53 protein-coding genes, 1 pseudogene and 1 riboswitch (2 of these 55 cut by a window edge) are annotated in these 55,788 nt (G+C 63.2%); of the genes and pseudogenes, 38 read left to right on the top strand and 16 right to left on the bottom strand.

The window, feature by feature from the left end; all coding sequences use genetic code 11:
• The 8 genes from ACZYHG_RS27175 to ACZYHG_RS27140 all read left to right on the top strand — a co-directional run.
• Positions 1 to 733: the 3' portion of a substrate-binding domain-containing protein gene (locus tag ACZYHG_RS27175; RefSeq protein ID WP_464611187.1), read on the top strand. 257 nt of this gene lie to the left of the window's left edge; only the last 733 of its 990 coding nucleotides appear in the window; its start codon lies off the left edge, out of view; it ends in the stop codon at positions 731 to 733.
• Between the two features lie 253 nt (positions 734 to 986).
• Positions 987 to 1,193: riboswitch (cobalamin riboswitch) on the top strand.
• Positions 1,194 to 1,215: 22 nt separating this feature from the next.
• Positions 1,216 to 1,677 carry a DUF1636 family protein gene (locus ACZYHG_RS27170; protein ID WP_464611186.1) on the top strand — a complete coding sequence of 154 codons (462 nt, stop codon included), beginning with the start codon at positions 1,216 to 1,218 and terminating at the stop codon, positions 1,675 to 1,677.
• Positions 1,674 to 2,462, top strand: coding sequence for an ABC transporter ATP-binding protein (locus ACZYHG_RS27165; protein ID WP_464611185.1), 789 nt, complete (start codon positions 1,674 to 1,676; stop codon positions 2,460 to 2,462). Before ACZYHG_RS27170 ends, ACZYHG_RS27165 begins: the two co-directional genes overlap by 4 nt.
• A gap of 47 nt (positions 2,463 to 2,509) precedes the next feature.
• Positions 2,510 to 3,457 carry an ABC transporter substrate-binding protein gene (locus ACZYHG_RS27160; protein ID WP_464611184.1) on the top strand — a complete coding sequence of 316 codons (948 nt, stop codon included), beginning with the start codon at positions 2,510 to 2,512 and terminating at the stop codon, positions 3,455 to 3,457.
• On the top strand, positions 3,457 to 4,506 hold the full coding sequence (locus ACZYHG_RS27155) for a FecCD family ABC transporter permease (RefSeq protein ID WP_464611183.1): 1,050 nt from the start codon (positions 3,457 to 3,459) through the stop codon (positions 4,504 to 4,506). The genes ACZYHG_RS27160 and ACZYHG_RS27155 overlap by 1 nt, the downstream gene beginning before the upstream one ends.
• Positions 4,507 to 4,663: 157 nt before the next feature.
• Positions 4,664 to 5,143 carry a MarR family winged helix-turn-helix transcriptional regulator gene (locus ACZYHG_RS27150; RefSeq protein WP_464611182.1) on the top strand — a complete coding sequence of 160 codons (480 nt, stop codon included), beginning with the start codon at positions 4,664 to 4,666 and terminating at the stop codon, positions 5,141 to 5,143.
• On the top strand, positions 5,140 to 6,321 hold the full coding sequence (locus ACZYHG_RS27145) for an HlyD family secretion protein (RefSeq protein ID WP_464611181.1): 1,182 nt from the start codon (positions 5,140 to 5,142) through the stop codon (positions 6,319 to 6,321). Before ACZYHG_RS27150 ends, ACZYHG_RS27145 begins: the two co-directional genes overlap by 4 nt.
• Before the next feature lie 305 nt (positions 6,322 to 6,626).
• The gene (locus ACZYHG_RS27140; protein ID WP_464611180.1) at positions 6,627 to 8,159 is read left to right on the top strand and encodes a DHA2 family efflux MFS transporter permease subunit; all 1,533 of its coding nucleotides are present in this window, start codon (positions 6,627 to 6,629) and stop codon (positions 8,157 to 8,159) included.
• A 76-nt stretch (positions 8,160 to 8,235) separates the two neighbouring features.
• Here the strand turns inward: ACZYHG_RS27140 and ACZYHG_RS27135 are convergent, their stop codons facing one another.
• Positions 8,236 to 8,748 carry a CAP domain-containing protein gene (locus tag ACZYHG_RS27135; RefSeq protein WP_464611179.1) on the bottom strand — a complete coding sequence of 171 codons (513 nt, stop codon included), beginning with the start codon at positions 8,746 to 8,748 and terminating at the stop codon, positions 8,236 to 8,238.
• A gap of 95 nt (positions 8,749 to 8,843) precedes the next feature.
• Between ACZYHG_RS27135 and ACZYHG_RS27130 the strand changes: the two genes are divergently transcribed.
• Positions 8,844 to 9,242, top strand: a complete 399-nt coding sequence (locus ACZYHG_RS27130) for a VOC family protein (protein WP_464611178.1) — start codon at positions 8,844 to 8,846, stop codon at positions 9,240 to 9,242.
• Positions 9,243 to 9,415: 173 nt separating this feature from the next.
• Entirely contained in the window at positions 9,416 to 10,240 is an 825-nt protein-coding gene (locus tag ACZYHG_RS27125; protein WP_464611177.1) for a DUF2189 domain-containing protein, read from the top strand.
• 83 nt (positions 10,241 to 10,323) lie between these two features.
• On the opposite strand, the gene ACZYHG_RS27120 is transcribed toward ACZYHG_RS27125, so the two are convergent.
• Positions 10,324 to 10,956, bottom strand: a complete 633-nt coding sequence (locus ACZYHG_RS27120; RefSeq protein ID WP_464611176.1) for a LysE family translocator — start codon at positions 10,954 to 10,956, stop codon at positions 10,324 to 10,326.
• A 231-nt stretch (positions 10,957 to 11,187) separates the two neighbouring features.
• On the bottom strand, positions 11,188 to 13,173 hold the full coding sequence (locus ACZYHG_RS27115) for a TadE/TadG family type IV pilus assembly protein (RefSeq protein ID WP_464611175.1): 1,986 nt from the start codon (positions 13,171 to 13,173) through the stop codon (positions 11,188 to 11,190).
• Between the two features lie 313 nt (positions 13,174 to 13,486).
• On the opposite strand from ACZYHG_RS27115, the gene ACZYHG_RS27110 reads away from it, so the two are divergent.
• The gene (locus tag ACZYHG_RS27110; protein ID WP_464611174.1) at positions 13,487 to 14,347 is read left to right on the top strand and encodes a TIGR01459 family HAD-type hydrolase; all 861 of its coding nucleotides are present in this window, start codon (positions 13,487 to 13,489) and stop codon (positions 14,345 to 14,347) included.
• A gap of 6 nt (positions 14,348 to 14,353) precedes the next feature.
• Positions 14,354 to 15,334: a bifunctional riboflavin kinase/FAD synthetase gene (locus tag ACZYHG_RS27105; protein WP_464611173.1), complete on the top strand. Its 981-nt coding sequence runs from the start codon at positions 14,354 to 14,356 to the stop codon at positions 15,332 to 15,334.
• 1 nt (position 15,335) lies between these two features.
• Here ACZYHG_RS27105 and ACZYHG_RS27100 read toward each other — a convergent pair whose 3' ends face one another.
• Complete coding sequence (locus tag ACZYHG_RS27100) at positions 15,336 to 15,890, bottom strand: HdeD family acid-resistance protein (RefSeq protein ID WP_464611172.1); 555 nt, start codon at positions 15,888 to 15,890, stop codon at positions 15,336 to 15,338.
• 187 nt (positions 15,891 to 16,077) lie between these two features.
• On the opposite strand from ACZYHG_RS27100, the gene ACZYHG_RS27095 reads away from it, so the two are divergent.
• The 3 genes from ACZYHG_RS27095 to ACZYHG_RS27085 all read left to right on the top strand — a co-directional run bounded on the left by ACZYHG_RS27095 (position 16,078) and on the right by ACZYHG_RS27085 (position 21,026).
• Positions 16,078 to 16,890 (top strand): MipA/OmpV family protein, encoded by an 813-nt coding sequence (locus ACZYHG_RS27095; protein WP_464611171.1) that lies wholly within the window; start codon positions 16,078 to 16,080, stop codon positions 16,888 to 16,890.
• Positions 16,891 to 17,178: 288 nt separating this feature from the next.
• Positions 17,179 to 20,157 carry an isoleucine--tRNA ligase gene (gene ileS, locus ACZYHG_RS27090; RefSeq protein ID WP_464611170.1) on the top strand — a complete coding sequence of 993 codons (2,979 nt, stop codon included), beginning with the start codon at positions 17,179 to 17,181 and terminating at the stop codon, positions 20,155 to 20,157.
• A 191-nt stretch (positions 20,158 to 20,348) separates the two neighbouring features.
• On the top strand, positions 20,349 to 21,026 hold the full coding sequence (locus ACZYHG_RS27085; protein WP_464611169.1) for a hypothetical protein: 678 nt from the start codon (positions 20,349 to 20,351) through the stop codon (positions 21,024 to 21,026).
• Positions 21,027 to 21,065: 39 nt separating this feature from the next.
• On the opposite strand, the gene ACZYHG_RS27080 is transcribed toward ACZYHG_RS27085, so the two are convergent.
• Positions 21,066 to 21,515: a nucleoside deaminase gene (locus ACZYHG_RS27080; protein ID WP_464611168.1), complete on the bottom strand. Its 450-nt coding sequence runs from the start codon at positions 21,513 to 21,515 to the stop codon at positions 21,066 to 21,068.
• Positions 21,516 to 21,748: 233 nt separating this feature from the next.
• On the opposite strand from ACZYHG_RS27080, the gene ACZYHG_RS27075 reads away from it, so the two are divergent.
• From ACZYHG_RS27075 to ACZYHG_RS27050, 6 genes are all read left to right on the top strand, one after another.
• On the top strand, positions 21,749 to 23,758 hold the full coding sequence (locus tag ACZYHG_RS27075) for a pseudouridine synthase (RefSeq protein ID WP_464611167.1): 2,010 nt from the start codon (positions 21,749 to 21,751) through the stop codon (positions 23,756 to 23,758).
• A complete protein-coding gene (rsmD, locus tag ACZYHG_RS27070) occupies positions 23,755 to 24,309 on the top strand; it encodes a 16S rRNA (guanine(966)-N(2))-methyltransferase RsmD (RefSeq protein WP_464611166.1) in 555 nt (184 codons plus the stop codon). The genes ACZYHG_RS27075 and rsmD overlap by 4 nt, the downstream gene beginning before the upstream one ends.
• Positions 24,310 to 24,532: 223 nt before the next feature.
• Positions 24,533 to 25,921, top strand: coding sequence for a M16 family metallopeptidase (locus ACZYHG_RS27065; RefSeq protein ID WP_464611165.1), 1,389 nt, complete (start codon positions 24,533 to 24,535; stop codon positions 25,919 to 25,921).
• An 8-nt stretch (positions 25,922 to 25,929) separates the two neighbouring features.
• The gene (locus tag ACZYHG_RS27060; RefSeq protein ID WP_464614801.1) at positions 25,930 to 27,297 is read left to right on the top strand and encodes a M16 family metallopeptidase; all 1,368 of its coding nucleotides are present in this window, start codon (positions 25,930 to 25,932) and stop codon (positions 27,295 to 27,297) included.
• The gene (locus tag ACZYHG_RS27055) at positions 27,294 to 28,157 is read left to right on the top strand and encodes a patatin-like phospholipase family protein (RefSeq protein ID WP_464611164.1); all 864 of its coding nucleotides are present in this window, start codon (positions 27,294 to 27,296) and stop codon (positions 28,155 to 28,157) included. Before ACZYHG_RS27060 ends, ACZYHG_RS27055 begins: the two co-directional genes overlap by 4 nt.
• A gap of 125 nt (positions 28,158 to 28,282) precedes the next feature.
• A complete protein-coding gene (locus ACZYHG_RS27050; RefSeq protein WP_464611163.1) occupies positions 28,283 to 29,179 on the top strand; it encodes an HNH endonuclease in 897 nt (298 codons plus the stop codon).
• A 27-nt stretch (positions 29,180 to 29,206) separates the two neighbouring features.
• Here the strand turns inward: ACZYHG_RS27050 and efp are convergent, their stop codons facing one another.
• On the bottom strand, positions 29,207 to 29,776 hold the full coding sequence (gene efp / locus ACZYHG_RS27045) for an elongation factor P (protein ID WP_023782984.1): 570 nt from the start codon (positions 29,774 to 29,776) through the stop codon (positions 29,207 to 29,209).
• Positions 29,777 to 29,899: 123 nt separating this feature from the next.
• Here efp and epmA point away from each other — a divergent pair, with 123 nt between their 5' ends.
• Complete coding sequence (gene epmA / locus ACZYHG_RS27040; protein WP_464611162.1) at positions 29,900 to 30,946, top strand: EF-P lysine aminoacylase EpmA; 1,047 nt, start codon at positions 29,900 to 29,902, stop codon at positions 30,944 to 30,946.
• A 28-nt stretch (positions 30,947 to 30,974) separates the two neighbouring features.
• On the opposite strand, the gene ACZYHG_RS27035 is transcribed toward epmA, so the two are convergent.
• Complete coding sequence (locus ACZYHG_RS27035) at positions 30,975 to 31,391, bottom strand: VOC family protein (protein ID WP_464611161.1); 417 nt, start codon at positions 31,389 to 31,391, stop codon at positions 30,975 to 30,977.
• Positions 31,392 to 31,557: 166 nt separating this feature from the next.
• Between ACZYHG_RS27035 and ACZYHG_RS27030 the strand changes: the two genes are divergently transcribed.
• The 6 genes from ACZYHG_RS27030 to lpxK all read left to right on the top strand — a co-directional run bounded on the left by ACZYHG_RS27030 (position 31,558) and on the right by lpxK (position 37,150).
• Entirely contained in the window at positions 31,558 to 32,901 is a 1,344-nt protein-coding gene (locus ACZYHG_RS27030) for a TldD/PmbA family protein (RefSeq protein WP_027057471.1), read from the top strand.
• Entirely contained in the window at positions 32,888 to 33,691 is an 804-nt protein-coding gene (locus tag ACZYHG_RS27025) for a 3'(2'),5'-bisphosphate nucleotidase CysQ (protein WP_464611160.1), read from the top strand. The genes ACZYHG_RS27030 and ACZYHG_RS27025 overlap by 14 nt, the downstream gene beginning before the upstream one ends.
• Before the next feature lie 76 nt (positions 33,692 to 33,767).
• The gene (locus tag ACZYHG_RS27020; protein ID WP_464611159.1) at positions 33,768 to 34,013 is read left to right on the top strand and encodes a DUF4170 domain-containing protein; all 246 of its coding nucleotides are present in this window, start codon (positions 33,768 to 33,770) and stop codon (positions 34,011 to 34,013) included.
• A 5-nt stretch (positions 34,014 to 34,018) separates the two neighbouring features.
• The gene (locus tag ACZYHG_RS27015) at positions 34,019 to 34,810 is read left to right on the top strand and encodes a lysophospholipid acyltransferase family protein (RefSeq protein WP_464611158.1); all 792 of its coding nucleotides are present in this window, start codon (positions 34,019 to 34,021) and stop codon (positions 34,808 to 34,810) included.
• Positions 34,807 to 36,123, top strand: coding sequence for a lipid IV(A) 3-deoxy-D-manno-octulosonic acid transferase (gene waaA / locus ACZYHG_RS27010; RefSeq protein ID WP_464611157.1), 1,317 nt, complete (start codon positions 34,807 to 34,809; stop codon positions 36,121 to 36,123). Before ACZYHG_RS27015 ends, waaA begins: the two co-directional genes overlap by 4 nt.
• Position 36,124: 1 nt before the next feature.
• Positions 36,125 to 37,150 carry a tetraacyldisaccharide 4'-kinase gene (gene lpxK, locus ACZYHG_RS27005; RefSeq protein WP_464611156.1) on the top strand — a complete coding sequence of 342 codons (1,026 nt, stop codon included), beginning with the start codon at positions 36,125 to 36,127 and terminating at the stop codon, positions 37,148 to 37,150.
• On the opposite strand, the gene ACZYHG_RS27000 is transcribed toward lpxK, so the two are convergent.
• Positions 37,147 to 37,380, bottom strand: a complete 234-nt coding sequence (locus tag ACZYHG_RS27000) for a DUF2093 domain-containing protein (protein ID WP_464611155.1) — start codon at positions 37,378 to 37,380, stop codon at positions 37,147 to 37,149. The genes lpxK and ACZYHG_RS27000 overlap by 4 nt on opposite strands.
• A 156-nt stretch (positions 37,381 to 37,536) precedes the next feature.
• Between ACZYHG_RS27000 and ACZYHG_RS26995 the strand changes: the two genes are divergently transcribed.
• Complete coding sequence (locus ACZYHG_RS26995; protein WP_464611154.1) at positions 37,537 to 38,094, top strand: hypothetical protein; 558 nt, start codon at positions 37,537 to 37,539, stop codon at positions 38,092 to 38,094.
• A gap of 11 nt (positions 38,095 to 38,105) precedes the next feature.
• Here the strand turns inward: ACZYHG_RS26995 and ACZYHG_RS26990 are convergent, their stop codons facing one another.
• Positions 38,106 to 39,032, bottom strand: coding sequence for a LysR substrate-binding domain-containing protein (locus ACZYHG_RS26990; protein ID WP_464611153.1), 927 nt, complete (start codon positions 39,030 to 39,032; stop codon positions 38,106 to 38,108).
• Between the two features lie 91 nt (positions 39,033 to 39,123).
• On the opposite strand from ACZYHG_RS26990, the pseudogene ACZYHG_RS26985 reads away from it, so the two are divergent.
• A pseudogene (locus ACZYHG_RS26985) lies at positions 39,124 to 40,018 on the top strand (DMT family transporter).
• Positions 40,019 to 40,166: 148 nt separating this feature from the next.
• Positions 40,167 to 40,922 carry a hypothetical protein gene (locus ACZYHG_RS26980; protein ID WP_464611152.1) on the top strand — a complete coding sequence of 252 codons (756 nt, stop codon included), beginning with the start codon at positions 40,167 to 40,169 and terminating at the stop codon, positions 40,920 to 40,922.
• Positions 40,923 to 40,940: 18 nt separating this feature from the next.
• Here ACZYHG_RS26980 and mutL read toward each other — a convergent pair whose 3' ends face one another.
• Complete coding sequence (gene mutL, locus ACZYHG_RS26975) at positions 40,941 to 42,830, bottom strand: DNA mismatch repair endonuclease MutL (RefSeq protein ID WP_464611151.1); 1,890 nt, start codon at positions 42,828 to 42,830, stop codon at positions 40,941 to 40,943.
• 54 nt (positions 42,831 to 42,884) lie between these two features.
• On the bottom strand, positions 42,885 to 43,847 hold the full coding sequence (locus ACZYHG_RS26970; protein ID WP_464611150.1) for a GlxA family transcriptional regulator: 963 nt from the start codon (positions 43,845 to 43,847) through the stop codon (positions 42,885 to 42,887).
• Between the two features lie 108 nt (positions 43,848 to 43,955).
• Here ACZYHG_RS26970 and ACZYHG_RS26965 point away from each other — a divergent pair, with 108 nt between their 5' ends.
• Positions 43,956 to 44,264: a putative quinol monooxygenase gene (locus tag ACZYHG_RS26965; protein ID WP_464611149.1), complete on the top strand. Its 309-nt coding sequence runs from the start codon at positions 43,956 to 43,958 to the stop codon at positions 44,262 to 44,264.
• 48 nt (positions 44,265 to 44,312) lie between these two features.
• Here the strand turns inward: ACZYHG_RS26965 and ACZYHG_RS26960 are convergent, their stop codons facing one another.
• Positions 44,313 to 45,215: a LysR substrate-binding domain-containing protein gene (locus ACZYHG_RS26960; RefSeq protein WP_464611148.1), complete on the bottom strand. Its 903-nt coding sequence runs from the start codon at positions 45,213 to 45,215 to the stop codon at positions 44,313 to 44,315.
• A gap of 91 nt (positions 45,216 to 45,306) precedes the next feature.
• On the opposite strand from ACZYHG_RS26960, the gene ACZYHG_RS26955 reads away from it, so the two are divergent.
• The 4 genes from ACZYHG_RS26955 (at position 45,307) to ACZYHG_RS26940 (ending at position 49,709) form a co-directional block, all read left to right on the top strand.
• Positions 45,307 to 46,857: a trimethylamine methyltransferase family protein gene (locus ACZYHG_RS26955; RefSeq protein WP_464611147.1), complete on the top strand. Its 1,551-nt coding sequence runs from the start codon at positions 45,307 to 45,309 to the stop codon at positions 46,855 to 46,857.
• A 45-nt stretch (positions 46,858 to 46,902) separates the two neighbouring features.
• On the top strand, positions 46,903 to 48,552 hold the full coding sequence (locus tag ACZYHG_RS26950; RefSeq protein WP_464611146.1) for an ABC transporter substrate-binding protein: 1,650 nt from the start codon (positions 46,903 to 46,905) through the stop codon (positions 48,550 to 48,552).
• A gap of 97 nt (positions 48,553 to 48,649) precedes the next feature.
• Complete coding sequence (locus tag ACZYHG_RS26945; RefSeq protein WP_464611145.1) at positions 48,650 to 49,123, top strand: DUF3828 domain-containing protein; 474 nt, start codon at positions 48,650 to 48,652, stop codon at positions 49,121 to 49,123.
• 4 nt (positions 49,124 to 49,127) lie between these two features.
• On the top strand, positions 49,128 to 49,709 hold the full coding sequence (locus ACZYHG_RS26940) for a YqhG/Tai3 family protein (protein ID WP_464611144.1): 582 nt from the start codon (positions 49,128 to 49,130) through the stop codon (positions 49,707 to 49,709).
• Between the two features lie 8 nt (positions 49,710 to 49,717).
• Here ACZYHG_RS26940 and queF read toward each other — a convergent pair whose 3' ends face one another.
• Positions 49,718 to 50,179: a preQ(1) synthase gene (gene queF, locus ACZYHG_RS26935; RefSeq protein ID WP_027034682.1), complete on the bottom strand. Its 462-nt coding sequence runs from the start codon at positions 50,177 to 50,179 to the stop codon at positions 49,718 to 49,720.
• A 59-nt stretch (positions 50,180 to 50,238) separates the two neighbouring features.
• Here queF and ACZYHG_RS26930 point away from each other — a divergent pair, with 59 nt between their 5' ends.
• The gene (locus ACZYHG_RS26930) at positions 50,239 to 52,284 is read left to right on the top strand and encodes an oxidoreductase (RefSeq protein WP_464614800.1); all 2,046 of its coding nucleotides are present in this window, start codon (positions 50,239 to 50,241) and stop codon (positions 52,282 to 52,284) included.
• A gap of 407 nt (positions 52,285 to 52,691) precedes the next feature.
• On the opposite strand, the gene ACZYHG_RS26925 is transcribed toward ACZYHG_RS26930, so the two are convergent.
• Positions 52,692 to 53,099 carry a hypothetical protein gene (locus tag ACZYHG_RS26925; protein ID WP_464611143.1) on the bottom strand — a complete coding sequence of 136 codons (408 nt, stop codon included), beginning with the start codon at positions 53,097 to 53,099 and terminating at the stop codon, positions 52,692 to 52,694.
• A 111-nt stretch (positions 53,100 to 53,210) separates the two neighbouring features.
• Between ACZYHG_RS26925 and ACZYHG_RS26920 the strand changes: the two genes are divergently transcribed.
• A complete protein-coding gene (locus ACZYHG_RS26920) occupies positions 53,211 to 53,639 on the top strand; it encodes a MarR family winged helix-turn-helix transcriptional regulator (RefSeq protein ID WP_464611142.1) in 429 nt (142 codons plus the stop codon).
• Between the two features lie 18 nt (positions 53,640 to 53,657).
• Here ACZYHG_RS26920 and ACZYHG_RS26915 read toward each other — a convergent pair whose 3' ends face one another.
• The gene (locus ACZYHG_RS26915) at positions 53,658 to 54,398 is read right to left on the bottom strand and encodes a polysaccharide deacetylase family protein (RefSeq protein ID WP_464611141.1); all 741 of its coding nucleotides are present in this window, start codon (positions 54,396 to 54,398) and stop codon (positions 53,658 to 53,660) included.
• A gap of 75 nt (positions 54,399 to 54,473) precedes the next feature.
• Positions 54,474 to 55,788 carry the 3' portion of a putative bifunctional diguanylate cyclase/phosphodiesterase gene (locus ACZYHG_RS26910; RefSeq protein WP_464611140.1) on the bottom strand. It continues 755 nt past the right edge of the window, so the window shows 1,315 of its 2,070 coding nt (coding positions 756-2,070); its start codon lies off the right edge, out of view; the stop codon is at positions 54,474 to 54,476.

The raw sequence follows: 55,788 nt of genomic DNA, 5'->3' as shown, positions 1-55,788 counted from the left end.
AAACACGCAGACTTCGCAGGTCGATAACTTCATCACCCAGAAGGTGGATCTGCTCCTGATCTCGCCCTTCGAGGCGGCACCACTGACGCCGGCGGTCAAGCGCGCCATGGATGCCGGCATCCCGGTCATCGAGCTCGACCGCAAGACGGTCGGCGACCCCGGCAAGGACTACACCGCCTTCATCGGCGGCGACAATTACAAGATCGCGCTCGAGGCCGGCAAATACACCGCCAAGACCCTGCTGCCCGATGGCGGCGAGGCGGCGGTGTTGGAAGGCTTGCCGAGCTCGACGCCGGCGGTGGAGCGGCTGAACGGCTTCAAGGACGGCGTCAAGGAAAACGCCAAGATCCAGGTGGTGGCCGAGCAGGCCGCCGACTGGGTGCCGGACAAAGCCCAGACTGCCTTCTCCGCCATGCTTCAGGCGCACCCCGATATCAAGGTGCTCTATGCCTCCAACGACATGATGGCGGCCGGCGCGCTGCTCGCCGCCAAGGGCGCCGGCAAAGACGTCAAGATCATCGGTACTGATGGCTTGCCAGGCCCGGCAGGCGGCATCGAAGCCGTGGCCAAGGGTGACTGGGCCGCGACCTTCACCTATCCGACCGGCGCTAAGGAAGCGATCGAGATGTCGAAGAAGATACTGCTCGATTGCGCTTCGTCGGTGGATACGACGGTCACTGTCGACACCACGGCGATCACGCCTGAGAACGCCAAGCAGCTGTCGGGCAAATAGGCCGGCTGCCTTAGCCATCAAATTCAGGGCGGGGTTCACGCGAACTCCGCCCTGTCTGCGCTTCACAGCCGTCACGGCAACTCGAAAGGGGCGGGCTAGGGATTGACAGTGGCAGGGGCGGTCTTCTAATGTTCTGTTATTACATAACCAACGGAAGCAGTTGCATGGGTTTTCTCCGAGGAAGCCCCGGCTGGGTGCCGGGATGGTGACAGGTTTAGTCGAAAAGAATCGTTGCGATGCGCTTCGGGCAAAATTAGCATGGCCCGGTGATGGTCCCCACGCCGAAAGGCAAGGGGTGAAAAGGGAACACGGTGAGATCCCCATGGGATCAAGACCGTGGCTGCCCCCGCAACTGTAAGCGGTGAGCAAGATCCGAAGTGCCACTGGCCGGCAAGGCTGGGAAGGCAGGATTGCGCAAAGACCCGCGAGCCAGGAGACCTGCCATCACTGAGTTGACCGGACGGGGTGTGCCGGGAGGAGACGTGGACGTCGGTCTTGTCGGCCGGCTCGCCAACATCCTTCCGTCGCCAGTTTTGGAAAGTGACGGAAAATTGGACGGCGCCATCCATCATCGCATCATCGTGTGTACGCTTTGCCGCGACATCCCGACTGGTATCAGGTCGGGCGAAAGCCTGTGCGCCGATTTGTGCTCCCGGCTCTCGGCCCACCATGAACCCGCCGTGGCGCGTGGCTTCACGGTCGAAGGCGTCGAATGCATGGCGGGCTGCGCACGACCGCTGACGGTGGCTTTCCAGGCGCCTGGCAAGGCTGCCTATCTGTTCGGCTCCATCGATGCGCAGGCCGATGCCGGCGATCTCGTGCGATTTGCTGGGCTTTACGCTTCGCGCGCCGATGGCTGGTGCAACTCGGGACAGCGTCCGGCAGGATTGGCCGGCAAGACGTTGGCTCGCATCCCGGGCAATCTGGCGGGCAACAGCCGATGACCATGCCACTCCTCGAAGCGCGCGACCTGGGCGCGGTGGCGGATGGCCGGAATCTGGTCCATGCGGTCAGCCTTTCGGTGACATCAGGCGATCGCCTCGCCATCATCGGTCCCAATGGCGCCGGCAAGACCACGCTGCTGCGCATGCTGTCGGGCATGCTCAGGCCAAGTTCGGGCGAGGTGAAGCTTGGCGGGCGCCGGCTGGAAAGGATTTCGACCGCCGAGCGGGCCTTGCACATCGCCGTCGTCGGCCAGACCGACCAGCCGGATCCACGGCTGGCGGTGATCGACTATGTCGAACTTGGCCGCGTCCCGCATGCCGGGCTGAGGCGCAGGAGCGACGAACGCGACATTGTCGTGGATGCACTGCGCCGGACCGGCCTGCTGCCACTGCTTGGCCGCACCATTGGCTCGCTGTCGGGCGGGGAACGCCAACGCGCGCAGCTCGCGCGCGCTGTCGCACAGCAACCGAAAGTGCTGTTCCTCGACGAGCCAACCAACCATCTCGACCCGCGCGCCCGCGCGGAACTGCTCGAACTCGTGGCCGGCTTCGGCATGACGGTGATCGCGGTGCTGCACGATCTGGCGTTGGTGGCGCCGTTCGCCACCAGGGTCGCGGTGATGAACGAAGCGCGGCTGCATGCACTGGCCGCACCGCGCGAAGCGCTGACGCAAAAACTGATCCGCGAGATTTTCGGCGTCGACGTGTTTCGCCTGCGCCATCCCACCGAGGATCGCGAACTGACGGTGTTCGATGTTCCAAACCGCGCCGCGCCGCCGTCCTGACCGAACCCATCGTTCTTCTGACACTGTTCAACCAAGGAGCAAAATCCGTGAAACGTCTCGCACTGTCGCTCGTCTTCTCGCTGCTGGCCTCGACAGCCTTCGCCTTCCCCGTCACCGTCGACAGCTGCGGCAAACCGCTGACCTTCGATGCGCCGCCCAAGCGCGCCGTCATCCACGACCTCAACATGGCCGAGATGGCCTTCGCGCTGAAGCTGCAGCCATCGATCGTCGGCCTGACCGGCATCACCGGATGGTACAAGGTCGGTCCAGAATTCAAGGCTGAGCAAGGCTCCATACCGGAACTGGCGCCAAAATACCCGACGCTCGAAAACCTCGTCGCGGTCGAGCCCGATTTCTTCTTCGCCGGCTGGTACTATGGCATGAAGCCGGGTGGCGAGGTGACCCCGGACACACTTGCCCCACACGGCATCAAGACGCTGGTGTTGACGGAAAGCTGCGTCCATCTCGATAAGAACCGCCCCGCCGCTTCGATGGACCTGCTGTATGGCGACGTCGAAAAACTGGGCAAGATTTTTGGCAATGACGCCGAAGCCGAGAAGCTCGTCTCCGGCTGGAAGGCGCAGCTCGCCGATATCACGGCGAAAGTCGGCAGCGCCAAGGGAACGCGGGTGTTCCTCTACGACTCAGGCGAGGACAAGCCGTTCACCGCCGGAAAATTCGCCATTCCGAGTGCCATGATCACAGCGGCCGGCGGCGACAACATCATGGCCGACATGGACACCAGCTGGGGCAACACGGACTGGGAAACGGTGGCATCGCGCAATCCGCAATTCCTCATCCTGCTCGATTACCAGGACGGTGGCGGCTACAAGAAACTGCTCGATTTCCTCAAAGCCCATCCGGCGATGAAGGAGACGGACGCGGTCAAGAACGAGCGCTTCGTGGCTCTCCGTTATGCCGAATTGACGCCCGGGCCGGCGAACATCGAAGCGATCGCCAAGATCGCCAAGGCGATGCATCCGGAAGCGTTCTGATGCATCTTGCCCCTGGGCAGAGATCCGGTGCGCGTTCGGGGCACAAGGCATTCACGCTGGCCATGGCCGCGGGCGCGGTGGCGGTGGCCGCTCTCGCACTGCTGTCGATCGCCTATGGTTCGACGTTGACCCCACTGACGGATGTTGTTGCCTCGCTTGGCCATGCAGTTGGGCTGGGTGGGCACGACGTGTCCGGTCCGATCGGCAAGATCGTCGTCGACCTCAGGCTGCCGCGCACGATCCTGGCGATCTGTGTCGGCGCCGGTCTGGGTGTCGTCGGCGCACTGCTGCAGACGGTGACCCGCAACGATCTTGCCGATCCCTTCCTGTTCGGCCTGTCGTCGGGAGCCGCCGCGGGTGCTGTTTCCGTCATCACGGTGTTTGGTGACTCCTTTGGCATCTGGACCTTGCCGGTCGCGGCCTTCACCGGCGGCATACTGGCCGCCTGCGTCGTGCTTTTGCTCGTCGCGCGGGTGAGGGGGCAAGGCCCCGAACGGTTGATCCTCGCCGGCCTTGCCGTCTCATTCCTGTTCACCGCCTTGACCAACTATCTGGTGTTTGCCGGCGACCAGCGCGCCGCCCACTCCGTGCTGTTCTGGACGATGGGCGGCCTTGGCCTGGCGCGCTGGGACAATCTTTGGCTGGGCGTCCTGGGCGCGGGCACCATTCTGGCCTACGCCCTGTGGAACCACCGCCGGCTCGACGCTTTCCTGGCCGGTGAGAATGCCGCCGAAAGCCTTGGCGTGCCGGTGACTCGGATGCGCAGGACGACCTTTCTCGTCGCCGCCTTCTCGACGGCCATCCTGGTCTCGGTCGCCGGCGTGATTGGTTTCGTCGGGCTGATGATCCCACATCTGTCGCGTCCGCTGACAGGCCCCTTGCATCTGCGGCTGATCGCAAGCTGTGCGCTGTTCGGGGCGGTGCTCTTGCTGGCAAGCGATCTTCTGGCCCGAACCCTGCTGCCGCCGCAGGAACTGCCGATCGGCATCATCACCAGCTCGGTCGGCGCGTTCTTCGTCGTCACGATGATTGTGCGAAACCGCCTGTAAAAATCGGCCGGTTCTGCCTGCCCAACTGCCTTCCAAAGGTCGGTGAGCTTTCACCTATCGCTAACCACGATCGCGATGCACGTCCGTCACGCATATTTACCGGCTTCCGCGAATGTGACACCTTGATTAGTAAGCACGCTTATTATATATACCGCTCATGGTTTCAGATGGCATCGACAGATTGGGATTTTTGATCCACGACGTGCAACGGCTGCTGCGCAAGCGCTTCGAAACACGCGCCAGCGGGCTTGGCCTGTCCTCGGCGCAATGGCGCCTGATGGTGCGTGTCGCCAAGGAAGAAGGCATCAGCCAGGCAAGGCTCGCCGAACTGCTTGAAATCGAACCGATCAGCGTCTCGCGCCTCGTCGACCGGATGGAGGAGGGCGGCTGGATCGAGCGCCGTTCCGACGCCGCCGACCGCCGTGTGCGCATGATCTTTCCGACCGCCAAGGCGAGCGCCGCCTATGCCGAGGTCAAGAGTCTCGCCGGCGAGGTCTACGAGGAATCGCTTGTTGGCGTTTCGCCGCAGGACCGTCGCGTCCTGATCGCCGCGCTTGATGCGATGGCACAGAATCTCGCCGACGGCGATACCTCGTCCTCGGAAAAAGTCGAGCCTGCGAAAGGCGCAGCAGCATGAACGCGGTGGCCAAGGTCAACAAAAACGCCCCCAAGGTGGAGATGGAAGCGCCGGGCCAGCCGGTTGCCGCTCCCGTTGCGGTCGCGCCTCCGGTGCAAGAGCCGGCTCCGGCACCAAAGAAAAAGCGCCGCATTGGCCGCATGCTTTTGATGTTTGTGCTTCCGGCTGCGCTGGTCATCGGCGGCGGCTACGTCTGGGTCACCGGCGGCCGCTACCAAGAGACAGAGAACGCCAATTTGCAGCAGGCCAAAGTGTCTATTGCCTCGGACACGGCCGGCCGCATCGTTCAGGTCGACATATTCGACAACCAGTTGGTCAAGCAGGGCGACGTGCTTTTTGCCATCGACCCTGAACCCTACCGGATCGCATTGGCACAGGCCGACGCGGCAGTTGCGGTCGCACGTGTTGGTATCGAGCAGTTGCGCGCCGCCTACAGCCAGTCGATGGCGCAACAGAAATCCGACGCCAGCGAGGTCGATTTCGCCCAGTCGCAATACGACCGCGCTGCTGATCTGGCCCAGAAGGGCATCAATGCCAAGTCGTCGCTGGATCAGGCCAAGAACGATCTCGACAAGGCCAAGCAGCAGCTGGCCGTTGCCGAACAAGGCATCATCAGCGCCAAGGCGGCACTTGCCGGCAATCCCGACATCGAGACCGACAAGCACCCGACCGTGATGGCTGCACTGGCCGCCCGCGACAAGGCTGCCTACGATCTGGCGCAGACCACGGTCAAGGCGCCGGCCGATGGTGTCATCAGCCAGGCCTCGTCATTCAAGGTCGGCCAATATGTCGGCTCGGGTACGCCACTGTTTGCCCTGGTCGAGACCGGCGACACCTGGATCGACGCTAATTTCAAGGAAACCCAGCTGACCCACATGAAGCCAGGCCAGAAGGCCGAGATCGTGGTCGACACCTATCCCGGCCGCACCTTCGAGGCGACGGTCAAGGCGATCGGCGCCGGCACTGGTGCGGAGTTTTCGCTGCTCCCGGCGCAGAACGCCACCGGCAACTGGGTCAAGGTCACGCAGCGCATCCCGGTGCGCCTGGAACTGACGGATGCCGACGCCAGGATGGCATTGCGCACCGGCATGAGCGCCTCCGTCACCGTCGATACGGGTGTGGCGCGTGGCTGGCCGTCTATCTTTGGTCACGCCAACGCCGGCGAGGCCGCGCAGTAAATCAGCAAAACCCGCGAGGACCATGCGGGTGGTAGCGAGGTGCAGAATTGGTCTGATGGAGGAGTGAGAGGGAGCAGCGTTTGGACAAGCCGCCTCGCGGCCTGGCCGAAATCTGAAATCTTCGACACGGACCCGTCAGTCCTCATGTTTCCGGGCGGCAGGCATCCGCTCATCAGAGACTTTCGGTCGATGTAACCCCCACATTGACATTCGCGTCCCACCGCGATGACGGTCTCTCAACGGAAGGCTTTGCCGCCCGGAAACCCTATGTACACGTTTTTGTTACCTGCTGGAAGTTCCGCATCATGAGCACGCCAGAACCATTTCGAGAAGTGCCGCACCGCGGCCTGATCACGGTCGCGCTCATGCTGGCGACGGTCATGCAGGCGCTTGACACCACCATCGCCAACGTCGCGCTGCCGACCATGGCAGGCGATCTCGGCGCCTCTCCGGACAACATCAACTGGGTCCTGACCTCCTACATCGTGGCCGCCGCCATCATGACGCCGGTCACCGGCTGGCTCGCCGACCGTTTTGGCCGCAAGGAATTGTTCCTGACCGCAGTGGTCGGCTTCACCATCTTCTCCATGCTGTGCGGCCTGGCATGGAGCCTTGAAACCATTGTGCTGTTCCGGCTGATGCAAGGCGTTTTCGGCGCTGCCATCGTGCCGCTGTCGCAGACCTTCCTGCTCGACATCAACCCCAAGGAGCGTCACGGCCAGGCCATGGCTATCTGGGGCGCCGGCATCATGCTGGGGCCGATCCTGGGGCCGACGCTGGGCGGCTGGCTGACTGACAATTTCAACTGGCGCTGGGTGTTCTTCATCAACCTGCCGGTCGGCATCGTCGCCTTCCTTGGCATGGCCGCCTATCTGCCGGCCGTTGCCCGGCGGGTGCGCAGCTTCGACTTCTTCGGCTTTGCCATGATATCGCTCGGCGTCGGCGCGTTGCAGCTGATGCTGGACCGCGGTGGCGAGGTCGACTGGTTTTCCTCTGTCGAGATCTGGATCGAACTCGGCCTGGCCATCACCGGCTTCTGGGTGTTCGTCATTCACACAGTGACTTCAGAACATCCCTTTATCGACCCCAAGATATTCCTCGACCGCAACTTCGTGACCGGCCTGGCGTTCATCTTCGTCATGGGTGTGCTGATCCTGGCCTCGATGTCGCTGCTGCCGCCGATGCTGTCGACCATTTTCGGCTATCCGACCGTCACCATCGGCATCGTCATAGGTCCGCGCGGTATCGGCACGATGATTTCGATGCTCGTCGTCGGGCGGCTCATGAACAAGATCGACGCCAGAATTCTCGTCGTCATCGGCTTTCTCCTGACCGCGCAGTCGCTCTACACCATGGCGAGCTTCACCCCACAGATGGATAATTGGCTGATCCTCAGCTCCGGTGTCATCCAGGGTCTGGGCATGGGAATGGTCTTCGTGCCGCTGTCGACGGTTGCCTTCGCCACGCTCGACGCACGCTACCGCACCGATGCAACCTCGTTGTTCAGCCTGGTGCGAAATCTTGGCTCGTCGATCGGCGTATCGGTCGTGACGGTGCTCCTGGTGCGCAACACGCAGATCAACCACGCCGAGCTTTCGGCCTTCATCAACCCGTTCAATCCCAATCTCTGGGCCGTCTCTCCGGCGGCCGCGGGCGGCGATCCGATGGCGCTGTCGGAGGTCGATCGCATGGTCAACCTCCAGGCGATGATGATCTCCTACGTCAATGACTTTAAAATCCTGATGATGATGACGCTGGCTGCCATCCCGTTCGTCTTCCTGCTGCGCAAGCCAAAGGCCGCGCCGGCCGGCGGCGCGCCTGCCGTGCACATGGATTGAGACGGGCGCTGTTGAGCTCGAGTCTCCGTGACGAGACGAGAAAATTCAAGGTGACGACCAGACGGACCGGGAAGCTCTACTTGCCGAGAACCAGCGACCAGTAGCGCAGATTGGGGTCACGTCCGTCGCGGACATAGGCGAGCCCGAAGCGGCTGAAATCCGGATCGAGCATGTTGCGCCGATGGCCGGGCGAATGCGCCCAGATGTCGAACAGTTTTTGCTGGTCGAAGCGGCCCTCGGCAATGTTTTCGGCTGCCGCGCCTCGCACGCCATTGTCCTTCATGCGCGAGGCAAAATCCTTGCCCCAGCCGGTGGTGTGGCTCATGCGCTCGCGCGAGGCCATGTAGCCGGCCTGCTGCAGTGCGGCCTGTTCGAGTTGTGCGTCCGGAACCAGCGGGCCGAGCCCGGCTGTGGCGCGCAAGCTGGCCAGTGTGGCGGTGGCGGAGGAAGAGACGCCTGCGCCTTGGCCTGTGGGGACAGAGACGGTGCTGCAGGCGGCAAGCCCGATCAAGGCGGCGAGGCCGGCCGCCTTGATCCATGTGCGCCTGTTCAGGTCTGCTTGACGGATTTCGATTTTTTCAGCTGTCATGCCTGCCTGACATAGTCGCGATCATGGCTTTTGCCGGGCAGGGCGGTGAAAATCGCGTTTAACAGGCCACGAGCCGATACGAAGGAAATTCAAAAGTGCTGCACCACATCTCCTTCGGCGTTTCGAACATCGAACGCGCGGCTGCCTTCTACGATGCCGTGCTGGCGCCGCTCGGCTATATCAGAGTCTGGGACGATCTCAGACCCGGCGAGCCCGATCAGGCGGTGGGCTACGGGCTTGCCGGTGGCGGTGACAAGCTGGCGCTGAAACTTCGCCCGCAAGGGCAGCGTCCGCCTGGTCCGGGTTTTCATCTGGCCTTTGCCGCCCCGGACCGTCGCAGCATCGCGCAATTTCACGCCGCAGCGCTTGCTCATGGCGGCCGTGACAACGGCGCGCCCGGCCTGCGGCCCGACTATGGTGTGCACTATTATGCCGCCTTCGTCGTCGACCCGGACGGTCACCATATCGAGGCCGTCTTCAACGCACCGGGGTAGCTTCCTCAACGCCAGCTCTTGCCAGCATGACGATGACAATCCCGTGAGGGCGTGTCCAGGCCCATCGATTTGGCGACAACCCCTGGCAAATCGGCTATGCTGCCACATCTACTAGTGGCAGGTGCGGGCGGCCATCTCGGCGGAGACCGCCCCCGACACACGGGAGGATGGCTATGGCTGGCTTTCATGTCATGGCGGACGCGTATGGGATGCATGTGCAGCCCACGGTGCGCCGCATCACCACGGCGGATCTCTGGGACGCGCTCAAGCTCGGCGCCGAGGATTTCTGGGCCAAGCCCTCGCACTATGTGTTCCTTTGCCTGATCTACCCGATCGTCGGCCTGATCCTGACGCAGTGGACCTCGGGCTCCAATGCCATCCAGCTTGTCTATCCCTTGATGTCGGGCTTTGCCCTGCTCGGGCCTTTTGCCGCGATCGGGCTCTACGAGATCAGCCGCCGGCGCGAACTCGGCATGAATACGGATTGGCGCCACGCACTGGATGTGCGCCGTTCTCCGGCGTTGCCGTCGATCGCGGTCATCGGCATCATGCTGTTTGTGCTGTTCCTGTTGTGGCTGTTCACCGCGCAATCCATCTACAGCAGCCTGTTTGGCGATCAGCCGCCGGCTTCGATCGGCGCCTTTGTCCGCGACGTGCTGACGACCGGCAAGGGCTGGACATTGATCCTGCTTGGCAATGCGGCCGGTTTTGTCTTTGCCGTGGTGGTGCTTGCCACAACGGTGGTCGCCTTTCCGCTGATGCTCGACCGTGATGTCGGTGCCGTCTCGGCAATCGAGACCTCGGCCCGAGCGGTGATGGCAAACCCGCTGCAGATGGCGCTGTGGGGGCTGCTGGTCGCCGTGCTGCTGGTGATCGGCTCGGTCCCGCTGTTTGCCGGGCTGGCCGTGGTCATGCCGATCCTGGGCCACGCCACATGGCACCTCTACCGCAAGGTGATCGAGCCGGCGCAGATCCGGCCGGTCCGCCGGCCGATGTAGGTAAGCCCATCGTTCCGGCAACTTAGCAGGCGGGCAGAAATGTTAAGCAGCTAGCAGCAGATCGCAGCTTGACGCTTTCGCTGTCAGCGCTGCGCGTCGGTCGCCATCTTCAGCGCCAGCGCCGTCAGCACGCCTCCCATCATCCAGCGCTGGATGACCAGCCACAATGGCCGTCCGGCAAGGAAGGTGGCGATCGAGCCGGCGGTCACCGCTATGATGGCATTGACGGTCAGGCTGATGGTGATCTGCGTCGCGCCCAGAACCAGCAGCTGCGACAGGACGTGGCCTTTGCCGATGCTGATGAATTGCGGCAGCAGCGACAGATAGAGAACCGCCACCTTGGGGTTGAGCAGATTGGTCATCAGTCCCATGGCGAACAGCTTGCGCGGCCCGTCTTTCGGCAGGTCGCGCACCTGGAACGGCGAACGTCCGCCCGGCTTCACGGCCTGCCAGGCCAGCCACAAAAGATAGAGCACGCCGGCAAAGCGCAGCGCATCGTAGGCATAGGGCACGGCCAGCAGCAGCGCGGTGATGCCGAACGCCGCCGATACCACGTAGAACAGGAAGCCGACCGCGACCCCGCCAAGCGAGATCAGTCCGGCCTTCGGCCCTTGCGACAGCGAACGCGAGATCAGGTATATCATGTTCGGGCCCGGCGTCAGCACCATGCCGAGGCAGACCAGCGCGAAGGCGAGATGGTTGGCGGTATCGGGCATTGTTCGTCCCCTAGCAATTCCAGGAAAAGTGTGAACGGTTTTCCGTTCGGAATTGCGTCAAAACAAAAGAGTTAGAGCAGTTCGCCGTTTCCATGAAACGGTGAAAACGCTCTACGCGTGCCGCGATGGATGCGCGATCCCGCGGGCCGCCAATATGTGCCTGTCACGGCAGGCGCCCGCAAGGGCTTGGCGGCGCCAGGCGTTGCGCCAGAAAAATCCGTCCCGGCTGGGTTAACCGACCACGCGCAGGTTCGACAGTTCGTTGCCGATTTCCTTGAAATCGTTAGACAGGCTGGCACCGGTTGCATTCCAGAACAATTTGGCCGGCTTGCTCGGATCCGTCGGATCCTTGCGGAAGCGCGAGTCCGACGAGCAGGATTTCAGAGCATTGATGGCCAGCTTGTCGCTGGCCTTGGTCGTCGACAGGTCCAGCGCCACCGTCATCACCAGGACGTTGGCCGCCTTGGCGTTGTTGCAAAGCGTCGCCATCTGTTCGTTGAGCGCATTGGTATAATTGCCGTTCGAATAGTCGAACTGACCGATGGCGCTCGATGTGCCCATGAACATGCGGCCGACCGAAGTGCCGTTATAGCCGGGGTTGAGGTAGCCGTAGGACGCATAGGTCGATTTCGAGTTGGCGGGATCTGAATAGCCTAGCGAGGACGGCGTATAGTAGGTGTTGGCGCCGTCGGTCAGCACGATCACCACCTTGTCGTTGCCTTTTTCCGTTTCGGGGCGCCCCTGCGTGAACGGTTCACCGCTTGAAACCACCCGCCAGCCCCACGCCAGGCCCTCGGGGACATTGGTGCCGCCATTCGGCTGCATCAGATCGATCGCGGCCTTGATTGCGGTTTGCCCATCGGCGACGCTGACGTCGGTCAGCGGCGTGATTGCACCGGTGGTGCAGCTGTAGTTCGGGCCATTGCCGGTGGGCAGCGCCGGCGCATCGATCGGCCGCGGCTGGAAATATTTGGCCATGTTGCGCAGCCGGGATTGGCCGGTGCTGCTCGAAGGATCGTCGTTCCACCAGCTGTTCACCGCGCCATAGGTCACCGGTGCGGCCTCGTCGGGGTCCTGGGTCAGCTTCCAATGGTTGCCGGGTTCGTCGGGGGCGAACATCGACACGAACATCGTCGCCGGATCGCCGACGCCTATGCCGGTGTTGGCCGAGCCACCGGACGGCGTGGCATCGTTGACATTGTAGGGATAGGGCCGGGACTCGACACAACCTTGCCAACTGGCGAATGGACCATAGGAATCGATGTAGTCATACTCGTCGTGGCTGCGTTTGCAGGTGTTGTTCGAGTTGTATGCGTCGCAAACCACCCGCTTGCTGTTGACGACACGCTCGTGGTTGGTGACGACCTGCATGTCGCGATAGAGCGAAAAGCGGGTCAGCATCTGGCCTTCCTCTGCGCCCCAGCCGGTGCCGCGCTTGTACCAGATGCCGTTGGTCTGCTGGGCGTATTTGGTGGGCGCGTTCAATGTCGACCAGTCGAAATTCTCGTTCGACACCGGCGACAGGCCCTCGGTGTCCATCCAGGATGCATTGCCATTGGCGGCGCCGACATTGACCGAGGCGGCAAATGGCACCAGGCCGAATTGCACTGGCTTGTCGACCTGCTTGATCATCGCCGCCTGCTGGGCAAGTGTGTCGACCAGCTGTTTGGCCGCGGTCTTGAGAAGATCGATGCGCATTTGTCCAGAGCCTGTGCCGAGCGTGGTCATCGATCCTGAATTGTCGAGCGCCAGGGCAACTTCGAGCGTGTTCTTCAGCCGCACCTGGGATGTGATGTTGAAGCTGATCCTCTGGTTCGCATCGGTTGCGGATTTGCCGACAAGCTGGGCGAGGGCAGGATAGAAATAGGGCTTGTAGTTGAGCTGCGCGGTCATCGTCATCAGGCCGCCGCCGGTGGCGGTGCTGGGCAAGGTGACGTTGAGCGTCGCGCTGGCCGGATCGACATCGTTCAAATTGGCATTGAAGAAATCGAGCGCATAGGCTCTCAGCTGGTCGTCGGTAGCACCTTCCGTCAGCCGCCGCGCCGTGGCGAAGTTGGCGGCGTCGAGCGCGTTCGTCACCATCTGTTTTTCGCGATTCATTTCGGTGAAATCGACAGCGACCGCCAGGCCGCCCATCAGCGGCACCATCGCCACAACAGTCATAAGAGCATAGTTGCCACGCTTGTCGCGGCGGAACTGACGCCAGATTTCACGCATGTCTTGCAGCGGCCCCCGCCGGCGGATTCTCGATCGTTGTCAGCTTTCCACAAAACGCTGAAGGACGGGTTTGGGAAACCGCTCTATTGCTTTGTTGGCGCTTCACCATCTGCTAACCAATGCAAGGGCAACGGCCCCCGATCCGCTCCAAAAACAGAACGCCCTGCCGAGGCAGGACGTTCGGAAGCAAACCTGTCGATCAACCGGCGATGCATGAAAGCTGGTGACACCATGGGCCGGTTCGGATAATTCGAACCGGCTGCGGCGAACCGTCGGCTGCGGCACTCGCAACGCTTATCTTGAAGGAAACGGCATGGCGGCTAAGCCTGAAATCGTTGGCTCGCTCGAAGACGTGTCTAAAGCCTATTCGGCAATTCTGTGCGATGTCTGGGGCGTGGTGCACAATGGCGAATGGCATTTTCCGGCGGCCGCCGCAGCGCTGGCGGCGGCAAGGGCGGCCGGTACTCCTGTTGTTCTCATCACCAATTCGCCCCGCCGCAGCGCCGATGTCGTGGCTCAGATGAGCGCGATCGGGGTTCCGCCGTCAGCCTACGATCGCGTGGTGACCTCGGGCGACGTGACCCGTGATCTGATCGCGGAAGGCCCACGCAAAATCTTCCATATCGGCGCCGACCGCGATCTGACGCTCTATGACGGCCTCGATGTCGAGCTCGTCGAGGAATTCGAGGCGGCCGGCGTCGTCTGTACCGGGCTGTTCGATGACGAGGTCGAGAAGCCTGAGGATTATGCAGACCTTTTGCGCCGGTTGCGTGCCAGGAACCTGCCGTTCATCTGCGCCAATCCCGATATCATGGTGGAGCGCGGCGAACGGATCATCTGGTGCGCCGGCGCCCTGGCGCGCGATTATGCCCAGCTCGGCGGCCGCACGCTGATCGCGGGAAAGCCCCACGCGCCGATTTACGACGTCGCGATGAAGGAGGTGGCCGAGGTCCTTGGCCGGCCGGTTGAGCGTTCGCAGGTTTTGGCCATCGGCGATGGTATGATGACCGATGTGAAGGGCGCCGCCGACAATGGCTTCAACGTTCTCTACGTCTCCGGCGGCATTCATGCCCGCGACTATGGCGACCCGTTGCGGCCGGATCCGGCAAGGCTCGGGCTTTTCCTGGAACGGCACGGTTATCGTCCGGTGGCCGTCATAGCCAGACTGCAGTAGGTGGCGATGGTGACCTTCCAGCACCTCTCGGCAACCGGCCCACTGCCTGCCAATCTGCGTGGCGGTGTTGTCGCGATCGGCAATTTCGACGGCGTCCACCGTGGTCATCAAGCGGTGCTCGAACGGGCATTGGCCGAGGCAGCGCGGCGTGGTGTGCCTGCCCTGGTGCTGACCTTCGAGCCGCACCCGCGAACGATCTTCAGGCCTGACATGCCGCTGTTCGTGCTGACGCCGCCGCCGATGAAGGCGCGGTTGCTGTCGTTGCTGGGCTTTGCAGCACTTGTCGAGCAGCCGTTCACGCGCGACTTCGCCTCGCTGTCGGCGGAAGCCTTCGTCACCGATGTGCTGGAGAGGACGCTTGGCATTACCCACGCCGTGACCGGTTTCGATTTCCATTTCGGCAAGGACCGCCAGGGCGGGCCGGCCTATCTGATGGCGGCCGGCGAACGCCATGGCTTCGGTGTCACGCTCGTCGACGCTTTCCGCGACGAGGGCGCCGAGGTGATTTCGTCAAGCCGGATCCGGTCCTTGCTCTGCGATGGCGAGGTGGCCGAGGCCGCCAGCCTGCTCGGTTATCGCTTCACGGTGGAAAGCGAGGTCGTGGGCGGCCAGCAGCTCGGGCGAACGCTCGGCTTTCCCACAGCCAACATGAGGCTTCCCGTGCAAGCCACTCTCAGGGAAGGCATCTACGCCGTCCGCTTCCGGCGCGCCGACGGCACGCTGCATGACGGTGTCGCCAGCTTCGGCCGTCGCCCAACCGTCGATGACAATGGCGCGCCGCTGCTGGAAACCTTCGTGTTCGATTTTTCCGGCGATCTCTATGGCGAGATCTGCCAAGTCTCATTCTTCGGCTTCCTGCGCAGCGAGATCAAGTTTGACGGGCTCGATGCGCTGGTCGTGCAGATGAAGCGTGACGAAGCCGAGGCGAGGGCGCTGCTGGCCGGCGTCAAGCCGCTTTCCCTGCTCGACGCCTCTATTGCTTTCTGACCTACTTTTTCAGTGCCAGGCCGACCGCGATGAAGGTCCAGCCCTGGAAGATCAGGTCGATCGCCAGGAACAGTCCGAGCACCCACAGGCTGTTGACCGGCCAACCCATGGCGATGATCAGGCCCGCAAGCACGCTGATGACGCCTGCCGCGACGATCCAGCCCCAGCCGCTTTCCGGACGATGGCTGTAGCCGACCCAGGCCCGCAGCGCGCCGGAAGCGACGAGCGCAACGGCCAGCAGGAAGGTCAGCACCGCCGAGGCCAGCAGAGGATTGTCGAATGCGAAAAATCCGGCGACCGCATAAAGCAGTCCACTGAGCAGCCAGTAGAAGAAGCGGCCCCAGGTCTTGACGCCGAAAGCATGCATGATCTCGATGATGCCTGCCACCAGCATCAGCCAGCCGACGACATAGACGGACGCCACGGTGGCAATGAACAGATTGCCGAAGGCGATGCCACCGAGGATCAGCAGCAACACGCCCAGCCCTACGAACCATCCCCACTTCGCTCGCGTCTGGCCAATCGCGTTCTTCAGGGTATCGCCATGCAAGGTCATGTTGCCACCTCATTGAGGACCGCCAGTATGCAATGAAGTTACCCCTGGTGCCGATCCGCGTCCAGCCAAGGGTGGGTCGGATGGTGCAGCCAATGCGAGCCGGATGTCTCGTCCTTAAATCAAATTTTACCAAAGCCTCGGCAAAGCTGTCATGGCGGCGCATGTGTATCGTGTTAGTGGAGTGGCCATGAGTTCGGTCGGAAAGATTTCTGTAGCCTTGGCTACCCTGATGCTGGCGACGACGAGTGCGGCTGAGGCTGGCGACGGCGCTTTCGGCTGGCTGTCCGGCGACTGGTATCTGACGGTTGGCGCCACTGGCCTGGTGGCGCCAAATTTTGAGGGCGGCAAGAAGTACATGCTCAGCGCCCAGCCCATCATTTCACTGGGCAAGGCCGGTCCCCAGGCACGCTTCACCTCGCGCAACGACAATATCTCGCTGGCGCTTGTCGATGATGGCAGTGTCCGCGCCGGCCTGACCGGCAAGTTCCTGTTCAGGCGCGATGACAGCAATGCCGACGAACTCAAGGGCCTTGATCCGGTCCGCTGGGGTGGCGAAGTCGGCGGCTTCTTCGAATTCTATCCGACGGATTGGCTGCGCGCGCGTGCCGAGCTGCGGCATGGCATCCGAGCCCATAACGGCTTTGTCGCCGATATCGCCGCCGACGCGTTCTACGACGTGACGCCGACCGTCAGAATTTCGGGTGGGCCGCGCGTGTCTTTTGCCTCGGCGAATTATTTCGACGCCTATTATGGCGTCAATGCGCAGGAAGCCGTGGCCTCGGGCCTCAGCCAGTACAATCCCGGTGGCGGCCTGAAATCCGTCGGCCTCGGCGGCGCGGTGACCTGGAAGGTGACGGATCCGATGACAGCCAGCCTGTTCGGCGAATATTCGCGCCTGGAGGGGCCGGCAGCCGATTCCAGCCTGGTCCGGGAGCGCGGCGACCGCAACCAGTTCATGGTCGGTGTGTCGACCACCTATCGCTTCGACTTCAAGATGTAAGCGAATCGAACGAGACGCTTTATTCCTGCGCCTATCTCCGCTAAAAGCCCAACAATGACGAGCTTTTCGCGCCTTCGTGTGCTGACGATACGAATTACCGGCCCGGTGTTCCGGGCGGCCTGAGCGCCGCCGGAGCCGCCGGGACTTTTGCGCGCACCCCCAGCGCTTTTCCAGAACATCGACGCATATCGCCCAAAAGTGGGTCCGGTTTTGGGAAAACGATATGCGTCAACCAAAGACTTCAAGCCCCGGGCTTTCCCGCCGCCGGGCAATTGAGATGGCAGATCAATGACCGATACCCCTACCGCCGACAAGGCCGAGACAATCGACTATTCCAAGACGCTCTACCTGCCGCAAACGGATTTTCCGATGCGCGCCGGCTTGCCCGAGAAGGAGCCGGTGCTGGTCAAGCGCTGGCAGGACATGGATCTCTACCGCAAGCTGCGCGACAGGTCCGCCGGCCGCACGAAATACGTGCTGCATGACGGCCCGCCCTACGCAAATGGCAACATCCACATCGGCCACGCGCTGAACAAGATCCTCAAGGATGTCATCACCCGCTCGTTCCAGATGCGCGGCTATGATTCCAACTATGTGCCGGGCTGGGACTGCCACGGCCTGCCGATCGAATGGAAGATCGAGGAGCAGTACCGCGCCAAGGGCAAGAACAAGGACGAGGTGCCGGTCAACGAATTCCGTAGGGAATGCCGTGAGTTCGCCGCGCACTGGATCTCGGTGCAGGGCGCGGAATTCCAGCGTCTGGGCGTCGTGGGCGACTTCAAGAACCCCTATACGACGATGGCCTTCCACGCCGAGTTGCGCATCGCCGGCGAACTGCTGAAATTCGCCATGTCGGGCCAGCTCTATCGCGGCTCCAAGCCGGTGATGTGGAGTGTCGTCGAGCGCACCGCATTGGCCGAGGCCGAGATCGAATACCAGGACTACGAGTCCGATACGATCTGGGTGAAGTTTCCCGTGGCCAGTCTGGTCCGCCCCGTCGATGACGGTGAAGCGAGGCTGACGGAAGGCGCGCTCGACCTGCTGCAGGCCCACGTCGTCATCTGGACGACGACACCGTGGACGATCCCTGGCAACCGTGCCGTCAACTATTCACCGCGCATCAGCTACGGTCTTTACGAAGTCACGGCGGCCGAGAACGCGTTTGGGCCGCAGCCCGGCGAAAAGCTGATCTTTGCCGATGCGCTCTCCGAAGAATCGTCGGCCAAGGCCAAGGTCACCTTGAATCGTCTTCGCAGCGTTACCTCGCAAGAGCTTGGAAGCCTTACGCTTTCGCATCCGTTCAAGGGTTTCGGCGGCGGCTACGAATTCCCGGTGCCAATGCTTGCCGGTGACCATGTCACCGATGATGCCGGTACCGGTTTCGTCCACACGGCACCCGGTCACGGTCGCGAGGATTTCGACGCCTGGATGGATGCGGCACCCGACCTGCGCGCGCGCGGTGTCGATACCGCGATCCCGTTTACCGTCGACGACGCCGGCTTCCTGACCAAGGACGCGCCGGGCTTCGGCCCGGATCGCGAGGGCGGACCGGCGCGCGTCATCGACGACAATGGCAAGAAGGGCAACGCCAACCAGGCCGTCATCGACGAACTGATCAAGCGCAACGCCTTGTTCGCGCGCGGCCGGCTCAAGCATTCCTATCCGCATTCCTGGCGGTCGAAGAAGCCGGTCATCTTCCGCAACACGCCGCAATGGTTCGTTTATATGGACAAGGACCTCGGCGACGGCACGACGCTGCGCAGCCGTGCGCTGAAGGCGATCGACGACACCCGCTTCGTGCCGGCTGCCGGCCAGAACCGCATTCGCGCCATGATCGAGGAGCGCCCCGACTGGGTGCTGTCGCGCCAGCGCGCCTGGGGTGTGCCGATCGCCGTCTTCGCCGACGAGGACGGCAACGTGCTGAAGGACGAAGCGGTCAACCAGCGCATCATGGACGCCTTCGAGGAAGAAGGTGCCGATGCCTGGTTCGCGACTGGTGCCAAGGAACGCTTCCTCGGCAATCACGATGCCTCCAGGTGGAAGCAGGTGATGGACATCCTCGACGTCTGGTTCGATTCGGGCTCGACGCATGTCTTCACGCTCGAGGATCGCCCCGACCTGAAGTGGCCGGCCGACGTCTATCTCGAAGGCTCCGACCAGCACCGCGGCTGGTTCCACTCCTCGCTGCTCGAAAGCTGCGGCACCAGGGGCAGGGCGCCTTATGACACCGTCGTCACCCATGGTTTCACCATGGACGAGGACGGCCGCAAGATGTCGAAATCGCTCGGCAACACCGTCGTGCCGCAGGACGTCATCAAGCAGTCCGGCGCCGACATTCTGCGGCTGTGGGTGGTGACGACGGATTATTGGGAAGACCAGCGGCTCGGCAAGAATGTGCTGCAGACCAATATCGATGCCTACCGCAAGCTGCGCAACACCATTCGCTGGATGTTGGGCACGCTTGCCCATGACGACGGCGAGAGCGTGCCGCTCGAAGCGATGCCGGAGTTGGAGCGGTTGATGCTGCATCGGCTGTCGGAGCTCGACGAGGTGGTGCGCCAGGGCTACGACGCCTTCGAGTTCAAGCGCGTCACCCGCACGCTTCTCGATTTCATGGTGGTCGAGCTGTCGGCGTTTTATTTCGACATCCGCAAGGACGCACTCTACTGCGACGCGCCGTCGAGCCTGAAGCGCAAGGCCTCGGTGCAGGTGGTGCGCCATCTCTTCGATTGCCTGGTGAAATGGCTGGCGCCGATGCTGCCCTTCACCACGGAAGAGGCTTGGCTCGACCGCCATCCCGACGCGGTGTCGGTGCATCTCGACCAGTTCCCGGAAATCCCGGCGGATTGGAAGAACGAGGCGCTAGCGGAGAAATGGCGCAAGGTACGGCAGGTGCGCCGCGTCGTCACCGGCGCGCTCGAGATCGCACGGGCCCAGAAGGTAATCGGCTCCTCGCTGGAGGCAGTGCCGGTCGTCACGATCAACGAGGCAGCGCTCGAGGCGGCGATTTCAGATGTCGACATGGCCGAGATGGCGATCACCAGTGATCTTGTCATTGCCCATGGCCAGGCGCCGGCAGGTGCCTTCACCCTCGACGATGTCAAGGGTGTTGCCGTGGTGGTCGAGAAGGCCGAGGACCGCGGTTTGGTCAAATGCGCGCGCTCATGGCGCTATACGGCCGATGTCGGGCAGGACGCCGAATTCCCCGACGTTTCGGCGCGCGATGCGGCCGTATTGCATGAATTGCAGGCGCTTGGGCGTTTGTAAGCCGGTGCACAAATGCCACGCCGGGCGGTGCAAATCCGCCTGTGCGTTGCCCTTAACGGGTGGTTGAGGTAAACACGCGAAACTCCGGAAGACAAATTGTCGCCGGATTTTTGTCGCAAGTGCTTGGACGATGGGGACCGGACCTTGGGCCGGTGGCGATCGAGAGGCTGTCTAGAGTGGGACTTTTTGGCATGACCGAGAGATATAATGCGCGCCTGGCGCTGCTGGCGCCGCTTGTCGCATCGGGCCTCGCTTTGTCCGGCTGCATGGGCTCTCCGACCTACGGCACCGACAAGACCGCTGCCGAACAACTGGCCGGCGATCTCACCGGCGCCGTTTCCTTCGCGCCGAAGCACAAGGACCCGATCGACTACAAGCCGCGCCCCACCTTGGTGAAGCCCGCTCCCGGACAGAAGGAAGCGCTGCCTGCACCGCAGGACAGCATCCAGTCTGCAAGCGCCGAGTGGCCCGAATCGCCCGAGCAGCGCCGCGCACGGCTGCGCGCCGACGCCACCGCCCACCAGAATGATCCGAGCTATCAGTCGGAAATCGTCGACGACGTGCAGACTGATCCGGCCTCGGTCAAGAAAGCAATGGACGAATCAGGCTCCAGCCACCCGCCGGCATGGACCCCTGCGGACTCCGACAAGGGCCGCGCCGCGGAAATTCAGCGCCGCCTCGCGGACGCCAAGCAGGGCGATCCCAACACTCGCAAATATCTGAGCGAGCCGCCCTTGGCCTACCGAGTCGCGTCCGGCACGGCGCCGCAGAACGAACTCGGCGAGGACGAGTACAAGAAGGATCGCCGCCTGAAGAAAGAGGCGGAAGGCAAGAAGGGCGGCTGGTTCGACTGGCTGCCGTCCCTGTAAGGACCGCCACACCGCCCTTTTCGGACGGCATGGCGTGGTTCAGTCGCGACGTTCCCTGAAAAATTCCTTGAGCAGCAGAGCTGCCTCGCTCTCGCCCATGCCCGGATAGATGTCGGGCGTATGGTGGCAGGTCGGCGAGGCGAAGAAGCGTACGCCGTTGACCACCGCGCCGCCCTTTTCATCGGCGGCGCCGAAATAGAGCCGGCGTAGCCTGGCGAAGGAGATGGCGCCGGCGCACATGGCGCAGGGTTCCAGCGTCACATAAAGATCGTGTCCGGTGAGCCTCTCGCTCGCCAGCTTGCCGCAGGCTTCGCGGATGACCAGCATCTCGGCGTGCGCGGTCGGGTCGGCCAGTTCGCGCGTGCGGTTGCCGGCGCTGGCGACGACCGTGTTGCCGTTGGCGATGACGGCACCGACCGGCACCTCGCCGCGCAAGGCTGCCGCTTCGGCCTCCTGCAGCGCCAGCGCCATGAAATCCAGCCGCTTCACGCGGTTTCCATTCCCATTATCTCCTCGCCGCCCCAGCCTGTGGGGTTCTTGCCGGAAAAACCGGTCTCCACTTTTCCCTGACAAACTCTGATGATCCTGTTATTGAGCGCATCAGCCTGAAAATCGGACTCGATTTTCGGAAATGATCATGCGCCAAATCAAAGTGCACCAGCGTTCGTTGCGCGCCCGAAAGGATGCGCCACGCTGTAGCAGCGCAAACGGACAAAGGCCACATGGACGACAACGACAAGAAATCTCCGCGCCAAAAAGGCCCGGGCAAGAAACCCGCGGCCCCGCGAGGCGAGAGAGGCGGCAAACCGTCCTTCGGCGCCAAGAAACCATACGCACCGCGCGGCGACCGCCCAAAGGCCGCTGAAGGCGAGCGCAAGCCCTATGAAAAGCGCGAAGGGCCACGCAAGCCTTACGCGCCGCGCGGTGATCGTCCGGTTGCTGCCGAAGGCGAGCGCAAGCCGTATGAAAAGCGCGACGGGCCACGCAAACCTTACGCACCACGCGGCGATCGTCCAATAGCGGCTGAAGGCGAGCGCAAGCCATATGACAAGCGTGAAGGAACGCGCAAGCCCTACGCGCCACGTGGCGACCGTCCAATGGCGGCGGAAGGCGAGCGCAAGCCCTACGAAAAGCGCGAAGGACCACGCAAACCCTATGCGCCGCGTGGCGATCGTCCGGCTGCGGCGGCCGAAGGCGGCGAGAAGCGCTTCGACCGTCCCAAGCGTGATTTCAATGATCGTCCGAAACGTGACTTCGCGGACCGGCCCAAGCGCGACTTCGGCAGCGACAGACCCAAGCGTGATTTCAGCGATCGGCCTCAAGGCGCATCGGGCGGCGCTTTCAAGCCGCGCCCGCGTCCAGCCGAGGCTGCGGAAGAAGCCGGTGAGCGGATCGCCAAGCGGCTGGCGCGCGCCGGTCTCGCCTCGCGCCGCGACGCCGAGGAATTGATCGCCGCCGGCCGCGTCAAGGTCAATGGCCGCGCTTTGACTTCACCGGCTTTCAACGTCATGCCAAATGACATTATCCATCTCGACGGCATGGAAATCCCGCCGATCGAGCGCACGCGCCTGTTCCTGTTCCACAAGCCGGCCGGCGTCGTCACAACCAACCGCGATCCCGAGGGCCGCAAGACCGTCTTCGACGTGCTGCCGGCCGAATTGCCGCGGCTGATGACCATCGGCCGGCTCGACATCAACACCGAAGGCCTGCTGCTGCTGACCAATGATGGCGGCCTGTCGCGCGTGCTCGAACTGCCGGCCACCGGCTGGCTACGTCGCTACCGCGTGCGTGTTCACGGCAAGGTCGAGGAAAGCGCGCTTGTCGGCCTGCGTGAAGGTATTGCCGTCGACGGCGTCTTTTACGGCGCCATCGAGGCGACGCTCGACCGCGAGCAAGGCACCAATGCCTGGCTGACGCTTGGTTTGCGCGAAGGCAAGAACCGGGAGGTCAGGAACATTCTTGGCGCGCTCGGCCTCGACGTGACGCGGCTGATCCGCATCTCTTACGGGCCATTCCAGCTCGACGATCTTGCCGAGGGCCATGTTCAGGAGATCAACGGCAGGGTGCTGCGAGACCAGCTTGGTGAGCGTCTGGTCGAAGAATCCGGCGCCAATTTCGACGCCGAGATTACCACGCCGTTTTCCAACAAGCCGGTGCGGCGCACGGAAGTTCGCGAGCCGGAACCCGAACGGCCGAAATTCACCCGTGACGGCGAGCGCCGTCCGATCGGCGAGGGCGGGCTGATCAAGAACCGCAAGCGCCGCGAAGGCAGCCGCGACGAGGCACTCGGCAAGCTGTCGACAAGTCCCGACAGGAGCGAGAGGCCGGAAAAGAGCTTTGGCGAGCGTGGTCCGAGGCCCGAACGTGGCGGCTTTGGCGACAAGCCACGCGGCAGTTTTGGCGACAAGCCGCGCGGTGGCTTCGGTGACAAACCTCGTGGCGGCGGCAAGAAACCCGAGCGCGAGCAGCGGCCGATCGAGCCGCCGGGCCAGCGCAAGGCCAATGTCTGGATGGCGCCTGGCGCCCGGCCGATCGGCAAGGGCAGGGCGGAAGCCGACGCGGCCAAGGCGGCCGAAGCCAGGGCTCGCAAGGCCTCGTTCAAGCCATCCTATGGCAAGCCCGACGGCAAACCGGGTGGCGCAAAGCCGTTCGGCAAGCCGCGTGGCGAGCGCCCTGGCGGTGCCGGTGGCGGTGGTCCGCGCGGCGGCCCCAAGGGTCCCCGGACAAGATGAGGATCGTCGGTGGTGAGTTTCGTGGGCGTCCGCTGGCGACGCCCCGCAGCAGTGCCATCCGTCCGACGACCGACCGCACCCGCGAGGCCGTCTTCAACGTGCTGGCGCATCGCTTTGCCGAACAGCTGGACGGCGCGCGCGTGCTCGACCTGTTCGCCGGGACAGGGGCGCTTGGCCTGGAGGCGCTGTCGCGCGGCGCTTCCTATGGCGTCTTCATCGAGGAATCGGCCGAAGGCCGCGGCCTGATCCGCGACAATGTCGAGGCCTTCGGCCTGACCGGACGCACCAAGATCTTCCGCCGCGATGCCACGGGTCTTGGCGAGGCGGGCACGCTGGCGCCGTTCGGCCTCGTCTTCGCCGACCCGCCCTATGGCAAGGGGCTCGGCGAGCGCGCCTTGCAGTCGGCCAGGTCCGGCGGCTGGCTCCGCCCTGGCGCGCTGTGCGTGGTCGAGGAGGCGGCCGTGGCGCCCTTCGAGCCAGGCCCTGGCTTTTCCGTGCTGGATGAGCGCAACTACGGCGAGACCGTCATTCGCTTCATCGAGGCCGCCTGATACGGCGGCCCTGCAGCGGCGGCCTCTTTGCCGCCGCCTTTGCCGGCAACATGACCAACAATTCACTTTGCTTGTCGCCAGCACCTTGCATATCGTCCTGCCCGAAGCAATTCCAGGAAAAGTGGGAAACGGTTTTCCGTCCGGAATTGCGTGAAAACAAAGAGATAGAGCGGTTCGGCGTTTCCATGAAACGATGAACCACTCTAGAGAACCGGAGCCATTGATGACATTTCAAGCTGAATGGCTGCGCACAACGCTGCTCGCGACCTCACTGGCTTTCGTCGTGACCGGCCCTGTGCTGGCCGATAGCTCCACGCAGCCCAACACGAAGCCAGCCGAGTTCAAGGTGACGGATTTCCTGCTCGGCAATGGCATGGAAGTGGTCGTCATTCCCGATCATCGCGCGCCGATCGTCACCCATATGGTGTGGTACAAGATCGGCAGCGCCGACGAGCCGCCCGGCAAATCCGGCATAGCCCATTTCTTCGAGCATCTGATGTTCAAGGCGACGACCAATCACGTCGCCGGTGAGTTCGACCGCGCCGTCTCCGACATTGGTGGCTCCAACAACGCGTTCACATCCTACGACTATACCGCCTTCCACGAGACGGTGGCGCCGTCGTCGCTCGAACTGATGATGAGTTTCGAAGCCGACCGCATGCGTAACCTCATCCTCACCGATGACGTCATCAAGACCGAGCGCGATGTCATCCTGGAGGAGCGCCGCTCGCGCATCGACAACAATCCGCAGGCCGTGCTCGACGAGGAAGTCGACGCGACGCTGTGGCAGAACCAGCCCTATCGCATTCCGGTCATCGGCTGGATGCAGGAGATGGAGCAGCTGAACCGCATCGACGCCACCGCTTTCTATGACAAATACTACCGGCCCAACAACGCGGTGCTGATCGTCGCCGGCGATGTCGAACCGGATGCGGTGAAGGCGCTGGCCGAGAAGACCTATGGCAAGGTTGCGCGCGGGCCTGACCTGCCGCCGCGTATCCGCCCGGTCGAGCCGGAGCAGAACACCAAACGCACCGTCACGCTCTCCGACGCCCGCGTCAGCGTTCCCAGTTTCTCGACGCAGTGGGTGGTGCCGTCCTATCATTCGGGCAAGCCGGGTGAGGCGGAGGCGCTCGACCTCTTGGCCGAGATCCTCGGCGGCGGCAACCGCAGCCGGCTCTACCAGGCGCTGGTCGTCCAGCAAGGCATCGCTTCCAGCGCCGGCGCCTATTTCCAGGGCACCATGCTCGACGACACCAATTTCACCGTCTATGGCGCGCCGCGCGGCGACGCCAAGCTGGCCGACGTCGAAGCCGCGGTCGATGCCGAGGTGGCGCGCATCGCCAGTGGCGGCGTTACACCGGAGGAACTCGAAAAGGCCAAGGACCGTTATGTCAGGTCGATGATCTTTGCCCGCGACAAGCAGGATTCCATGGCCGAGATCTATGGCTCGACACTGGCCACCGGCGGCAATGTTAGGGATGTCCAGCAATGGCCGGATCGCATCCGCAAGGTAACGGCCGACGAGGTCAAGGCCGTCGCCGCGCGCTATCTGGTGCTGGCCCGCTCGACATCAGGCTATCTCTTGCCGCAGCAACAGGCGGGGAATTGATGATGAACATGCATGGCCATGCCTTGTCTTCTCCCGCAAGAGGAGAAGGAAGAACGCGCGCCGCATTGGCAACCCTTGTCCTCTCCATCCTCTTCCTGATCCTGCCCGCACTTGCCGCCCGCGCCATGGACATCCAGCAGGTCACCTCGCCAAAAGGCATCACGGCCTGGCTGGTGGAGGACTATTCCGTGCCGGTCGTCGCCGTCCGCTTCGTCTTCGGCGGCGGCTCGACGCAGGATCCGCCGGGCAAGGAAGGCCTCGCCAATCTGATGACCGGCCTGTTCGACGAGGGCGCCGGGTCGCTCGATTCGGAAGCTTTCCAGATCAGGCTCGACGATGCCGGTGCCGAGATGAGCTTCGACGAGACCCGTGACGGCATCTATGGCTCGATGCGCATGCTGGCCGACCAGCGCGACGAGGCCTTCGACCTGTTGCGGCTGGCGGTAGACGAGCCGCGCTTCGACCAGGCGCCGATCGACCGCATCCGCTCCCAGATCCTGTCCGGCATCATCGCCAACGAGAATGATCCTGACACGATCGCGCAGAACAAATGGGCGCGCGCCATCTATGGTGACCATCCCTATTCGCGCTCCGATCAGGGCACCAGGCAAAGTATTGCCGCCATCACGCAGGACGATCTCAAGGCCCTGCACAAGGCGGTGTTTGCGCGTAGCGGCCTGCATGTCGCAGTGGTCGGCGCCATCGATGCCGAGACGCTGAAGAAGAAGCTGGACATGGTGTTCGGCGACCTGCCGCAAAGCCAGGCGCTCACATCGGTCGCCGATGTCGAGCCGAAGCTGGCGCAGCATCTCGAGGTCAATTACGACCTGCCGCAGACCTCGCTGCAGCTCGCCTGGCCGGGCGTGAAGCGCAAGTCGGCGGATTTCTTCCCCGCTGTGCTGATGAACGAGATCCTTGGCGGCGGCACCTTCACCTCGCGCCTGTACCAGGAAGTGCGCGAAAAGCGAGGGCTGGCCTATGGCGTCAACTCCTCGCTGGTCAACCAGGACCATGCCAACGCGCTGATCGTCACCACCGGCACGCGCTCGGACCGCGTGGCCGAGACACTCGGCATCGTGCGCGATGTCGTCAAGCAAATGGCCGAGAATGGCCCGACCGAAGCGGAACTGGCTGCGACCAAGAAATACCTGATCGGCGCCTATGCCATCAGAAATCTGGACTCTTCGAGTTCCATCGCCGCGACGCTGGTCGAATTGCAGATCGACGATCTCGGCATCGACTACATGCAGCGCCGCGCCGGCTACATCAACGCGGTGACGCTCGAACAGGTCAAGGCGGCGGCGAAAAAGCTGCTGACGGCCGAGCCGACCATCATGGTGGTCGGGCCGCCGATGGCCGGGGCCGGCAAGGGATGAGCCCGACTTTTGGCATAGCCTTCGGCGGCGGCGGTGCGCGGGGGCTGGCGCATATCCATGTCATTGAGGCGCTGGACGAGCTCGGCATCAAGCCGGTGGCGATCGCCGGCTCGTCGATCGGCGCCATCATGGGCGCCGGCATGGCCGCGGGCATGACCGGCAAGGACATCCATGACTATGCCCGCTCGATCCTCGGCCGCCGCGCCGAGGTGGCGAGCCGCATGTGGCGCGCGCGCCCGGGCACGATCGCGGAAGCCATGCAGAACGGCATCCGGGTCAGCCAGTTCAATGTCGAGCGCATCCTCAAGGCGTTCCTGCCCGAGGCCATCCCCGAAACCTTCGCCGAGTTGAAAATCCCACTGAAGGTGACGGCGACCGACTATTTTGGCCACAAGCTCGCGGTGTTCGACGACGGCGACCTGCATTCGGCGCTGGCCGCCTCTGCCGCCATCCCCGCCGTGTTCCGCCCGGTGATGCGAGACGGCAGGCTGCTGATCGACGGCGGCATCTACAATCCCGTGCCGTTTGATCTCATCGAGAATGACGCCGACATCATCATCGGCGTCGATGTGGTCGGCGCGCCTGAGGAAGCCGACCGCAAGCAGCCGACCTCCGTCGACCTGATGTTCGGCGCCACCCAGCTGATGATGCAGTCGATAATCGCCAACAAGCTCAAACAATGCCGCCCCGACATACTGGTCCGCCCGGCGGTCTCAAAATACCGCGTGCTCGATTTCCTGAAAATCTACGCTTTGATGAATGACACGGCGGATATCAAGGACGAGCTGAAGCGTCAGGTTGAGAAGGTGGTTGAAGCGCGGGCCGGGAAGGGCAAGCGTGGGAAGCGGGTGGCTGGGTGAGGGACGCGGCTTCAATCGCCTATATGCTGGAGAAGATTTTCTGCGATCTGGACTAAGTGCTCAACATCGGCTTTGCTATCAGGCCAGAGATACGGGCCTCCAAACAAGCATAACGCAGAAATATCATGAGATTTGGGGTTTTCATCCACCGCTCAGACTCGATCTATAACGACCGGCCAGCTGAGCAGTACCAGTTTCCCCGTCCGTATCTGCGCCGCGTTGAAGCCTGCGTCGGCGGCTGGATCATCTATTATGAGCCCAGCAAGATAAAGGATACGCGTGGCTACTATGCCGTCGCCAAAGTCCAGCAGATCATTCAAGATCCCGCAGCGTCTGATATGTACCTCGCTCTGATAGAGCCCGGGACCTATCTCGATTTCGCCAATCCTGTTCCATTCAACGGACCTGAGGGCTACGTTGAACAAGGCTTACTGAATGACCAACGACGGCTTTCCGGTCACGTTCAATCGGCCGTCCGATCAATCAATCCGGCGGATTTCAATCGTATTATCGATCTCGGGCTAGGCACCAACGAGTTGTTGCTACCGCGCGTTGATGAGGCCAGCACATCCGGTTTTCAGGACGAGCAGGCGCCATTCGAATTCGAGCAGAGCCGTGACCGCATAAGTTACATCGGATCGCGAATCGTGCGGGACCGCATTTTTCGTCGCATCGTCTTGCGCGCCTATGATGAGCGTTGTGCGATCACGGGACTGAAGTTGATAAATGGCGGTGGTCGAGCAGAAGTTACCGCCTCCCATATTCGACCGGTCGAAAAGAACGGACCCGATACCGTCAGCAATGGGATCGCGTTATCAGGTACGGCGCATTGGATGTTCGATCGTGGGTTGATCAGCCTCTCCGACGATCTGGAAATCCTGATATCGCGACAGGTCAACGACCTCGAAAGCGTGCAAGGGTTCGTAAACAAGACCCGCCGCGCGATTCCACCTCGCCGGCAGCTCGAACGCCCGCACCCTCATTTCTTGCAATGGCACCGCGAGCACTGTTTCAAGCAGTGATGCTTCGCTGACGCACCGAGCGCCGCCTCAGTCCTTCGCCCGCTCCACATAAGCGCCATCGGCCGTCATCACCACCACGCGGGTGCCCGGCGCGATGTGCGGCGGCACTGTGGTGCGCACGCCGTTGGAGAGCACGGCGGGCTTGTAGGAGGACGATGCCGTCTGGCCCTTGGTCGTCGGCTCGGTTTCAACCACTTCGAAGGTGGCGCGCTGCGGCAGCACCAGGGCGATGGCGATGCCGTTGAACTGCGAGACCTGCACCGGCATGCCTTCCTTCAGATAGGGCGCGGCGTCGCCGACAACGGCTTCCGACACCGCCACCTGGTCGTAGGTTTCCGGGTTCATGAAGTGGTAGCCTTCGCCATCGGCGTAAAGGAAGGTGTGCTCGCGCTCCTCGACATAGGCGCGCTCCACCTGCTCGGTGGTGCGATAGCGCTCGGAGACCTTCACCCCGTCGCCGATGCGGCGCATATCGAGCTGCGTCACCGGCGTGCCCTTGCCTGGATGGATGTTTTCGGCAAAGAGGATCACATAAAGCTTGCCGTCCTTGTCGACGACATTGCCTTTGCGGAGCGAACTGGCGATGACTTTCACCACGGTTTTAAATCCTGCGAGAGTTGACGGGCGTTTGCCGGCTTGTGCGGCGCTGGATGGGGGCCTAGCGCATCTTGGCGCGAACCGCCAGCCCCCCAAGCCTATCGGCAGGCCTACAATCCACTCATGACTACCGCTTCGCCATGGTGGACACCGCATGTCCATGCCGACCGCCGCGCGCGCCTGATGCTGCGCAACGGCCTCACCGCGGCCCTGCGCGACTGGTTCGCTCGTCACGATTTCATCGAGGTCGAAACTTCAGCTCTGCAGGTCTCGCCCGGCAATGAGGCGCATCTGGCGGCCTTCGTCACGGAAGTGGTCGGGCCGGATGGGGCGCGGTCGCAGCTTTATCTCCACACCTCGCCGGAATTCGCCTGCAAGAAGCTGCTTGCCGCCGGTGAAGTCAGGATTTTCAGCCTGGGTCCGGTCTACCGCAACCGCGAGCGCGGCCCCTTGCACCATCCCGAGTTCACCATGCTCGAATGGTACCGGGTGGGCGAGACCTATGAGAGCCTGATGCGCGATTGCGCCGATCTGCTGGCGCTGGCCGCGACGCGGGCAGGGGCCACGCGCTTTTCCTTCCGGGGCCGCGACTGCGATCCGTTCACTGAGCCGGAACAACTGACGGTAGCGGATGCTTTCATCCGCCATGCCGGCATCGATCTCCTGGCCACTGTCGCCGCCGATGGCGGCACCGACCGGGATGCTCTCCACGCCGCCTTGGTTCAAGCCGGCCTGCGCACGGCGCCCGACGACAGCTGGGCCGACCTGTTCAGCCGGGTGATGGTGGAAAAGATCGAACCCAATCTGGGCATCGGGCGCTCGACCATCCTGTGCGAATATCCGGTCGCAGAGGCGGCACTTGCCCGGCCGAGCCCCAAGGATGCCCGCGTCGCCGAGCGCTTCGAGCTGTATTGCTGCGGTGTCGAACTCGCCAACGGCTTTGGCGAACTGACCGATCCGGCCGAGCAGCGCCGGCGCTTCATCCTTGAGATGGACGAGAAACAGCGCATCTATGGCGAGCGCTACCCGCTGGACGAGGATTTTCTCGCCGCCCTGGCCATCATGCCGCAGGCCAGCGGCATCGCGCTTGGTTTCGACCGGCTGGTCATGCTGGCGACCGGCGCGCAAAAGATCGAGGATGTCATCTGGACGCCCGTCGCTGAGTCTTGAACTCCGGGCGCGTCACGTCGCGCCTGCCTCAATGCGCGAAAATTTGTTCCAGCGAGCTAAAGCCTTTGAATTCCAGGGCGTTGCCGGAGGGATCGCGGATGAACAGCGTCGCCTGTTCGCCGGGCTCGCCCTTGAAGCGCACCATCGGCCGTTCCAGCCAGTCTATGTCGTCGCGCGCTTCCAGCCGCGTCGCCAGGCGCTGCCAGTCGTCCATCAACAGCACGGCGCCGAAATGCGGGATCGGCACCAAAATGCCGTCGACCTTGCCGTCGCTGGCGGCTTTAGCTGCCTGCGGCCGTAGATGCGCCGACATCTGGTGGCCGAAAAGGTCGAAATCGACCCAGGTCGCCGACGAGCGGCCGATCGCGCAGCCCAGCACTTCGCCATAGAAAGTTCGGGTTTCATCGAGATCACGGACCGGGAAGGCGAGATGGAAGGGCGTCATCGAATGCTCCGTGCAGGCTGCGGACTGGTTATGCGTCACAGGGTTCGCGATAGGAACCATGTACCGATGCATTTTGATTGAAGCCTATGCCATTGCACAAGCCGGATCGGAACAATAGATGGGTGGGCAGCGGCCGAACGCTGGCCGCAACAGCAGGATTGCAGGCATGGCCGATACATCAGAAGCAGCAAAACTGACCGACCGCGTCGCAGCATTGGTCGAGGCCGCCAAAAAGGCCGGCGCCGATGCCGCCGACGCTGTGGCCGTGCGCGGCCGCTCCACCGGCGTGTCGGTGCGGCTCGGCAAGGTCGAGGCCACCGAATCGTCGGAGGCCGAGGATGTTTCGCTGCGCGTCTTCGTCGGCCAGAGGGTGGCGAGCGTCTCGGCCACCGCCGCATCCGACCCCACAGCACTCGCCGAGCGCGCCGTGGCGATGGCCAAAGTGTCGCCGCAAGATCCGTATCAGGGCCTGGCCGATCCAGCCCTGCTGGCGAAACAAACGCGTGATCTCGACCTGTTCGATGCCACCGAAGTCTCCGCCGACCAGTTGAAGGAAGCAGCCCTTGCGGCGGAAGCGGCGGCGCTTGCCGTCAAGGGCGTGACCAATTCGGCTGGCAGCGGCGCCAGCGCCGGGCTGGGCGGGCTGGTGCTGGCCACCTCGCACGGTTTTCTCGGCCACTATGTCGCCTCGCGCTTTTCGCGCTCCGCCAGCGTCATTGCCGGCGAGGGCACCGGCATGGAGCGCGACTATGAATACTCCTCGCACCAACATTTTGCCGATCTCGATGCAGCAGAGGATATCGGCCGCAAGGCCGGCGAACGCGCCGTACGCCGCATCGGCGCGCGCAAGGCGGCAACTGGGCCGGTCGACGTGGTGTTCGATCCGCGTGTCGCGCGCGGCATCGCAGGTCATCTCGCCGGTGCCATCAACGGCGCGTCCGTCGCGCGCAAGACCTCGTTCCTGCGCGACATGATGGGCAAGCAGGTGGCCGCATCCGCGATCACGGTCACCGACGAGCCGCTCCGGCCGCGCGGCCAGGCCTCGCGCCCGTTCGATGGCGAAGGCATTGAAGGCGAAAAGCTTCTCATGGTCGAAAAGGGCGTGCTCAACCACTGGTTCCTGTCGACCTCGGCGGCGCGGGAACTGGGATTGATCACCAACGGGCGCGGCGCGCGCGGCGGCTCTTCCGTCTCGCCGTCTTCCACCAATCTTGCCATCGAGCCGGGCGAACGCTCGCCGCAGGACATGATCAAATCGCTCAAGACCGGCTTCTATGTCACCGAAGTGTTCGGCCAGGGTGTCGACATGATCACTGGCGAATACAGCCGCGGCGCTTCCGGCTTCTGGATCGAGAATGGCGAACTGGCCTATCCGGTCGCCGAAGTCACCATCGCTTCGAACTTGAAGACAATGTTCCTTACCATGGTGCCGGCTGATGACCTCGACCGCAATTTCGGCACGGCCTCACCCACGCTCCTGATCGAAGGCATGACCCTTGCCGGAGCATGATCTGACTACTTCTGGCGTTATTGGGGATCTGCCGCTGCTGCGCGATGCCGCCCGCGAGGCGGGTCTCATCGCCATGCGCTACTTCGGCAACAGCCCGCAGGTCTGGATGAAGGGCGGCACCTCGCCGGTCAGCGAAGCCGATCATGCGGCGGATGCCTACCTGCGCCGCACGCTGCTGGCGGCACGGCCAGATTATGGCTGGCTGTCGGAAGAGACTGTCGACGACCCGGCCCGGCTTTCGGCGCGCCGCACCTTCGTCGTCGACCCGATCGACGGCACGCGCGGCTTCCTTGAGGGACAGCGCACCTGGTGCGTCAGCGTGGCCGTCGTCGAGCACGGCCGCACGCTCGCCGGCGTGCTCGAATGCCCGGCGATGGACGAAACCTACTGGGCGTTGCCAGGCCAGGGCGCATTCCGCAACGGCAAGCGCATCGCGGTGCGCTCGCTTGGCGACAAGGCCGAGATTTCCGGGTTGAAGCAGTTGATCGACCTGATGCCGGCCGGCTGGCGGGAGCGGCTGACGCGCGCGCCCTACAGCCCCTCGTTGGCCTACCGCCTGGCGATGATCGCCAATGGCACGCTCGACGCCACCTTCGTCAAGCCGAACGCCCATGACTGGGATGTCGCCGCCGCCGATCTGATCCTGCGCGAGGCCGGCGGCCAGTTGCTCGACCCGCATGGCCGCGCGCCGCACTATGCCGGCGAGGTCACCCGCCACGGCGCGCTAGCCGCCGGCAGCGGTGAATTGCTGGCGGTGCTCGTCGATGTCATCGCCGGGCTGGATGCGTGAAAGCATTTTCGAAGGTTCCAAAGTCGGTGGCTTTGGTCTAGACCTGTCACAAACTCACAATATGTGAAGGACCGACATGACCGCGGAAGACGGGAAGAAACAGCTTTTGCATCTGGTGTTCGGCGGCGAACTGAAGAAACTTGGCGGTTCCGAGTTCCGAGACCTCGACGCGCTCGACATTGTCGGCGTTTATCCGGACTATCAAACCGCGCACACGGCGTGGAAAGCCAAGGCGCAAGCCAGCGTGGACAATGCCCATATGCGTTACTTCGTCGTTCATCTGCACCGTCTGCTGGATCCCGACAGCAAGGCCGCCGGTTGACTTCGATGGAGCATGACCTGGCGAAAGAGCCAGCCAGCGATGCCGCGCCGACGGGCAGGGGCGGCAGCCGCACAACCAAGGCATTCTGGCGCAAGGTCCGCGAACCGCTCGCCCAGTCGCGATTCGTCAAGAACGCCGTTGCCAGCCTGCTTGCGCAATTCGTGCGATTGGTTCGCCTGACCAGCCCCCTGGTTGCCGGATCGGCACGCTTTTCGGGTGGGGCGTATGCGGAGTTCGAGCCCGGCATAATCGCGCTTTGGCATGGCCAGCATCTGTTGACGCCGGCCTATTACCCCAAGCGCAAACCGCTGGTCGCCATGGTGTCGCGCAGCGCCGATGCCGAGCTCAACGCGCTGATGCTGGAAAAATTCGGCATCGAGGCGGTGCGCGGGTCCGGCGGGCGTGACAATGCCAGGCATCTCGACAAGGGTGGGGCCAAGGCGCTCATCGCCCTGAAAAAGTCGCTCAGTGCAGGCAAGAACGTCGCCATGATCGCAGACATTCCGCACGGCACGCCGCGCGACGCGGGGCTCGGTATCGTTCTCCTGGCGCGCCTCTCGGGCAGGCCGCTATTGCCTGTCGCCATCGCCACCAGCCGCCGCAAGGTACTGGAAAAGAGCTGGGACAAAACCACCATCAACCTGCCGTTCGGCCGTTCCGCCGTGACCATCGGCACGCCGATCTTCGTGGCGGCGGACGCCGATGAAGCCGAAATGGAGCGCAAGCGCCAGGAAATCACCACCGCTCTTAATGCCGCGACGACCGAGGCCTACCGCCTCGTGGATGGTCGGCGATGAGCGGTCTCTGGGCGCGTGCCATGCTGTCGGCATACCGTTTCGCGGGTGCCGCCGCCTATCCGCTGGTCGGGCCCTATGTCGCCTGGCGCACCTCGCGCGGCAAGGAGGACCGCAACCGCCGCCGCGAGCGCTACGGCGTCGCCGGCCGCCCGCGTCCCGAAGGACCGGTGATCTGGATCCATGCCGCGAGCGTCGGCGAGACCATAGCCGTCGTGCCGCTGGTCGAGAGCATTCTCGACTATGGCGTCAACATCGTGCTGACGACCGGCACCGTGACATCGGCCCAGGTTGCCGACGAGCGGCTCGGCGACCGCATCATCCACCAATATGTGCCGCTCGATCTGAAACCGGCGGTCAGCCGGTTCCTCGATCACTGGCGGCCGGACCTGGCGATCATCGCCGAATCCGAGATCTGGCCGATGACCATCCTAGAGCTTGGCGCGCGCCATGTGCCGCAGGTGCTGGTCAATGGCAGGCTTTCCGACCGCTCGTTCAGCTCGTGGAAAAAGCGGGCCAACATCGCCGAGGCGCTGTTCGAGAACCTCGCTCATGTCGTTGCCCAGTCCGATGTCGATGGTGAGCGTTTTCGCGCGCTCGGCGCCCGGCCGGTCACGGTGTCGGGCAACCTCAAGGTCGACACCAATCCGCCGCCGGTCGACGAAAGAGCATTGGCAACGCTGCGGCGGCAGATTGGCGACCGCCCGACCTGGGCGGCGATCTCGACCCATGATGGCGAGGAAGTGGTCGCGGCGGAAGTCCACGCGACGCTGCACAAGCGTCACCACGGCCTGCTGACGATCGTTGTTCCGCGCCATCCCGATCGCGCCGAGGTGCTTGCCGCGCAGATTTCCGGCATGGGCCTGAAGGTCGCGCGGCGCAGCAAAGGTGACAGGATCACCGCCGACACGGACATCCTGCTCGGCGATACGATCGGCGAGATGGGGCTTTATCTCCGGCTGACCGAAATCGCCTTCGTCGGCCGCTCGCTGACCTCGGAGGGCGGTCAGAATCCACTCGAGCCGGCCATGCTCGACACCGCGGTTCTGGCCGGGCGCAATGTGCAGAATTTCCGCGAAGCCTATCAGCGCCTGATCGACAGCGGCGGTGCCAAGCTGGTGCGCGATCGCGATATGTTGGCCGGGGCCGTCAACTTCCTGCTGAGCAACGAAGTGGCGCGCCACGAGATGATGGCGGCGGGGATCGCGACTGTAGATGAGATGCGCGGCGCCTTGGCGCGCACGCTGAAATCGCTTGAACCCTATATCCAGCCGCTGGTCGTCAAGTCGCGCCTGAAGGGCGCCAACGGGCGCTAACGTGGCCTCCGAAGCACCACCATTCTGGTGGGAAGAGCCGGACTGGAAAGTCCTGGCGCTGTCGCCGCTGTCGGCCGTCTACGCGATCGTTGCCGGCCGCGGCATGCGGCGGGCCAGGCGCGAAAAGATCGAGGCGCCGGTCCTTTGCGTCGGCAACTTTACGGTCGGCGGCACCGGCAAGACGCCGGTCGCCATCGCGCTCGCGCAACAGGCCAAGCGCATGCAGCTGAAACCCGGCTTTCTGTCACGCGGCCATGGCGGCTCCTTCGCCGAGCCGCATGTCGTTGATTCTCACCACGACAGTGCCAAACATGTCGGCGACGAGCCGTTGCTGCTGGCCGAACACGCCCCGGTCGCGGTGACGCCGAACCGCGCTGCCGGCGCCCGGTTGCTGCTGGAGAAACACGGCTGCGATTTCCTGATCATGGATGATGGCTTTCAGAGCGCGCGCATCCATATCGATTACGCGCTGGTCGTAGTCGATGCCCGCTACGGGATCGGCAATGGCCGCGTCATTCCAGGCGGCCCGCTCAGGGCCAAAATCGTCGACCAGCTGGTCTTCACCAGCGGGCTGCTGAAAATGGGCGAGGGCACCGCCGCCGACGCGGTGGTGCGCCAGGCAGCGCGTGCCGGCCGGCCGATCTTCGAGGCCCACACAGAGCCAAGCAGCAAGGCCGGGCTTGCCGGAAAGCGGTTCCTGGCCTTCGCTGGCATCGGCCATCCCGACAAATTCTTCGACACAGTGCGCGCGGCCGGCGGCGAGGTGGTTTTCTCAAAGCCCTTTCCGGACCATCATTTCTACGCCGAGGACGAGCTGGCCGAACTGTCAACGACGGCGCGCACCGAAGGCCTCGGCCTCATCACCACGGCCAAGGACGCCGCCCGGCTGCGCCATGGCGCCTCACCGGATTTTCTGGACCGGCTCGAGGTGTTGGAAATCGATACGGTTTTCGAGCTCGACCACGTGCCCGAGCGGATCATTGACGAGACATTGGATGCCTGGCGGCAGCGCAAGCTGAAGGGTTAGCTGCGCTTGCGCAGTTCTGGATGCACTTCGATTTCCCGGCGCAATGAGGCGGTCGCGTTGGCATAAGGCTCCTGCCTGGCGACGCTCCAGTATTTCAGCTCATCCAATGGGATGCTTTCACCGGTCACGGCGCAGCGTACGAACGAGCCGGGGCTGGTGACCTGGAAATCGCCATCGAGGTAGCGGATGCGGGCTTCCTTGCCGCCCGGGCCTTCGAAACGGTTCATCATGCGGTGGTGCCGAGGTTCATGCGGATTTCATCGCCACAAATCGCCGCCAAGGTCAAGCTCGCGACAAGCCTCGGACAATGCTGAGGCGCTACGACAGGTGCGAAAAGCGCTTTTGTTGGGGGCATCATGGATATTTCTTCCGCCCGCCTGGCTTCCTTGCTCAAGGAGGCGATGACGCCGCAACTCGTGCCGTCGGCGAAAGCCGATCCGGTCAAGACAGCGTTGATCAGGGAACTGGTCCAGCCCCCGGCGCCCTCTTTGTTCGCGCAACGGACGGCGCCGGCGCTGTTGGCGATGCCCGCGACACCTGTAGCCGTCAAATCGCAGCAGATTGCTTCGTCAGGCATCGTCGACGCCTATCAGGCTCAGCTCGACGCGAGAGACGAGGCTGTACTGGCCGAGGTCGTGGCGAGAAAGGCAGAGCCGCAAGCCGAAACGCAGCGAGGCTTCGTGCCGCCTGCGGCAACGGCCAATGACAACGCCCCCGCCAGGAGTGCGGGCGTCTCGTTGCTGTCGTTTATTCCGCCGCCGGCTCCGGTTCCGCGCGGCGCCGCTGCTCTCGATGTGCCGGCGGGACAGCGAAGAGCTGCCAATCAATCCCACGGTGCGGCACCGAACCCCGAGCGCCTGCTGGTGAAAATCGGTTTTGTCTCGATCATGACCGGTTTGCTGGCAACCATGATTTTCGGGTTCGTTCTGCTGCTGTTTCGCTGAAGTGCGGAACCCTAACGCTCCGCCTCTATGAAAGCCTCGATCTTGTCGGTAGCCAATTCGGCCTGCTCCGCGATGCGACGGGCAAGGTCCGCCGCCGCAGTGCGCGGCCGCCCCATCGGCCGGTCCAGCCAATAGGACACCGGATTGAGCGCGGTGCGCTGATCGACGGTGGTGATTCGGCCCGACTGCAGCTGATGCCCGGTCAGCGGAGGACGCGCCAGCGCGATGCCGAGCCCATAGGCGGCGGCGTCCAGCACCAGATTATAGTCTTCGAAGCGGCGGTCCTGCGGGCGCGGGCGGTAATCCATGCCTTGCGCCGCAAACCAGGCGCGCCAGCCGGAAGCGTCGGAATCGTTGATCAGCGGAAATTTGAGCAACCGGGCAGGGTCGCCGCGCCCGATCTCGCGTGCCAGTTCCGGCGAGGCGACAGGGAAGACATGCTCCTCGAAAAGCTTCACCGAGACGCGGCCCGGAATGCTGCCACGACCGCAGCGGATCGACAGGTCGATGCCTTCATCGGCAAGGTCGGCCTGGCGGATATCGACATCGAGCACGATGCGCAGCTTGGTGGGGTTGTTCTCCAGTGCCGCCATGCGCGGCATCAGCCACAGCCCGCTGACCGAGGGGATCGAGGTCAGCCGCACCACTGCGGTGCCGCGCGGCTCGACCCAGCGGTCGGAATGGCTCGATATCAGCGCGAAGGCCTCAGATGTGCGCAGATGCAGCCGGTTGCCCTCGATCGTCAGCGTCACGCCGCGCGCGCCGCGATCGAACACCTTGAGCCCGAGCCAGTCCTCGAGCTTGGCGATCTGCCGGCTGATCGCGCCATGGGTGATGTTGAGCTTTTCAGCCGCCGCCGAAAAGCTGCCTGTGCGTGCCGCCGCGTCGAAGGCGCGCAGGGTTTCGAGCGGCACCATCGTCTCTGAGCTGTGATCCATAGTCACAGGTGATCCTCGATTTGGTCGTTTGTCAACAAGCGGGAAAAGGCGCTTTGTGGCTTTCAGGATGAAAGAACATGAGGGCAGTGAGATGAGTGCGATGACGGGCACGTTGAATCAGACACAGCGCATGGACACCACGGCAGCTGTTGCGGTCGCGCTGACGGTGGTCGGCTGGGCGTCCGCCTTTCCGGCGATCCGCGCCGGCCTTGCTGCCTTCGGGCCGCTGGAACTGGGAGCCCTGCGCTTTGGCATCGCCGCGGTGCCGGCGGCGATTTTCCTTGCGGTCAAGCGGCCTGCGCTGCCGAGAACTCGACGAAGTGTGGCGCCTCGTCTTTGGCGGGGCTATCTTCGTCGCGCTTTACACCGTCATGCTCAATTTCGGCGAACTGACGGTGTCGGCCGGGGCCGCCGGTTTCATCATTAATGTGAGCCCGATCTTTACCGCCATCATGGCAATGGCATTGCTCGGCGAGCGCTTCTCAAGCTGGGCCTGGGCCGGCACGGTCATTTCTTTCGCTGGCATCGGCATCATCGCCGTGGCCGACGGCCATGGCCTGCACTTCAATGCCGGCGCGCTATTGGTTCTTGGCTCAGCGCTCTGCTCGGCCGTCAACACGATCGTCCAGAAGCCGCTCTTTTCCCGCCATCATCCACTGACGATCTCGGCCTCGAACATGATCCTTGGCGCACTTTGTCTGTCCCCCTTTCTGCCAAGCGGCTTTGCACAGGCTGCGGTAGCCAACACAGCCGGCCTCGGCGCCGTCATTTTTCTCGGTATCGTCCCCAGCCTCATCGCTTACGCTGCTTGGGCAACCGCGCTGTCGCGCCTGCCGGCGGCGCGTGCTTCGAACTTCCTCTATCTGGTCTCGCCGATGTCCGCTTTGATCGGCTTCTTCTGGCTGGGCGAAGTGCCGACGCTGCTCGGCATCCTCGGCGGCGCGCTGGCGCTGGGCGGCGTCATCGTGGTGAATTTGAAGAGGTAGAACAGAAGGTTGGACGTCTTTCCCGAATCGAAGCGAGAGCCGCGCCGGCGTTTCACGGCGCGTGCTTAGCTGGGCAACCGACCGTCGCTGCGTGCAGACATGACCCCACCGGCTGGCTATGGTGAGTTGAATTCACCGGGGGGGCGGGATGGTCAGGCAATTCGTATCAGTCGTTTTCTGCTTGTTGCTGTTAAGCGGCAAAGCCACGGCGGGTTGGTATCACGTGGAAAACTACGAAGGTTCGATCGGTCCCAACCCCGTCCATCTCTCCTTGCAAACCTACACGTTCGGCAGCGGCCTCACGCTCGAGGGCAGCTACTTCCTTGACGACAAGCAAAGTCCGATCCCGCTCTACGGCAAAGTCAGCGGCACCAGCCTCGCGCTTTGCGAGATTGCCAACGACGAGGAGTTTGAGCGCATCATCGTCATGGGCAAGAAAACGGGCCTCGATACCACCGGATGCCCGTTTTCTCTCGAGCTTGGTGACGGGAGCCTGACGAGGAGCTGGAGCAAGGGCGCGGACAAATTCCCCGTCAGTCTCAGGAAGGTTGCTGGCCTGGACGATACCGGGGAGGGGAAGGTCGAAGGAAACGTCGAGATTCCCTTCTGGGCGCAGACGGCCACCGAACGGTTTGCCGGAATCTACGCGAAAACCGACAACGGGATCTGCATGACGGAAATGCAGATCATCAACAAGAAGCGGGGGAAGGCCGTACAGACCATCAAATTTGGCGGCGACCTCTGCAATGCGGGCATGCTGAGGACGTCCATCCACGAGAATGTGCAGAAGAGTGTTGAGCGAGGCAAGGACATCATATCCGTGAATTTCTACGATGGCCGCGCCGGATATGAGGAGGAGTATGTCTTTGACCGCAAGATCAAGAAGTATCGTCTGAAGAAATGAAGCGGGACGCGGATAGTCTCACCGACGCCCGAACAGCCGCTCGATATCCGCCAGCTTGAGCTCGATATAGGTCGGCCGGCCATGGTTGCAGGTGCCGGACCCCGGCGTCGCCTCCATCTGGCGCAGCAGCGCGTTCATCTCCTCGGCCTTAAGCAGGCGGCCGGAACGGACCGAACCATGGCAGGCCATGGTGGCAGCGATCTTGTCCAACCGCTCTTTCAGCGTTTCGACCGTGTCATTGTCGGCGATTTCGTCGGCGAGGTCGCGCACCAATTGCTGCACGTTGGTCTCGCCCAGCATAGACGGCGTCTCGCGCACCGCGACGGCGCCCGGGCCAAAACGCTCGATGCCGAGGCCGAAGCGGGCCAGTGTCTCGGAATGCATGGCGAGCCGCTCGGCGTCCTCTTCCGGCAGATCGATGATTTCAGGCAGAAGCAGCATCTGGGAGGGCACTGGTCGCGAATGCAGCGCGTTCTTCAGCGCTTCATAAACCAGCCGCTCATGTGCGGCGTGCTGGTCGACGATAACAAGCGAGTCGCTTGTCTGCGCCACAATATAGTTCTCGTGTACCTGGGCGCGTGCTGCTCCCAGCACCGTGCCGAGCAGCGTCTCTGCCGCCTCGCTCAGCCCGGCACGCGCATCGGCGCTGGTAAGCGAGCCGGCATCGAACGCCGCCTGGTCAGGCTCACCAAACCCGCCGTTTCTTGTGGTGGCGCGCTCGAAGCCCGAGCCTTCGAATTGCATGTCGAGCGGCCGCTGCGGCGAGCGCGAGGGGTCGAAGCCGGCGGAACCGGACGCACGGTAGGCCGCGTCGTAGCTGCGATGGCCGTTGGCCGGGCCGCCGTGACCATAGGATGCCGCACCTGGCCTGAACGCCGCCATGATGCCGGCGGCGCCCGTCGTGGCCGAACGGATGCCGGCATCGGCCAGTGCCTGGCGGATGGCGCCGACGATCAGCCCGCGCACCAGGCCCGGATCACGGAAGCGCACATCGGCCTTGGCCGGGTGGACATTGACGTCGACGATGGCCGGATCGAGCGAAAGAAACAGCACTGTCACCGCGTGGCGGTCGCGTGGCAGCACGTCGGCGAAGGCGCCGCGAATGGCGCCGGCGATCAGCTTGTCGCGCACCGGCCTGCCATTGACATAGGCATATTGCTGCAGCGCATTGGCGCGGGTGAAGGACGGGATCGAGACATGGCCGGTCAGATGCACGCCTTCGCGCATCGCGTCGATGGGAATCGAATTGTCGGGAAATTCGGCCCCCATTACCTGGGCGACGCGGCGCAGGCTGCCTTCCGGACTGTCGTCGGTCGCCGGCAATTCCAGTGTCGAACGATCCGTGCCGGCCAGCGTGAACCGCACGGAAGGGAAGGCAATGGCGATGCGCTTGACGACATCGCTGGTCGCCGAGCTTTCAGCCCGCTCGCCCTTCATGAATTTCAGCCTTGCCGGCGTGGCGAAGAACAGGTCGCGCACCTCCACGGTCGTGCCGCGATTGGCCGCCGCCGGCCTGACGGGCAGGACGCGGCCGCCCTCGATGCCGATCTCGGCGGCACTGTCGCCGCTCGCCGTGCGCGAGCGGATCGACAGCCGCGACACCGAACCGATCGACGGCAGCGCTTCGCCGCGAAAACCCAGCGAGCGGATGTCGTTGATATCCTCGACGAGCTTGGAGGTGCAGTGACGCGCGATCGCCAGCGAAAGCTCCTGTTCGGGGATGCCGGAGCCGTCATCGGTGACGCGGATCAGGTTCAGCCCACCGCCTGACGTGACGACCTCGACGCGTGATGCGCCGGCATCCAGCGCGTTCTCGACCAGTTCCTTGACCACGCTTGCCGGACGCTCGATGACTTCGCCGGCGGCGATCTGGTTGATCATCGTTTCGGAAAGCTGGCGAATGGGCATGGGCGCACTATAGGCGGATTCGGGTCGCGCGGGAGGGGAGAATTCAGGAGTGGATCAGTTTGCAGCGCGGATTTCGCGTACGCCCTTGCGCAGCCGCCGGCGCAACAGATTGCGCAACGTCACCCCGTCGCCATAGCCGACCTTGGCGGCGATCTCCTCGACGCTATCCGACGTGGTTTTCAACAAATGCACAGCCTGCTCGACGCGCAGATCCTGGAAATAGGACAGCGGCGTCTTGCCAAGCACATCGTTGACCCGCCGCGATAGCGTCCGCTTGCTGGCACCCAGTGCTGTGGCTGCTTCGTCGAGATTGAAACCGGTGGCGAGACGGCCTCGCGCCCATCGTTCGAAACGCTCGACCAGCGGGTTTGAATGGGCGAGGTGGTCCGAGATTGCATAGGCCGATTGCAGCGGCCGGCTGTCGACGATCAGATATTTCGCCGTCAGTGCCGCCAGCTCCGGGCTTGTCTGGCGGATCACCATCAAAGCGAGGTCGATATGGCCGAGCGCCGCACCGGCGGTCGCGAACTGTCCGTCATTGATCAGCATGCGCGAGGCGTCGAGCCGCACTTGCGGGTAACGTTGCCGGAACATCGGCGCCAGCCACCAGGTGGTGGTTGACGGCCGGCGGTCGAGCAGGCCGGTCTCCGCCAGGATGAACGTGCCGATGCAGGCAGCGCCGATGCGGGTGCCGGCTTCGGCGGCAGCGCGCAACGCCTTGGTTGCCCTGGCGATGTCGTCTCGCTTCAGCGCCTCGGCAAGCGGGTCCGGCATTTTCTGGCCGATCGCCGGGATCACCAGCCAATCGGGGCGCGCCTCGCTGCCCATCGGGATGACCGGCACCTGAAGGCCTTGCCCGGTGTGGACGGTGTCGCTCACCCCGACAACAGTCGTGGCGAAATGGCCGAGTGGCGACGCCAGCATCCCGGCCAGTTCGTTGGCGGTACCGAAAACGTCGAGCATGGTGGCCAGTCCGGTGTCGAAGACGCCGTCAAGCGCAAGCACGGAAATGTTCATGGCAATAATGATATCAAAGATGTCATTTTTGCCAATACGGTTTCCGCTCCGATGCTGCGATTGTCCCTCCGACGGCCCTTGGCCGTACAAACGACGAGGAGAAGACAAATGATCAAACTCGCACTGTTCGCGCGCTTCGAGGCCAAACCCGGCAAGGAGAAGGACGTCGCCGCGTTCCTCGCAACCGGGCTGCAACTGGCCAATCAGGAGGCCGGAACACCGATCTGGTTCGCCTTGCAGCTTTCGCCAAGCGTCTTCGGCGTCTTCGATGCCTTTCACGACGAGGCAGGGCGGCAGGCGCATCTCACCGGCGAGATCGCCAAGGCACTGATGGCCAATGCCGAAACACTGTTTGTCGGCCCGCCGACCATCGACAAGATCGACGTGCTCGGCCTCAAGAATGACGGTTCGGTCTGATTTCTTTGCGAACGCAATCCGGTCATGCGCCGGATTGCGCCGGCCAGGCTACGCCTGCGCCGCCAGCCAATCCCTGACCTTGCGCGCATTCTCGCTCAGCTCCCGGTTCTTCGGCCAGACGACATAGAAGGCCTTGCCGGTCTTGAGCACATGGTTGGTCACCGGCACCAGCAGTCCCGTCGCCAGCAGCCGCTCGGCCAGGTGTCGCCAGCCAAGGGCAATGCCTTGCCCCTCCATCACCCCCTGGATCACCAGGCCATAATCATTGATGCGCAGGCCGCGCGCAGTGTCGTCGAGGCCGCCGCCGGCCGACTGGAACCATTCGTCCCAACTGGCGGCCTCGCGATACGGCTCCTCGAGATGGATGAGACGGTGCGTGGCCAGTTCAGCCACGCTTTCGGGCATGCCGAACTTCGCGAGATAGCTGGTGCCGGCGACGGGGAAGATCTCCTCGTCGGCAAGCGGCAGCGAATGATAGTCCGGCCATTGCCGGGGCTCGCCGCCGCGCACGGCCAGCGGGATGCCTTCGGCGATGATGTCGAGGTCGCGGTCGGCGGTCTGGATGCGCAGATCGATGCCCGGCAATTCGTCGCGGAACTGCTGCAGGCGCGGCATCATCCAGAACGAGCCGAAAGCGGTCGATGCGGCAAGCGTCACGTGGCCGCCGGTCGCCTGCAGGCGCAGGTCCTCGGCCGACTTGCGGATATGAGACAAGCCCAGCGAGACGTCGGCGTGGAAGCGTTCGCCGGCTTCCGTCAGGCTGACCTGCCGGTGACGGCGCTGGAACAGCTTGGCGCCGAGCTGCTCTTCCAGACCGCGCACCGCATAGGAGACGGCGGCCTGGGTCATGCCGAGCTCGCGCCCGGCGGCGGTGAAGCTCGACAGCCGGCCGGCCGCCTCGAAGACGATCAGGCTGCCGGCGGAGGGCAGGAGATGGCGCAGGCTTCGCATAAGCTCAGCTTATACAAGAGATCAGGATTTTCCAGCGTCACAGCCATATTTCATGTCGCTAACTTGGCTGGAACGGACGCCAGGAGGTCTCATGAACGCACCCGCCGCTGAATTGACGGAGACCACGCATCGCCGAAGCGGCGGCCGCATCGGGCGCAAGGCTCTGCGAGCGGCTCCGATAATCTCGTTCCCGACCTTGGTCCGCAAGATTCCAGTCTACCAGATGATTCCGGACGAGGCGGTGGAACTGATCCACGAGGAATCGCTCAAGATTCTCGAGGAAGTAGGCTGCGAATTTCGCGACGACGGCGCGATCGAACTCTGGAAGGCGGCCGGCGCCGATGTCAGGGAGACGCGTGTCCGCATCGACCGTGCGCTGCTGATGGAGCTCGTCTCTAAGGTTCCGTCGGAGTTCACGCTCCATGCACGCAACCCCGAGCGTACGGTTCGCGTCGGCGGCAACAACTCGATCTTCGTGCCGATGTATGGCGCGCCTTACGTGCGCGACCTCGACAACAACAGGCGCTACGGCACGCTCGCCGATCTGAACAATTTCCACAAAATGGCCTACATGGCGCCGGCGCTGCATTCCTCGAGCTCGGTCATCTGCGAGCCGATGGAGATAGCGGTGCCGAAACGGCATTTGCACATCATCCATTCGGCGCTGAAGCATTCCGACAAGCCGTTCATGGGCATAGTGACATCGAAGGAGCGCGCGGAGGACACGATGGCGATGGCTGGCATCGTCTTCGGCGAGGAGTTCGTACGCGAAAACCCCGTGCTGGTGGCGATCACCAACTGTAATTCGCCGCTGGTATGGGACGCCACCATGATCGACGCCATGCGGGTCTATGCGAGCCACAATCAGCCGCTGATCCTGGCGCCTTTTGCGTTGTGCGGTGCTTCGACCTCGGCTTCTGCCGTCGGCGCGGTGGCGCAGGTCAACTCCGAGGCGCTTGCCGGCGTGGCGCTGACCCAGCTCATCCGACCAGGCTCACCTCAGGTCTACGGTCAGTTCATGGTCACGGTCGACATGAAGACCGGCGCGCCGATGGGCGGCACGCCGGAGGCCGCCCAGATGATGTATCTGATGGGGGCGCTGGCGCGAAAATACCGGCTGCCGTGGCGCACCTCAGGCTTCCATGTCGGCTCGAAGCTGAATGACGCCCAGGCGGGCTACGAATTGAACATGCTGATGCATGCCGCCATCCTGTCCGGCGCCAACTACATCTGGCATTCCGCTGGCTGGCTGGAAGCCGGCCTGACCTGCGGCTATTCGAAATTCGCGACGGACTGCGAACAGCTTGTCGGCTGGTACAAATATGCCGGCGGGCTTCCCTTCGACGATTTCAAGGAAGCAATGGCGGCGATCCGCGAGGTCGGGCCGCAGGGCCATTTCCTGGGCACCCAGCACACGCTCGAACATTTCGAGTCCGCTTTCTTCATGCCCTCGATCATGGACTTCAACTCCTACGAACAGTGGAAGGCCGAGGGCGCGAAGGACCATGACACCCGCGGTCGTGAGAAAGCGCGCAATATGCTCGCCGATTATGAGGAGCCGAAGCTCGACGAGGGCATCGCGGAAGGCCTGAAGGATTTTATTGCGCGGCGCGAGGAGAAGCTGCCGGACACTGTCAGTTGATGCAAAAGGGCGCAGACCCGACGGGAACTTAAGGGAGGAAAGAAAATGACACTTTTCAGAAGCAATGGCGATCGTGTCCCGAGCGCCATCGAGGCAATGGCACAAGAGGTACGTGCGGGCCGTATGGACCGGCGCGAGTTCCTGGCGCTGGCAAGCGCATTCGGAGCATCGACGGCTTTGGCCTACGGCATGATCGGCCTTGCGGCGCCGCAACAGGCTTTGGCAGAGGAGCCGAAGAAGGGCGGCACGCTGCATGTCTCGATGTCGGTCAAGGCGCAGAAGGACCCGCGCACCTATGACTGGGTTGAGCTTGCCAATATCTCGCGCAGCTGGCTGGAGCCGCTGGTCCGCTATACCAGACAGTTCACATTCGAGCCGGTGCTGCTTGAAAGCTGGGACATCAACGACGACGCCACCGAATATGTGCTGCATGTGCGCAAGGGCATTACGTGGAACAATGGCGATGCCTTCAACGCCGATGACGTCGCCTACAATCTGACGCGCTGGTGCGAGAAAGGCGTCGCCGGCAATTCGATGGCCGCACGCGTCGGCGCGCTGATCGATGCCAAAACCGGCAAGGCCAGGGACGGCGCGATCACCAAAGTCGACGACTCCACAGTCAAGCTGAAGCTCAGCGAGCCCGACATTTCGCTGATACCGAACTTCACCGATTACCCGGCGCTTGTCGTGCACCGCAATTTCGATGCCGACGGCGCCGACCCGATCAAGAAGCCGATCGGCACGGGAGCGTTCGAACTGGTCTCCTACGATGTCGGCCAGAAGGCGGTGGTGAAGCGCCGCGCAAACGGCAAATGGTGGGGCGGCGAGGCGCCGCTCGACAGCATCGAGTTCATCGACTACGGCACCGACTTCAACGCCACGGTGAACGCTTTCGAATCCGGCGAGATCGACCTCAATTTCGAGAGCCCGGCCGACTTCATCGACATCCTCGACAAGATGGGCCTGGAGAAATCGGAGGTCGCGACGGCAACGACACTGGTTGCCCGCACCAATGTCACTCACAAGCCCTATGACGACCAGCGGGTGCGCAACGCGCTGCAGATGGCCGTCGACAACAATGCCGTCTTGCAGCTCGGCTATAACGGGCGCGGCACGGTCGGCGAGAATCACCATGTCAGTCCGATCCACCCGGAATATTATCCGTTGCCCAAGAAGACGCGCGACGCCGCGGGCGCCAAGAAGCTGATGGCGGACGCCGGCCAGGCCGACTTCGAGCATGAGCTGATCACCATCGAGGACGACTGGCAGAAGAACACCGGCGACGCGATTGCCGGCCAGCTGCGGGATGCCGGCATCAAGGTGAAGCGCACCGTGCTGCCGGGGTCGACCTTCTGGAACGACTGGACGAAATATCCCTATTCGATGACCATCTGGTACATGCGCCCGCTCGGCGTCCAGGTGCTGGCGCTGGGCTATCGCACCGGCGAGGCCTGGAATGAATCAGCCTATTCCAACCCTGACTTCGACGCCAAGCTCAAACAGGCGCTTTCGCTGATCGACGTAGCCAAGCGCAAGGAAGTGATGAAGGACGTCGAGCAAATCCTGCAGGATTCGGGTGTCATCATCCAACCCTACTGGCAGAAGCTCTACAGCCACACCAACAAGAAGGTGAAGAATTACGGCGTCCATCAGACCTTCGAGATGGACCTCCAGAATGTCTGGCTGGACGGCTGAAAGGAGGCGGCGCAGGGACTTCATGAGCCGCAAAAAAGCCGATATGCAGGACGCGTGGTGTTGATTGCCTCAAGCCATCAAAAGCCGGAGATTCTGCATGCGACTGACAGTGCTCCTTGCCGCCCTTGCGACAGCCTTGCCGGCGGCCGCCTTCGCCGGTCCGGCGTCAGACGCCGTGAAGTTCTTCTATGTCCCGGAAGTCAAGTTCGAGGCCGAAGCACAATACCGGGGTCGCTTCACCGAGCCGGTGACGAAGCTGTTCGATCTCAACGATCAGGCGACCAAGAAGAACCCGGACCAGGTCGCCTGCATCGACTTCGACCCTGGTCTGGATGCGCAGGATTTCGACCAGAAGACCATCTCGAAAACGTTGAAACTGTCCGAGAAGCTGGATGGTGACAATGCCGAGGTTACAGCGTCCTTCAGCCTTTTCCCGGAAGGCGATGACGCCAAACGGGAAATGGTCTGGTCGCTCAAGAAGATCGACGGCACGTGGAAGATATCGGACATCGCCTCGAAGACCAGCAACTGGAAGCTCAGCGCGCTGGAATGCGTGGCCGGCCAGGATTGATGCGATGGCCCGTCGTCGGTTCCTCGCACTGTCGACCCTGTGCCTGTTGGCTGCGGGCTTGAGCGGCGCCACTGCACAAGGGTTATTTGGCGCGCCGCCGGCAAACAACCCGGCCGGCACGGCGCCGGGCGATAGTGGGACACCGGCAAATCCGCCGACGACGGCGCCGCCGGCTGACAGCGCGCCTGCCGCACCCATCCAGCCGGGATCGCCGACAGCGGTGGTGCGGCCGTTCTACAATCAGGTCAACCTTGAGGTCGATCCGTCGCAACGCGGCCATTTCATCGATCCGGCTAAAACCGTGCTCGACAAGAGCGACGCGCTGCGCAAATCGGGGCAGGGCGAGTGCCTCGATCCCAACATGGCGCTCGACAATGCCGACTATGACAAGGACGAGATCGACAAGAGCCTGAAGACGATCGAAGCGATCAATGGCGACCAGGCCAAGGTGGTCGTCGCCTTCGTCGTCGCCGGCAATCCGCACCGCCTCGAATGGAAGCTCAAGAAGGTCGGCGGCGACTGGAAGATCACGGACCTTCTGTCGGTGACCGGCGAATGGGCGCTCAGCCAGTATCAGTGCGAATGAGCGTCGAGCTAGCCGCGTCCGCGATAGGGAGCAACGCCGGTGTCCGGCAGCCAGGCGCCTTCGGGTGGAGCGCCGGTCTGCCAGAAGACGTCGATCGGAATGCCGCCGCGCGGATACCAATAGCCGCCTATGCGCAACCACAACGGCTTGGTTGCTGCCACGATGCGGCGACCGATCATCACGGTACAGTCTTCATGGAAGGCGCCATGGTTGCGGAACGAGGTCATGAACAGCTTCAGCGATTTCGATTCCACCAGAGCCGCGTCGGGTGCGTAATCGATGACGATATGGGCGAAATCCGGCTGCCCGGTGACCGGGCAGAGCGAGGTGAATTCCGGACAGGTGAAGCGCACGATGGCGGGCGGTCCGTCGCCGCGCGTGAACGGCACGGTCTCCAGGACCGCCTGTTCGGGGCTCTGTGGCGTCTCGACGTGCGCGCCGAGCTGGGTGAGGGTTTTGGTATCGATCATGAGTGGGACGTCCTTCGAATTTGCCGCTCATTAGCACAATTTGGAAAAGCAGGAAGATGATGACCAGCAACGACCCGCTCCTCCAACCCTATCAGCTGAAGCATCTGACGCTGAAGAACCGGGTGATGTCGACCAGCCACGAGCCGGCCTACTCCGAGGACGGCATGCCGAAACAGCGCTACCGGCTCTACCATGCCGAAAAGGCCAAAGGCGGCATGGCACTGACCATGACCGCCGGCTCGGCCATCGTCTCGCGCGACAGCCCTGCCGCCTTCGGCAATCTGCATGTCTATGACGACCGCATCGTGCCGTGGCTCGCGGAACTCGCTGACGCCTGCCACGAGCATGACTGCAAGGTGATGATCCAGATCACCCATCTCGGCCGCCGCACCGGCTGGAACAAGGCTGACTGGCTGCCGGTGCTTTCGGCCTCGCCGGTGCGCGAGCCGGCGCACCGCGCTTTCCCAAAAACCATCGAGGATTGGGACATCGAACGCATTATCGCCGACTATGCGTCGGCCGCTCAGCGCTGCCAGGCGGCCGGCCTCGACGGTATCGAATTCGAATCCTACGGCCATCTGATGGATGGCTTCTGGTCGCCGGCCACCAACCATCGCGACGACGAGTATGGCGGCTCGCTCGACAATCGCCTGCGCTTCACCCACATGGTGCTCGACGCGGTGCGCGCGGCGGTCGGCGAGAAATTCGTCGTTGGCATTCGCATGGTCGCCGACGAGGATTTTGAAAAAGGCTTGTCGAAAGAGGAGGGCGTCGAGATTGCCCGACAGCTGGCCAATTCCGGCAAGGTCGATTTCCTCAACATCATCCGCGGTTCGATCGAAAGTGACGCGGCGTTGACCAAGGTCATCCCGGTGACCGGCATGCGCTCTTCGCCGCATCTCGATTTCGCTGGCGAGGTGAGGGCGGCGACGAAGTTCCCGACCTTCCATGCGGCGCGGATTTCCGACGTTGCCACCGCGCGCCACGCGATCGCCACCGGCAAGCTTGACATGGTCGGCATGACCCGTGCGCATATCGCTGATCCGCACATCATCAAGAAGGTGATGGAAGGCCGCGAGCACGAGATCCGCCCCTGTGTGGGGGCCACCTATTGTCTCGATCGTATCTACGAAGGCGGCGAGGCGCTGTGCGTGCACAATGCGGCGACCGGCCGCGAGGCCGAGATTCCGCACATCATCGTCAAGACTGGAGCGCCCAAACGGAAAGTCGTCGTTGTCGGCGCAGGGGCAGGCGGATTGGAGGCGGCGCGTGTTGCAGCAGAGCGCGGCCATCACGTCACAATCCTGGAGGCGTCATCGCAGGCCGGCGGCCAGGTGCGCCTGGCGACGCAGAATCCGCGCCGCAAGGAATTGATCGGCATCATCGACTGGCGGCTGGCCGAACTCGACCGGCTCGGCGTCGAGATCCGCTATGACACCTGGGCGGAGCAGGATGATGTTCTGGCGCTGGCGCCCGATGTCGTCGTGGTCGCCACCGGCGGCTTGCCGCAGAACCCGCCGCTGACATCAGGCGACAATCTCGTCACCTCGAGCTGGGACATCATGGCCGGTAGCGTCAAACCGGCCGAGAACGTGCTGCTCTTTGACGACAATGGCGGCCATCAGGGCATGGGCGCGGCCGAGTTGATCGCCAACAGCGGCGCAAGGCTGGAACTGGTCTCGCCGGAGCGTTTCTTCGCGCCAGAAATGGGCGGCATGAACCACGTGCCCTATATGCGCGCCTTCCAGGAAAAGGGCGTCACCATCACCATCAACACGCGCCTGCGCTCGGTGCGGCGCGAGGGCAACCAACTGGTTGCCGAGCTCGCTTCGGATTTTGCCGATGGCTGGCGCGGGGAGCGCAGGGTCGATCAGGTGGTGGTCGAGCACGGCACCGCACCACTCGATGATCTCTATCTCAGCCTGAAGCCGCTTTCGAAGAATGGCGGCGCGATCGACTACGAACGTCTGGTTGGTGGCGGCGACATCTTTCCGTCGCACAACCCGCAAGCCGGCTTCACGCTGCTGCGCATCGGCGATGCGGTGGCTTCGCGCAATATCCACGCCGCCATCTATGACGGGATAAGGTTCGGCTTGCGGATCTGATCCTCGGCCTGCTCAGGCCGGCATGTTGAACGGCGTGATGATCTGCGGCCTGACCAGGGAGGCGGCGCACAATGCGATCGCCTCTTCTGCGGAAGGCTATTCTTCCCCACCAATCTCGATCGCCCCCGCCGCTCGGCGGCCTGGCGCCCGAAACCCAGCAGGTGCTTTTCCGCCGCGCGCTGGATGCGGGATGGGAACCGGCGGCCTTCGTTGAGGCACTCAAGAAACAGGCGCGCAAAAAGCTGACCTGATCGTTCGCTGCTTCCGTTGGCGAGAACTGGTGGCGCGCGGCAAAACCTGCATGCGAGAGCCCGTGCATGTCGGCCCTGCCGCGCGCCCGCACGTCATGGCCGGGGCCAAGGGACGTACGGTTCGTGTATTTGGTGATTGCCGCTATGCGGCGTTCCTCAAATGAACCGTGCCACTGCCATGCACAGCACGGTGATGACCAGTAAACCCGCGGCAATTCGCTCGCCCATCGTCATTCTGGCGCGCAGCCTGGGTTGCACCGCTGGATCGGAACCGACCAATCGACGGCTGGCGGAACCAACCACCGCGCCCTGAACGCCGGCGGCGGCGAGCGCGGTCAGAATACCCAGCGCCAGCACCGTTTCCGTCGAGCCGAAATAGGCGGCGTGGAAGAAATACCAGAGCAGTGCGCCGGTCAGGAAGACGCCGGTGGCTGCGCCCATCTGCGGTCGAAACAGCCGCTCGGCGCGGATATCCGGGTCTCGCGCCAACGTAATCGTGGTACCGGCCCAGAAAACGCCGGCCATGACGTGAAGGCCCATTACAACGACGTAGACATATTGCATACCGACACTCCTCTCGGCTGTTGCTCTAATAGTTAGATATCTAATCATTAGATGTCAACGTATAAATGCGAGCCTGTTCCATCCCTGGAGAACACCGTCTAGTGTCGGCTGATGACGCCCTTTGAACGCCCGCCGGTCGGCATGAATCTCGGCCGCACCGCCAAGCTGGTTGCCCAAGCCTTCGACGCCGCTCTGGTCGAGGCCGGTGGTACATTGCCGGTCTGGCTGACATTGTTGTCGGTCAAGTCGAATGGGCTAGCCAATCAGCGCGAGCTTGCCAGCATGATCGGCATCCAGGGCGCGACGCTCACCCACCATCTCAACGCGATGGAGGGGCAGGGCCTGCTGACGCGCCGCCGCGATCCAGTCAACCGGAGGGTCCATCTGGTCGAATTGACAGAAGCGGGAGAAGCGCTGTTCGAGACATTGCGGCAAGCCGCGCTTGTCTTCGACAAGCGGCTTCGCACAGGGTTGCCCGACGAGCGTCTGGCTGAGTTCGCGAAGGTGCTGGCGGCGTTGCGGGACAATGTGGAGAGCTAGGAGAGCCGGGCCACCGACTCAGTCTTCATAGGCCGGGATCGCGCCAAATGCATAATGGCGCAGCTTCAGCGCGGTGATCAGATCGGTGAGCTTCGTCTTGCCGTCGAAACTGTCCTGGAACATCTCGTCATGCATGAGCAGGATGAGCTTGCCCGGTCTGGCGAAGTGGCCATAGCCGAACAAATGATCGATCTCGCTGACCAGATGGTCGACACTCTGGACAGGCTCGCCGCTGTCCTTGTGCACCCATTCGTGGTCCCAGCCATAGAGATAGAAGCCGGAAGCCGCGACGAATTCGTAGTCCGGATCCTCCCGGCCGGCTTGCGCGGGCCCGAGCGAGTTGTCGTTCTTTGACATCGAAGGCAGCCGAAACACATCACGCCCGGGCAGCCGCGCATGCACCGCGGGCTTCAGGCCCAGCACCGCATTCGCCTTGAGCATGTCGGCAACCACCCCTTCCGTATCGCTGTAGAAGTGCCGGTAGTGATTGTAGGCGTGGCTGTAGCTGTGGTTGCCGATCGTCACCAGCGGTATTGCCTTGGCGCGCCGCACCAGCGCCTTGCTGGACGCACTGGCCACGGCATGCATGCCGACCATGAACAATGTTGCCGGAACCTGCTTCGCCTCCAGCACGTCGAGGATGTTGCTGGTGCCGTTCAGCGGGCCATCGTCGAAGGTCAGATATATGGTGCGATCCGCCCCATGGGCCGGCAGCGCCGACAGCAGCATGGCCGCCAGGACAAGCCGAAAGACTATCATAGACTGATGTAACCGATTGCGATCGCGACAGGCCGCCATTTCAGCGATTGGTTGTCAAGACGGGCCGGGTCCCACCTAGGCCAGGCTGCCCTGCAGGACCGTCAGCCTGGCCTTCTTCGGCATGCGGGCGGTCAGCCATTCCAACGCCTTGTCGTGCGGCATCGGGAAGGCGATGGAATAGCCTTGCACCTGGTCGCAGCCGATCGCCATCAGGGAGTCGAGTTCGGCCTCGGTTTCGGCACCCTCGGCGACGATCGAGATGCCGAGGCCGCGGGCAAGCTCGGTGATGGCGCGCACGATCTTGGAGTTGTCGCCATTCTCATGGATGTTTTGCACGAAGCGGCGGTCGATCTTGAGCCGGTCGATCTCGTTGGGATTGACGTGGCTGAGCGATGCATAGCCGGTGCCGAAATCGTCCAGTTCCAGATGCACGCCGGCCGCCCGGATATGACGCAGCTTTGCCGCTATACCCGTCTTCTCGTCGTCCAGAATGACGGATTCGACGATTTCCAGCGACAGTTTCTGCGGCGGCAGTCCGGCCTTTTCCAGCGTCTCGAACAGAAACGCATCAAAATCGTGCTCACGCAACTCGGTGCCCGAAACATTGACGGCAAGCCGCCCGAACGCAATCCCGGCACGGTTCCATTCGGCGGCCTGGTTGATCGCCTTGCCGATCACGATGCGACCGATCTCTGGCATGAAGCCGCATTTCTCGGCGACCGGAATGAATTCACCAGGAGCAATCATGCCACGTTCGGCATGGTTCCAGCGCACCAGCGCCTCGATGCCGCTGATAGCGCCGGTGGTCAGCGAGACCTGCGGCTGGAAATAGGCCTGGAATGCCCGCTCGGCGATGGCGACCTTGATGTCGTGCTCAAGCTGCTTGCGATAGTCGAGTTCACGGCGCAACTCTTCGGAGAAGAACGAGAAGTTGCCGCCCCCCATCTTCTTGGCCGAGTAAAGCGCCAGATCGGCATGGACAAGCAGGTCCTGCGCGTTGTCGGCGTCGATCGGATAAACGGCGATGCCGCCGCTGGCGCCCGGAAGAATGGTGGTGCCCTGGAAGACGATCGGCTCGTTGATGTGCGCCAGGATGCGTCGTGCCAGCATATTGATGTCTTCGGTGCTGCCGGCGCCGTTGAGGATCATCACGAATTCGTCGCCACCGAGCCGCGCGCACAAATCCGACGCCCGGCAGGAATCGCGCATGCGCTGTGCCGTCACCACCAGGACATAGTCGCCGGCGGCGTGGCCCAGCGTATCGTTGATCTGCTTGAAGCGGTCGAGGTCGAGCTGTACCACGGCCAGACGTTCGCGCCGCCGGTGCGCACCCTTGATGAGCGTCTCGAAATGGTCGGTCAGGAAGGTGCGGTTGTGCAGGCCGGTCAGG

This window comes from Mesorhizobium subarcticum (assembly GCF_055456085.1).
The sequence above is the reverse complement of the archived record's forward strand: the minus strand, read 5'-3'. Positions and strand labels throughout refer to the sequence as shown.

Excerpts from the sequence above, each read along its gene's own strand:
- ACZYHG_RS27165 (WP_464611185.1), top strand. The coding sequence starts at position 1,674 with ATGACCATGCCACTCCTCGAAGCGCGCGACCTGGGCGCGGTGGCGGAT.
- ACZYHG_RS27155 (WP_464611183.1), top strand. The coding sequence starts at position 3,457 with ATGCATCTTGCCCCTGGGCAGAGATCCGGTGCGCGTTCGGGGCACAAG.
- ACZYHG_RS27150 (WP_464611182.1), top strand. The coding sequence starts at position 4,664 with ATGGTTTCAGATGGCATCGACAGATTGGGATTTTTGATCCACGACGTG.
- ACZYHG_RS27145 (WP_464611181.1), top strand. The coding sequence starts at position 5,140 with ATGAACGCGGTGGCCAAGGTCAACAAAAACGCCCCCAAGGTGGAGATG.
- ACZYHG_RS27140 (WP_464611180.1), top strand. The coding sequence starts at position 6,627 with ATGAGCACGCCAGAACCATTTCGAGAAGTGCCGCACCGCGGCCTGATC.
- ACZYHG_RS27135 (WP_464611179.1), bottom strand. The coding sequence starts at position 8,748 with ATGACAGCTGAAAAAATCGAAATCCGTCAAGCAGACCTGAACAGGCGC.
- ACZYHG_RS27125 (WP_464611177.1), top strand. The coding sequence starts at position 9,416 with ATGGCTGGCTTTCATGTCATGGCGGACGCGTATGGGATGCATGTGCAG.
- ACZYHG_RS27120 (WP_464611176.1), bottom strand. The coding sequence starts at position 10,956 with ATGCCCGATACCGCCAACCATCTCGCCTTCGCGCTGGTCTGCCTCGGC.
- ACZYHG_RS27115 (WP_464611175.1), bottom strand. The coding sequence starts at position 13,173 with ATGCGTGAAATCTGGCGTCAGTTCCGCCGCGACAAGCGTGGCAACTAT.
- ACZYHG_RS27110 (WP_464611174.1), top strand. The coding sequence starts at position 13,487 with ATGGCGGCTAAGCCTGAAATCGTTGGCTCGCTCGAAGACGTGTCTAAA.
- ACZYHG_RS27105 (WP_464611173.1), top strand. The coding sequence starts at position 14,354 with ATGGTGACCTTCCAGCACCTCTCGGCAACCGGCCCACTGCCTGCCAAT.
- ACZYHG_RS27100 (WP_464611172.1), bottom strand. The coding sequence starts at position 15,890 with ATGACCTTGCATGGCGATACCCTGAAGAACGCGATTGGCCAGACGCGA.
- ACZYHG_RS27095 (WP_464611171.1), top strand. The coding sequence starts at position 16,078 with ATGAGTTCGGTCGGAAAGATTTCTGTAGCCTTGGCTACCCTGATGCTG.
- ileS (WP_464611170.1), top strand. The coding sequence starts at position 17,179 with ATGACCGATACCCCTACCGCCGACAAGGCCGAGACAATCGACTATTCC.
- ACZYHG_RS27085 (WP_464611169.1), top strand. The coding sequence starts at position 20,349 with ATGACCGAGAGATATAATGCGCGCCTGGCGCTGCTGGCGCCGCTTGTC.
- ACZYHG_RS27075 (WP_464611167.1), top strand. The coding sequence starts at position 21,749 with ATGGACGACAACGACAAGAAATCTCCGCGCCAAAAAGGCCCGGGCAAG.
- rsmD (WP_464611166.1), top strand. The coding sequence starts at position 23,755 with ATGAGGATCGTCGGTGGTGAGTTTCGTGGGCGTCCGCTGGCGACGCCC.
- ACZYHG_RS27065 (WP_464611165.1), top strand. The coding sequence starts at position 24,533 with ATGACATTTCAAGCTGAATGGCTGCGCACAACGCTGCTCGCGACCTCA.
- ACZYHG_RS27060 (WP_464614801.1), top strand. The coding sequence starts at position 25,930 with ATGCATGGCCATGCCTTGTCTTCTCCCGCAAGAGGAGAAGGAAGAACG.
- ACZYHG_RS27055 (WP_464611164.1), top strand. The coding sequence starts at position 27,294 with ATGAGCCCGACTTTTGGCATAGCCTTCGGCGGCGGCGGTGCGCGGGGG.
- ACZYHG_RS27050 (WP_464611163.1), top strand. The coding sequence starts at position 28,283 with ATGAGATTTGGGGTTTTCATCCACCGCTCAGACTCGATCTATAACGAC.
- epmA (WP_464611162.1), top strand. The coding sequence starts at position 29,900 with ATGACTACCGCTTCGCCATGGTGGACACCGCATGTCCATGCCGACCGC.
- ACZYHG_RS27035 (WP_464611161.1), bottom strand. The coding sequence starts at position 31,391 with ATGACGCCCTTCCATCTCGCCTTCCCGGTCCGTGATCTCGATGAAACC.
- ACZYHG_RS27030 (WP_027057471.1), top strand. The coding sequence starts at position 31,558 with ATGGCCGATACATCAGAAGCAGCAAAACTGACCGACCGCGTCGCAGCA.
- ACZYHG_RS27020 (WP_464611159.1), top strand. The coding sequence starts at position 33,768 with ATGACCGCGGAAGACGGGAAGAAACAGCTTTTGCATCTGGTGTTCGGC.
- ACZYHG_RS27015 (WP_464611158.1), top strand. The coding sequence starts at position 34,019 with ATGGAGCATGACCTGGCGAAAGAGCCAGCCAGCGATGCCGCGCCGACG.
- waaA (WP_464611157.1), top strand. The coding sequence starts at position 34,807 with ATGAGCGGTCTCTGGGCGCGTGCCATGCTGTCGGCATACCGTTTCGCG.
- ACZYHG_RS27000 (WP_464611155.1), bottom strand. The coding sequence starts at position 37,380 with ATGATGAACCGTTTCGAAGGCCCGGGCGGCAAGGAAGCCCGCATCCGC.
- ACZYHG_RS26990 (WP_464611153.1), bottom strand. The coding sequence starts at position 39,032 with ATGGATCACAGCTCAGAGACGATGGTGCCGCTCGAAACCCTGCGCGCC.
- ACZYHG_RS26980 (WP_464611152.1), top strand. The coding sequence starts at position 40,167 with ATGGTCAGGCAATTCGTATCAGTCGTTTTCTGCTTGTTGCTGTTAAGC.
- mutL (WP_464611151.1), bottom strand. The coding sequence starts at position 42,830 with ATGCCCATTCGCCAGCTTTCCGAAACGATGATCAACCAGATCGCCGCC.
- ACZYHG_RS26970 (WP_464611150.1), bottom strand. The coding sequence starts at position 43,847 with ATGAACATTTCCGTGCTTGCGCTTGACGGCGTCTTCGACACCGGACTG.
- ACZYHG_RS26965 (WP_464611149.1), top strand. The coding sequence starts at position 43,956 with ATGATCAAACTCGCACTGTTCGCGCGCTTCGAGGCCAAACCCGGCAAG.
- ACZYHG_RS26960 (WP_464611148.1), bottom strand. The coding sequence starts at position 45,215 with ATGCGAAGCCTGCGCCATCTCCTGCCCTCCGCCGGCAGCCTGATCGTC.
- ACZYHG_RS26955 (WP_464611147.1), top strand. The coding sequence starts at position 45,307 with ATGAACGCACCCGCCGCTGAATTGACGGAGACCACGCATCGCCGAAGC.
- ACZYHG_RS26950 (WP_464611146.1), top strand. The coding sequence starts at position 46,903 with ATGACACTTTTCAGAAGCAATGGCGATCGTGTCCCGAGCGCCATCGAG.
- ACZYHG_RS26945 (WP_464611145.1), top strand. The coding sequence starts at position 48,650 with ATGCGACTGACAGTGCTCCTTGCCGCCCTTGCGACAGCCTTGCCGGCG.
- ACZYHG_RS26940 (WP_464611144.1), top strand. The coding sequence starts at position 49,128 with ATGGCCCGTCGTCGGTTCCTCGCACTGTCGACCCTGTGCCTGTTGGCT.
- queF (WP_027034682.1), bottom strand. The coding sequence starts at position 50,179 with ATGATCGATACCAAAACCCTCACCCAGCTCGGCGCGCACGTCGAGACG.
- ACZYHG_RS26930 (WP_464614800.1), top strand. The coding sequence starts at position 50,239 with ATGACCAGCAACGACCCGCTCCTCCAACCCTATCAGCTGAAGCATCTG.
- ACZYHG_RS26925 (WP_464611143.1), bottom strand. The coding sequence starts at position 53,099 with ATGCAATATGTCTACGTCGTTGTAATGGGCCTTCACGTCATGGCCGGC.
- ACZYHG_RS26920 (WP_464611142.1), top strand. The coding sequence starts at position 53,211 with ATGACGCCCTTTGAACGCCCGCCGGTCGGCATGAATCTCGGCCGCACC.
- ACZYHG_RS26915 (WP_464611141.1), bottom strand. The coding sequence starts at position 54,398 with ATGATAGTCTTTCGGCTTGTCCTGGCGGCCATGCTGCTGTCGGCGCTG.